The following is a 57,671-nucleotide window of genomic DNA, read 5'->3' as shown; positions in this document are numbered from 1 at the left end:
TGCTGGAACGGGCTCATGGTGCCTGGGTCCACGTTGATATAGGGATCCAGTTTGAGCATGGTGACCTTGAGTCCCCGCGCCTCCAGGATGGCCGCCAATGAAGCCGAGGCAATGCCTTTCCCCAATGAAGAAACAACACCGCCCGTGACGAAGATGTAGCGCGTCATGAAAAACCCTAGAAGTCTGCGTTAAAGCGGTCAGAGCCGCCGGGGATAGCGAAGGAAGGCCGAAGCCCCCGATTACCGACAAAATTCACGGTGCACTCCCGAAACTGCTGCGTTGAAACCGACCGGCCGAAGCCAGTGTGGTGTGCGCTACATTTTAAGAATTACCCAGCAAACACTGGTTGGTAACCGGCAACTTGCGTTGTTTCAAAAGAACCAACAGAAGTTGTATCAAGAAGGGAGCGTAGTCTACCTGAAAGGGCCTTTCAGCTCAAACTTTGGTCGCTGGTCGGTACAACCCAGTGCAAACGCCAGCTTTCATTGGGCGAACCGTCCAGTCCAGGCAGGTTGGCGACGGCCAGCAAGTCATTATCGCAGTAGAGCAGCGGCAATCTGCCGCGCAGAAAAACCGGTACAGCCTGTTCGTTGAGCAACCGTTTCAGATCACGACTGCCGCGTCCGCCGAGGTGCATCACCTCACCTCCCCGCCGGTAGCGGATTTGCAGAGCGCCACACGGCACATCACCTTCAAGGCTTACCCAGCCATTGCCCGGCAAGTGCAACGGTGTGCGGCAGTCGGGCCAGTCTGTTACCGGGTGACGGACATGCTCCCAGTCAGCGGGCACCCACCAGATGCAGCCCTGCGCCCTGTGCAGCTCGCCATCGGCAAGCCGCCACAGCGGACGGGCATCCTGCGCTGCGTCGCGCAATGCCTCCCAGCCAGCCCAGTGATCGGTATCCGGCAGACGCGTCAGCGGCGCAAGCCAGTGGCGCAGTGCATTGCGCTGCCTTGCTGCGGACAGCACGGCAAGCGGGCCAATGCTCAGCACCGGCAAACCAAGCCAGGCAAATGGTGTCGTGACCTGGGCACCGGCCAGATCCTGCACCGCAAGCTCGTCCAGCAATTGCTGTGCTTCGCCGAGGTGGCACGCCGTGCGCGCCAGACTGATCGATGCCTGAGGCCATCTTGAGGTCAGCAATGGCAGCACGTCACTGCGCAAGAAGTTGCGCGAGAACCGGGAGTCGTCGTTGCTCGGGTCTTCGACCCAATGCAGACCGTGCTGATGTGCGTAGCCTTCAAGTTCGACACGAGACACTGCCAACAGTGGTCGCACCAAATGCCCACGCCCCAGAATTCGCTGATCGGGCATGGCAGCCAGACCGCGTACACCAGCGCCGCGCAGCAGACGGAACAGCAGGGTCTCGGCCTGATCGTCACGGTGCTGGCCGGTGAGCAACACATCCCCCTCAGCCAGCCTGTCAGTGAACGCGGTGTAACGCGCCTGCCGGGCAGCCTGCTCGATGCTCGCACCAGGATCGACGTTTACCCGAACCAGCTCAAATGCCACACCCAGCGCCTGACAAACCCGCCGACAATGTTCAGGCCACGCATTGGCTGCGGCCTGCAGGCCGTGATGAACATGAATGGCGTGTAAGACAGGCAGGCTTTCGCACTTGGCGAGCTTAGCCAGAAGATGCAACAGCACCGTGGAATCGAGGCCACCGGAAAAGCCGATATGCCAGGTTGGCGCGTTGCGCCAGGGAGCCAAAGCCTGAAGGAGCCTGGCAGGAAGGTCATGACCGCTGTGTGTGAAGGTGGTCATTGGTGTTTCTCACCGAACTTCGCTTATTCACGCACTGAACGGTTCAATGCTCAAGCCAGCCCTTTCGCGAACAAACGAAGTGTCGCGCGGTTCGCTCCCACGCCTTTCGGGCAGAAGCCCGCAAGACGTGGGAACGATCGTGGCGACGCAGCTTACAGACCGTAGCTCATCAAGCGGTCATAACGGCGGGCCAGCAGCTCATCGTTATCGAACTCCTTGAGCATCGCCAGCTGACTGCTCAACTCTTCGCGAATCAAGGCGGCGGCGGCGACCGGATCACGATGCGCGCCACCCAGTGGTTCGGCGATGACCTTGTCGACGATACCCAAGCCTTTCAGGCGGTCAGCGGTGATACCCATGGCTTCGGCAGCATCCGGTGCCTTCTCGGCGGTTTTCCACAGAATCGACGCGCAGCCTTCCGGAGAGATTACCGCGTAGGTCGAATACTGCAGCATGTTCAACTGGTCGCATACGCCAATCGCCAGCGCACCACCGGAACCACCTTCACCGATAACAGTAGCGATGATCGGGGTCTTGAGACGGGCCATCACACGCAGGTTCCAGGCAATTGCCTCGCTCTGGTTGCGCTCTTCCGCATCGATACCAGGATAAGCGCCCGGCGTATCGATAAAGGTCAGGATCGGCATCTTGAAGCGTTCGGCCATCTCCATCAGACGGCAAGCCTTGCGATAGCCCTCGGGGCGCGGCATGCCGAAGTTGCGACGAACCTTCTCGCGCACCTCACGACCTTTCTGGTGACCGATAACCATGACCGGCTGGCCGTCGAGACGGGCAATACCGCCGACGATTGCTGCGTCATCGGAGAAATGACGATCACCGTGCAGCTCATCGAACTCGGTAAAGATATTTTCGATGTAGTCCAGCGTGTAGGGACGACGCGGATGGCGTGCCATGCGCGCGATCTGCCAGCTGGTCAGGTTGCCGAAGATGCTTTCGGTGAGCGTCTTGCTCTTGTCTTGCAGCCGGGAGATCTCGTCGCCGATGTTCAGCGAGTTGTCGTTACCCACCAAGCGCAGTTCTTCGATTTTGGCCTGCAAGTCAGCGATAGGCTGTTCGAAATCAAGAAAATTCGGGTTCATAGGCATCCGTCTTGGGTCGACGGCCAAGAGGCCGGCCGGTTGATCCGTCTGCGCCTTTCCTGTTCGGAACAGGCGCGGTCAGGTCGAAATTAAAATTCAGGGTTGAGCGCAAGTCGAGCCTGCGACGTTCAACGATACTGGAGAAAGACGTTCTCACGTCCGAACTGGTCACGCAGAGCTTGAATCAAGCTGTCAGCGGGATCAATGCGCCATGCTTCTCCCAATTGCAGCAATGCACGGGCGTCCTGCCCCGTGTAGTCCACCGTGATCGGGCAGGCACCGCGATGGCGCTTGCACAGATCACCCAGCCAGCGCAGCCGGTCGCCCTTGAGTGCTTCGGCGCGTACCGTCACTCGCAGGCTCTCGGCCAGATTGGTGCGCGCATCTTCGATACTCATGACCCGCTTGGCGCGCAACCGCAGCCCCCCGGAGAAGTCATCATTACTGACTTCGCCTTCGACCACCACCATAGCATCGGTCTGCAACAGTGATTGAGCCGAATGAAACGCTTCGGCAAACAGGGATGCTTCAATGCGTGCAGAGCGGTCGTCCAGGGTAATGAACCCCATCTTGTCGCCCTTCTTGTTCTTCATCACGCGCAAGGCAATGATCAGGCCGGCCACCGTCTGGGTGTCTCTGGCGGGCTTTAGATCGATGATCCGCTGACGAGCGAAGCGACGAATCTCGCCTTCATACTCATCGATCGGGTGCCCGGTCAGGTACAGCCCCAGGGTTTCCTTTTCACCGCGCAGACGGTCTTTGAGGCTCAGCTCGCGAGTCTTGCGATGATTGGCGTAAACATCGGCGTCCGCTTCAACGAACAGGCCGCCAAACAGGTCCGCGTGACCACTGTCGTGACTGCGCGCGGTCTGCTCTGCCGCCTGAATGGCTTCTTCCAGCGCGGCAAGCAGCACCGAGCGGTTACGGTCAATGTTGGCCTGATAGGCCTTGGGCTCCAGTTCGAAGTACGGCCCGAGACGATCCAGCGCACCGCTGCGAATCAGGCCATCAAGCGTTCGCTTGTTGACCCGCTTGAGGTCGACGCGGGCGCAGAAATCGAACAGATCCTTGAACGGCCCGTTCTGACGCGCATCGGTAATCGCCTCGACCGGGCCCTCGCCCACCCCCTTGATAGCGCCAAGCCCGTAAAGAATGCGGCCATCATCGCTTACCGTGAATTTGAACTCCGATGTGTTCACGTCCGGCGCGTCGAGGCGCAGCTTCATCGTGCGCACTTCTTCGATCAAGGTCACGACCTTGTCGGTGTTGTGCATATCCGCCGACAACACGGCAGCCATGAACGGTGCCGGGTAGTGAGTCTTCAGCCAGGCGGTCTGATATGACACAAGTCCGTAGGCAGCCGAGTGGGATTTGTTGAAGCCGTAACCGGCGAATTTTTCCACCAGGTCGAAGATGTTACCGGCCAGGTCCGGGTCGATGTTATTGGTCTTGCAACCCTCGATGAAACCACCGCGCTGCTTGGCCATTTCCTCGGGCTTTTTCTTGCCCATTGCGCGACGCAGCATGTCCGCACCGCCGAGGGTGTAACCGGCCATGACCTGGGCGATCTGCATCACCTGTTCCTGATACAGAATGATGCCGTAGGTCGGTGCCAGTACCGGCTTCAGTCCTTCGTACTGATAATCGACGTGCGGGTAGGACAGCTCGGCGCGACCGTGCTTACGGTTGATGAAGTCGTCAACCATGCCCGATTGCAGCGGGCCGGGGCGGAACAGCGCCACCAGTGCGATCAAGTCTTCCAGACAGTCGGGCTTGAGCTTTTTGATCAGCTCTTTCATGCCGCGCGACTCTAGCTGGAACACAGCCGTGGTTTCGGCGCGCTGCAGCAGCTGATAGGTCGGCATGTCATCGAGCGGGATGAACGCGATGTCCAGCGGCTCTTCGTTGACCTTGGCGCGGTCGCGGTTGATGGTCTTGAGCGCCCAGTCGATGATGGTCAGGGTGCGCAGACCGAGGAAGTCGAACTTCACCAGCCCCGCCGCCTCGACATCGTCCTTGTCGAACTGGGTTACCAGGCCGTCACCGGCCTCGTCGCAATAGATCGGCGAAAAGTCGGTCAGCTTGGTCGGGGCAATCACCACACCACCGGCGTGCTTACCGACGTTACGCACAATGCCTTCGAGCTTGAGCGCCATCTCCCAGATTTCCGCAGCTTCCTCATCCACCTTGAGGAAATCGCGAAGAATCTCTTCCTGCTCGTAGGCTTTTTCGAGGGTCATGCCGACTTCGAACGGGATCATCTTCGACAGACGATCCGCCAGCCCGTAAGACTTGCCCTGCACCCGCGCCACGTCACGCACCACCGCCTTGGCCGCCATGGAACCGAAGGTGATGATCTGGCTCACCGCGTTGCGACCGTACTTCTCGGCCACATATTCGATCACCCGATCACGGCCGTCCATGCAGAAGTCGACGTCGAAGTCGGGCATGGAAACCCGTTCCGGGTTCAAAAAGCGTTCGAACAGCAGGTCGTATTCCAGCGGGTCGAGGTCGGTGATCTTCTGTACGTAGGCGACCAGCGAACCGGCACCCGAACCACGACCCGGCCCCACCGGTACGCCATTGCTCTTGGCCCACTGGATGAAGTCCATAACGATCAGGAAGTAGCCAGGAAAGCCCATCTGGATGATGATATCCAGCTCGAAATTCAGCCGGTCGACATACACCTGACGCTTGGCTTCGTAATCTTCAGTGGTGTCCTTGGGCAACAGGACGGCAAGACGCTCTTCGAGACCATCGAACGAGACCTTGCGGAAATACTCATCGATGGTCATGCCATCAGGAATCGGGAAGTTGGGCAGGAAGTGCGTGCCCAGCTTGACGTCGATGTTGCAGCGCTTGGCGATCTCGACGGTGTTTTCCAGCGCCTCAGGCAAATCGCTGAACAGCTCGGCCATTTCTTCCGGGCTTTTCAGGTATTGCTGATCGCTGTAGTTGTGCGAGCGACGCGGGTCGTCCAGCGCACGGCCTTCACCGATGCATACGCGGGTTTCGTGGGCTTCGAAATCAGTCTGCTTGATGAAACGCACATCGTTGGTCGCAACCAGCGGCGCGCCATGGCGTTCGGCCAAGGCAACAGCGGCATGCAAATGCTCTTCGTCATTGTTGCGATTGGTGCGCTGTACTTCGATATAGAAACGCTCGGGAAATACCGCCATCCATTCGCGCAGCAGTTCGTCCGCCTCGCCGGGGTTGCCGCCGAGCAACGCCATGCCGATCTCGCCTTCCTTTGCAGCGGAAAGCGCAATTACGCCTTCACTGGCCTGCGCGACCCACTGGCGCTGGATGACGATCTGGCCGTTGCGCTGGCCTTCGATAAAACCACGGGAAATCAGTTCGGTCAGGTTGCGGTAGCCCTGGGCATTCATGGCCAACAGGCTGATGCGACTGAGCGCAGCGTCTTCATCCCTGCCCGCCAGCCACAAGTCGACGCCACAGATCGGCTTGATGCCCGAGCCTTGCGCGGCCTTGTAGAACTTGACCAGCGAACACATGTTGTTCTGGTCGGTCACCGCCACGGCAGGCATGTTCATGCCGGTCAGCGCCTTGATCAACGGTTTGACCCGGACCAGACCGTCAACCAGCGAGTATTCGGTGTGCAGGCGTAGATGAACGAAAGAAGCCGGCATGGTGATCCTATAAAACGCGAAAATACAAAAAACGAAGGGCAGGATTGTAACGGGCCCGGGATGAAACGTCAGTCCTGCAATAAACCGACTGGTAGCGGGATCGACCCGCCGATCATTATGGATGCTCGCGCCTCGTGGGCTGCACGCACAGGTGCAAAGGAGCGTCGGTGAATGGGCGTAGGTCCGAGCCGGGCCAATGCCTCCAGGTGCACCGGCGTAGGATAACCCTTGTGCCCACCGATGCCATAACCCGGATAGATGAGCTCGAACGCTGCCATTTCCCGATCCCGGCTGACCTTGGCGAGAATCGACGCGGCCGCGATGGCAGGCACCTTGGAGTCGCCCTTTACAACCGGCGCAGAAGGCACTGACAACTGCGGGCAACGGTTACCGTCGATGAGCGCCAGCTTCGGCGTGATACTCAGCCCCTCGACGGCACGTTTCATAGCCAGCATCGTGGCGTGCAAAATATTCAATTGGTCGATTTCTTCAACTTCAGCCCGGGCAATGAACCAGCACAGGGCCTTCTCCTGAATTTCGACGTAGAGTTTTTCGCGCCGGGCTTCAGTCAGCTTCTTTGAGTCGTTGAGCCCGAGAATAGGTCGGGCAGGGTCGAGAATGACTGCCGCCGTTACAACCGCGCCGCACAGCGGGCCACGGCCTACTTCATCAACACCTGCTACCAGATCCTCGACGAGTGTGAAATCCAGACCTGTTTGCATGATGGGCGACCTCACTGTGAAGACGACTGGCCGAGCAGGCTCAACACCGCGTCGGCGGCCTGATTGGACGCATCTCGGCGCAGAATACGGTGAATGGCATCAAAGCCTGCGGTTTGCGCCTGACCGTCGTCGATCAGCGGCAGCAGCGTCCGCGCCAACGCTTCGGGGGTGGCGTCATCCTGCAGCAGTTCTGGCACCAGCAGGCGCTGGGCAAGCAGGTTAGGCAGCGATACGTAAGGGCTTTTGACCATCCGCTTGAGTATCCAGAAGGTCAGCGGTGCCAGACGGTAGGTCACCACCATAGGTCGCTTGTAAAGCAGGGCTTCCAGAGTCGCGGTGCCGGAGGCGATCAGTACCGCATCGCATGCTGCCAGCGCCACATGCGACTGCCCGTCGAGCAGCGTGACTGGCAGATTGCGGCCTTGTAACAGCTGCTCTACCTGAGCCCGTCGTTGAGGACTGGCGCAGGGCAGTACGAAGCGCAAGCCAGGGCGCTGGGCGAGAAGAAGCTCGGCAGCATCGAAAAACAAACCGCCCAGACGCCCTACTTCGCCGCCCCGGCTGCCCGGCATCAACGCAACAACGGGCGCTTCCTGAGCAAGGCCAAGCCCTGCGCGGGCTGCGGCGCGATCTGACTCCAGAGGGATGGTGTCTGCCAGCGGGTGACCGACAAAGCGTACCGGTACGCCCTTCTCTTCATAGAAACGGGCTTCGAATGGCAACAATGTCAGCATCAGATCACAGCCTTCACGAATCTTCAGCACACGCTTCTGACGCCAGGCCCAGACTGACGGGCTGACATAGTGCACGGTTTTGATGCCCGCGCGGCGTAGCTGAAGTTCGATATTGAGTGTGAAGTCGGGGGCGTCAATGCCGATGAAGACGTCCGGCTTTTCATTGATGAGGGTCTGTACCAGCAGCTTGCGCCGGGCCAGCAGCTCACGCAGCCTGCCAAGCACCTCGACCAGCCCCATCACCGACAGGCGCTCCATCGGGAAGTAGGACTGCATGCCCTCAGCCTCCATCAGCGGGCCACCCACGCCAATGAAACGGATATCGGGATGGCGCACCTTGAGGGCACGCATCAGGCCGGACCCGAGGATATCGCCGGATGCTTCACCAGCGACCAGAGCGATACATAATGGCTTGGTCATGATTAGCGAATGATACCGCGGGTCGACGTCTGAATAGACTGAAGGAATACGGCCACTTCAGGGAACTGCGCCGCCGGCTCGGCAAGGTCGGCCGCCGCCTGAGCGATGGTCAGCCCCTGACGATAGACTGTCTTGTAGGCTCTGCGCAGCGCATGAATGGCTTCTTCGGAAAAACCGCGACGGCGCATGCCCTCGAAATTCATGCTGCGCGCTTCGGCCGGGTTGCCAAACACCGTCACGAACGCCGGAACGTCCTTGCCGATGGCCGTACCCATGCCGGAAAAGCTGTGAGCACCGATATGGCAGAACTGATGCACAAGAGTAAAACCGGACAGGATGGCCCAGTCATCGACATGAACGTGGCCTGCCAGCGCGGTGTTGTTGACCAGTATCACGTGGTTACCGATCACACTGTCATGGCCGATGTGTGCATAAGCCATGATCAGGTTGTGATCGCCCAGCGTGGTTTCGGCACGGTCCTGAACAGTCCCGCGGTGGATGGTCACACCTTCACGGATCACGTTGTGATCACCGATGACAAGACGGGTTTCCTCGCCCTTGTATTTCAGATCAGGCGTGTCTTCGCCCACCGATGAGAACTGGTAGATGCGATTGTGCTTGCCGATCCTGGTGGGTCCCTTAAGGACAACATGAGGACCGACGACTGTACCCTCGCCAATTTCCACACCGGCTCCGATGATCGACCAGGGGCCAACCTCAACGTTGTCGGCCAGAATGGCCGTCGGATCGATGATTGCGCGAGGGTCAATCAAACTCATAGCTTACGTTCCGCACAGATGATTTCGGCAGAGCATACCGCCTTGCCATCAACTGTAGCCTTGCATTCGAACTTCCAGATCTGACGCTTGCTGCTCAGGAACTTCGCTTCAAGAACCAGCTGGTCGCCCGGCAGAACCGGTTGACGGAAACGCAGTTTGTCCGAGCCCACGAAATAATAGAGCGTACCGTCTGACGGCTTGGAGTCGAGCATCTTGAACGCAAGAATACCGGCAGCCTGCGCCATAGCTTCGATGATCAGCACACCCGGCATGATGGGATGCTCAGGGAAGTGGCCGTTGAAAAAAGGCTCGTTGACGCTGACATTCTTGTAGGCGCGAATGTTCTTGTTCTCGATATCCAGCTCGGTCACGCGGTCCACCAGCAGGAACGGGTAACGATGAGGCAGGTATTCGCGAATTTCTTTGATGTCCATCATTTCGAGGGGAAGCCTGTAGTAAAGATTAGGGGTGCGTCGCGACTGCGCAGCACCCCTCTACATCAAGGAGGCAGTTTATCGACTGTGCACGCTTGATATTAAAAAGGTATCAGCCATCAGATGAGCGATTATCGGCGCAGGTCACCGTCTCTACAGCCTTTTCAAGCTTTTGCAGACGTCGCGCCATATCATCGATCTTGCGCAGACGAGCTGCACTCTTGCGCCACTCGGCGGCCGGCTGCATGGCAGTACCGGACGAGTACGAACCCGGCTCGGTAATGGAATGCGTCACCATCGTCATGCCGGTGATGAAAACACCATCACAGATTTCGATATGCCCTACCAGGCCGACACCGCCGGCCAGCATGCAGTGCTTGCCGATTATGGTGCTTCCGGAGATGCCAACACACGCAGCCATCGCTGTGTGATCGCCAACCTGTACGTTGTGGGCAATCTGAATCTGGTTGTCCAGCTTCACGCCGTTGCCAATTCGCGTATCGGCCAGAGCACCGCGATCGATCGCCGTGTTAACGCCGATCTCGACGTCATCACCCAAAGTGACGCCACCGATTTGTGCAATTTTCTGCCAGACACCCTTCTCATTGGCAAAGCCGAAACCTTCACCGCCCAGCACCGCGCCCGACTGAATGACCACACGTTTGCCGATGCGCACATCGTGATAAAGCGTTACCCGCGGAGCCAGCCAGCCACCTTCACCGATTTCGCAACGAGCACCGATGAAGCTGTGCGCACCAATGGTGACATCGGCTGCAATACGGGCACCGCTCTCGATAACGACGAAAGCGCCAATACTGGCGGCAGAATCAACCTGAGCATCGTCGGCAATCACTGCCGTCGGATGAACGCCCGCCACGCTTTTGGGCTTGGGGTCAAAAAAGTGCGAAATGCGCGCATAGGCCAGGTAAGGATCCGGGACCAATAGCGCATCTCCGGTGTAGCTGTCGGCATCTGCAGGCTTGAGCAGCACGGCAGCAGCCTGGGCATCGACCAGAAATTTACGGTATTGAGATTTTGCCAGGAAACTGATTTGACCAGGGCCGGCCTCTTGTAAAGCAGCCAGCCCGGTGATGTCCTTGTCCTTGTCGCCACGTAGCGTAGCGCCAAGGAACTCGGCCAATTGGCCGAGCTTGATGGTTATGCTCATGGTTACTTCAGCTGGTTCATGCGCTCGATGACCTGGCGAGTCACGTCATACTGTGGCTTGACGTCGATCACCGCACCGCGCTCGAAAACCAGGTCGAAACCACCTTTCTTGATGACTTCTTCAACAGCCTGATCCAGTTTTGGCTTCAACTGCTTGAGCATTTCACGGTCAGCAACGGCCTTGGCTTCGTTCAGTTCCTTGGACTGGAACTGGAAGTCACGAGCCTTTTGCTTGAATTCAAGCTCCAGACGCTCGCGCTCAGGCTGAGCCATCTTGTCGCCGCCGCTGACCAGACGGTCCTGAATACCCTTGGCGCTGCTTTCCAGGCTCTTCAGCTTGGTCAGTTGCGGACCGAATTTTTTCTCGGCATCAACAGCGTATTTCTTGGCAGCATCAGATTCCAGCAAGGCCATCTGATAGTTCAGTACGGCAATTTTCATGTCGGCAAATGCAGGGCTTGCGACCAGAACGGTTGCCAGCAGTACCAATTGAGTCAACTTACGCACAATACAACTCCTACAAAATTCGTTGCGTTATCAAAGATCAGACGCTTAGAAAGTCTGACCCAGGGAGAATTGGAAGACCTGAGTTTCTGCTTCGTCGTCCGGCTTCTTGATCGGCATCGCCAAGGCGAAGCTCAGAGGGCCGAGCGCAGTGATCCAGGTGACACCGATACCCACAGAGCTGGCCATGCCGGAAAGGTCGATGTTGTTGCATTCGACGTTTTTGCCACTGGCTGTCTTCCTGCTGGAATCGCAGTTTGTATCAAATACGTTGCCGACATCCCAGAACACGGAGGTGCGCAGGGAACGCTGGTCCTTGACGAATGGCAGCGGGAACATGACTTCTACGCCACCCTGCACCAGAGCATTACCACCGAACGGCAGTGGATCCTGGTCCGGATCGGCCAACGTACCGGGTTTGGAACCATTACTAGGCGTGCTGCGCGGACCGAGCGTGCTGTCCTTGAAGCCACGAACCGAGTTGAAACCACCGGCATAGTAGTTCTCGTAGAACGGCAGACCCGAGGTCGAACCGTAGCCGTCGCCATAACCCAGCTCTGTGTGCAGACGCAGAGTGTAGTTATCGGTGATCGGGTGGAAGTACTGCGCACGGTAATCCAGCTTGAAGAACGACAGGTCGCTGCCCGGTAAGGTAGATTCGAACACCAGGCTTTGCGAGTGACCACGGGTCGCCAGCACGCCTTTGTTTAGAGTCGATTCAGACCAGCCGACCGAGCCCTTGAAGTTCAGGTACTTGTCGCCTTCTTTTTCAACAAAGTCGAAGATCTCGTCAACGGTGTACTTGCCGGTCTTGATCTCATCCTGCTGCACGGTCAGGCCGTAGGTCAGGCGCGAGGTTTCGCTGATCGGGTAGCCAAGGTTGATACCGGCACCCAGGCTGTCTACCGCGTAGCTTGCAACATCAACGTCGAGGTCATCGTAGTTGGTGGTGCGGTAGAAGGCGCTGTAACCCAGGCTGACACCGTCCGGCGTATAGTACGGATCGACGTAGCTGAAGTTGTAACGGCTCTGATATTCGCTGCGGGTCAGGCCAATGCTGACCTTGTTACCGGTACCGAGGAAGTTGTTCTGGCTGATCGAACCACCGAGGATCAGACCGGCGCTTTGCGCGAAGCCGACGCTGGCGGTGATCGAGCCGGACGCCTGCTCTTCAACCGCGTAGTTCACGTCAACCTGATCGTCGGTGCCCGGAACAGGCGGCGTCTCGACGTTGACTTCCTTGAAGAAGCCCAGACGATCCAGACGTGTTTTCGACTGGTCGATCAGGTAGGTCGAAGCCCAGCCGCCTTCCATCTGACGCATTTCGCGACGCAGCACTTCATCTTCCGACTTGGTGTTACCGCGGTAGTTGATGCGGTTGACGTAGGCACGCTTGCCAGGATCGACCACGAAGGTGATGTCGACCGTGTGGTCTTCGTTGTTCGGGGTCGGCACGCCGTTGACGTTGGCGAAGGTGTAGCCTTCGTTACCCAGACGACGGGTGATCAGTTCGGACGTGGTAGTCATGACCTTACGCGAGAACACCTGACCCGGCTGTACCAGCAGCAGAGACTTGACCTGGTCTTCAGGAACCTTCAGATCACCGCTGAGCTTGACCGACTTGACGCTGTATTTCTCGCCTTCGTTGATATTGACCGTGATGTACACGTTCTTCTTGTCCGGCGTGATCGAGACCTGGGTCGAGGCGATATCCATGTTGATATAGCCGCGATCGAGGTAGTACGAACGCAGACGCTCAAGGTCACCCGACAGCTTTTCACGGGCGTACTTGTCATCATTCTTGAAGAACGACAGCCAGTTGCTGGTCTTGAGCTCGAACAGGTCGGTCAGGTCTTCGTCGGAGAAGACCGTGTTGCCCACCACGTTGATATGCTGAATGGAGGCAACGGTGCCTTCATTGATGTTGATTTTCAGGCCTACGCGGTTGCGCGGCTGTGGAACGACCTCGGCGTCAACCTCGGCAGAGTAACGGCCTTGGGCAACGTATTGGCGTTGCAGCTCGTTACGCACACCTTCAAGGGTTGCACGCTGGAAAATTTCACCCTCGGCCAGACCGGACTGTTTCAGCCCCTTCATCAGGTCTTCGGTGGAGATGGCCTTGTTGCCTTCGATTTCGATACTTGCAACCGAAGGACGCTCGACGACGTTGATGACGAGTACGTTGCCATCGCGACCCAGCTGGATATCTTGAAAGAAACCGGTTTTGAACAGCGAACGGGTAGCATCGACCAAACGACCATCGTCCGCCTGCTCGCCTACGTTCAGCGGCAACGCGCCAAAGACACTGCCGGCGGATACCCGCTGGAGGCCATTGACACGAATATCGGAGATGGTGAAGGACTCGGCGTGAACTTCAGCGATCATCAGTGCGGAAAGAACCGCAGTTAGCAGCAGACGTTTCATGAAGTCCTTTCTTATTCCAACTGGCAATAAACAAACTGCCGCAAAATGCGGCAGATTCGCAACTCGGCAAAGCGTTACAGTCGGCCCAGATCGTTGACCAGCGCGAGCAACATTACGCCCACTACCAGACTGATACCGATCTGCGCCCCCCAACCTTGAACCTTTTCCGAAAGGGGACGACCACGCGCCCACTCGATCAGATAAAACAGCAAATGCCCCCCGTCCAGGACGGGAATGGGCAGCAAATTCAGAACACCCAGGCTAATACTCAGATAAGCGAGGAAGTTCAGAAAATCTCCGATGCCCGACTGGGCCGAAGCGCCCGCCACTTTAGCAATGGTTATCGGTCCACTCAAGTTTTTTACCGAGAGCTCGCCGAACAACATTTTCTTCAGTGAGTCCAGGGTCAGCACGCTCATGTTCCACGTGCGCTTTATCCCCTCGCCCATCGCGGCGAAAGGACCGTAGCTGACCTCGCGCAGCATTTCCGGTGGCCAATCGACAGCTTTAACGCCAGCCCCCAGATAACCTGCGGCCGCCTTGCCTTCGCCTTTCGCGGCGAGGGTTACAGGGACGTCCATTTGTACACCGTCACGCTCGATGCGCAGCGATACTTTTGCTTCAGGGCGCTCGCGTACCCGGTCAACAACCTGCTGCCACTCATTGAGCGGCTGACCGTCCATCGAAATCAGGCGATCTCCGGTTTTAAGCCCGGCACTCTGCGCCGGACCTTTCGGGTCGATCTCTGCCAGCACCGGCAGCAAGGCCGGGCGCCACGGACGAATACCCAGCGACTTGATCGGATCAGGCTCTTCAGCCCCCCGGAGCCAGTCATTGAGCACCAGTTCACGAGACGTGTCGCCCGTCGAACCCTGATCCCTGAGCTTCAAAGCGATGGTGCCGCTCTCACCCAGACGGCGGACCAGTTGCAGATTGACCCCCGCCCAGCCCGACGTCGGCTCGCCATCGACTGCGACGATTTCCTGCCCGGCAGTCAGACCCGCCTGCTGAGCGATGCTTCCGGACTCCACGGCACCGATAACCGGACGAACCTGCTCGCTGCCCATCATCGCCAGCACCCAGAAAAACGCGATGGCCAACAGGAAATTGGCTGTCGGGCCTGCGATCACGATTGCGATACGCTGCCCGACGGTCTTGCGGTTGAACGACTGATCGGCAAGCTCGGGCGGGACATTGCCTTCGCGCTCGTCGAGCATTTTGACATAGCCACCCAGCGGAATTGCAGCGACCACGTACTCGGTACCCTGACGATCACTCCAACGCAGAAGAGGCGTGCCGAAGCCCACCGAAAAACGCAGCACCTTGACGCCGCAACGCCTGGCCACCCAGAAGTGGCCGAATTCGTGGAAGGTCACCAGCACGCCCAACGCAATCAGGGTGCCGAGAATCATGTATAAAGCGCTCATCAGCCTTCTCCGGGTACCGACTGGTCGGCCAGCGTGTTAATCATCGCAGACTTCAAAGCCTGCCGTTGACGCACCACATCGACCCTTTCATTCAAATCCTGACGGGTCATCAGATCGCTATCGCGCGTTTCTTTCAAGCCATTGGCCCGCGAGCAAACGCGCCTTTGCATCCGCGGCAAACACCGCGTCGAGCCCTTCGACCGCAGTCACAGGCTCATGATTCAGAACCTCCTCGATAATACCGGCGATTTCCAGGTAACGGATACGCCCATCGAGGAATGCAGCGACAGCCACTTCATTGGCTGCGTTAAGCATGGCAGGCGCACTGCCTCCAGCCTCTGCCGCATGACGCGCTAGCCGCAGGCAGGGGAAACGCTCCTCGTCCGGCTTTTGAAAATCAAGCTGGCCGATACGGAACAGATCCAGAGGCGCAACGCCAGAGTCTACACGTGCAGGCCAGGCCAATGCATTGGCGATGGGCGTGCGCATGTCGGGATTGCCCAATTGAGCCAGTACAGAGCCATCAACATAATCGACCAGCGAGTGGATCACGCTCTGTGGATGGATGACCACCTCGACCTGATCCGGACGTGCATCGAACAACCAGCAGGCTTCGATCAGCTCGAGCCCCTTGTTCATCATGGTCGCCGAATCAACGGAAATCTTGCGCCCCATCGACCAGACAGGATGCGCGCAGGCCTGTTCGGGCGTTACATTCTGCAACTGTTCGAGCGGGGTTTCGCGGAAAGGCCCGCCCGAGGCCGTCAACATGATCCGCCTGACACCCACAGCACCAAGCCCGCGAGCAAAATCGCCAGGCAGGCACTGGAAAATCGCATTGTGCTCACTGTCGATGGGCAGCAGCACTGCGCCGCTCTGCCGAACAGCCTGCATAAACAGGTCGCCGGACATGACCAGCGCTTCCTTGTTGGCCAGCAAGACCTTCTTGCCCGCCTCGACCGCAGCCAGTGTTGGGCGCAGACCGGCAGCGCCGACAATGGCGGCCATGACAGCGTCCACGCGCGGGTGCGCAGCCACTTCACACAGACCGCCCTCGCCCACCAGAACCCGGGTGTCGAGCCCGGCCGCAGCAAGGTCGTCCTGCAATTTACGGGCGACGACCTGATCGGGAACCACGGCGTATTGCGGGGTATGCCGGACGCACAGGGCCAGCAACTCATCGAGACGACTGAAGCCCGTAAGCGCGAACACCTGATAAAGCGAAGGATGACGTGCGACGACATCCAGAGTGCTCAGACCGATAGAGCCTGTTGCACCCAGAATGGTGATGTGTTGCGGCCCACTCACATGACACCCCAGTCGGCGGCCCAGAGCAGAACCGCAAATACCGGAATGGCCGCAGTAAGGCTGTCGATACGGTCCAGCACACCGCCGTGTCCAGGCAGCAGGTTGCTGCTGTCCTTGACCCCTGACTGGCGCTTGAACATGCTTTCAGTCAGGTCGCCAATTACGGAGATGAACACAATCACAGCAGCGCCAAGAAGCCCGGCGATGAACTGAGCAACCGTCCAGTCACGAGAAACGCCCACAGCGGCCGTGATGCCCAGACTGACCGCAAGACCGCCGTATACGCCTTCCCAGCTCTTGCCCGGACTTACCTTGGGGGCCAGTTTGCGCTTGCCGAACGCCTTGCCGGAGAAATAGGCGCCAATGTCGGCAGCCCAGACCAGCACCATCACTGACAGAATCAGCCAGTTACCCAGCGGCCACTGCTTGATCAGCACCAACCCCTGCCAGGCAGGCAGCAGAATCAAAAGACCGATCACCAGCTTGCAGGCCGCGCTTGCCCAGTGGCTACTGGAGTCCGGATAAGTAAGAACCAGAAAGGTCGCCACGCCCCACCAGATGACTGCAGCGACGAGCACCCAGGGCTCCAACCCTGGCAGCAGGTACATGAGAAATAGCAGAATTGCGACCACAGCCGCATAACCGATGCGCATCGACTGCGCAGCAAAACCTGCGAGCCGCGCCCATTCCCAGGCACCCAACACGACAACAACCCCGATGAACAGGGCGAAGTACATGCCGGTCAGCAGAAAAAAACCACACAAGGCGATCGGCAACAGAATGAGTGCCGTGATGATCCGTTGTTTCAGCATTAAGCCCGGGCTCCAGCTTCTACCTGTTCGCTGGTTTTACCGAAGCGACGTTGGCGAGAAGCGAAATCTGCCAGCGCGGCGCGCATGGCATCGTGTTTGAAGTCCGGCCAGAACAGGTCGGAGAAGTACAGCTCGGCATAGGCCAGCTGCCAAAGCAGGAAGTTACTGATACGGTGCTCGCCACCGGTGCGAATGCACAGGTCCGGCAACGGCAGATCGCCCGTTGCCAGACAGGTCTGCAGCAGCTCGGGGGTTATATCCTCCGGTTGCAGATGCCCGGCCTGAACCTCGCGCGCCAGCCGCTGGGCAGCCTGTGCGATGTCCCATTGCCCACCGTAGTTGGCAGCGATCTGCAGCACGAAACGGCTATTGCCGGACGTACGCACTTCCGCCTCGCGCATTGCAGCCTGCAGCTCGGGATGAAAGCGCGAGCGGTCGCCAATGATCCGCAGGCTGATGTCGTTCTCGTTCAGGCGCTTGGTTTCACGGCGTAGCGCCGTGAAGAAAAGCTCCATCAGCGCACCAACCTCTTCGGCCGGGCGCTGCCAGTTTTCACTGGAGAACGCGAACAGTGTCAGCACCTCGACCTTGGCTTCGGCACACACCTCGATAACGGCCCGCACAGCGTCGACGCCCGCCTTATGGCCAGCAACGCCTGGCAGCAGGCGCTTCTTGGCCCAGCGATTATTACCGTCCATGATAATCGCGACATGGCGCGGTACCGAAGACGGCACGGCCGGTTTTGTCTTTTCCATGAAAGCGTCCGAAACCTTAAACAGCCATCAGATCAGCTTCTTTCTGCTTGACCGCAACTTCGATTTCAGCAACGAATTTGTCAGTCAGCTTTTGCACGTCGTCCGCCGCGCGACGCTCTTCGTCTTCGCTGATTTCCTTCTCCTTGACCAGATCTTTCAACTGGCTCAGAGCGTCACGACGAATGTTGCGTACAGCAACACGAGCGTCTTCAGCGGCGTCGCGTGCCTGCTTGGTGAAGCCCTTGCGGGTTTCCTCGGTCAGAGCAGGCATGGAGATCAGCAGCAGCTCACCCAGGTTGGTCGGGTTAAAGCCCAGACCGGAGCTCTGGATAGCCTTGTCGACAGCAGCAAGCATATTACGCTCGAACGCCACGACCTGAAGAGTGCGCGAGTCCTTGACGGTCACGTTGGCAACCTGACTCAGCGGCGTATCGGCACCATAATAAGGGACCATGACACCACCCAGAATGCTCGGGTGCGCCTTGCCGGTGCGGATTCGGGTGAACGCGTGGGTCAGCGACTCCAGACTCTTCTGCATGCGGGTCTGAGCGTCTTTCTTGATTTCGTTGATCATTGTTGGGCTTCCTCGATCAGGGTCCCTTCAGCGCCACCATGGACGATATTCAGAAGGGCACCCGGCTTGTTCATGTTGAAGACGCGCAATGGCATCTTGTGATCGCGACACAGGCAGATTGCGGTCAGATCCATCACGCCCAACTTGCGATCCAGCACTTCATCGTAAGTCAGATGATCGAACTTCTCGGCATTCGGGTCCTTGAACGGATCTGCGGTATACACGCCATCCACCTTGGTGGCCTTGAGCACTACATCGGCGTCGATCTCGATCGCGCGCAGGCAGGCAGCCGAATCGGTCGTAAAGAACGGATTACCCGTACCCGCAGCAAAAATCACCACTTCCTTGGCGCTGAGATGGCGCATGGCCTTGCGGCGATCATAATGATCGGTCACACCCAGCATGGAAATGGCCGACATCACGATGGCCGTGATATTAGCGCGCTCCAGTGCATCGCGCATTGCCAGGGCGTTCATCACAGTGGCCAGCATGCCCATGTGGTCGCCTGTTACCCGATCCATACCCGCAGCACTCAAGGCTGCGCCACGGAAAAGGTTACCGCCGCCGATCACCAGACCGACCTGAACACCGATACCGACCAGCTGGCCGACTTCCAGCGCCATACGGTCCAGCACCTTGGGGTCAATGCCGAACTCTTCCGAGCCCATGAGGGCCTCACCGCTGAGCTTGAGTAGAATGCGTTTATAGCGAGCCTGATAACCACTGCCCTGCTGAGCCATTGCGAATCTCTCCTGCGGCGTTTTCTGAAAAAAATCTGTGCTGGCTATTTCAAGCCTGCGCTTACTTTAGCTTGACGCTCTGCGAGCGTCGGGAGAATGCAGCCTTGTGAGCACAATCTCCAAGGAAAATTTCCTTTTCTCTTTCGACAAAGAGGCCGCACGCGTGAGCGGGCAGCCTCTTTGGGGCGACAGTTGAAAAACCGTCTTACTGCTTGGCAGCAGCCAGCTGTGCAGCCACTTCGTCAGCGAAGTTATCAACTGGCTTCTCGATGCCGTCGCCTACTTTGAAGTAGGTGAAGGAAACGATTTCAGCGCCGGCTTTCTTGGCCAGATCACCGACCTTGACTTCCGGGTTCTTGACGAAGGCTTGCTCGACCAGGCTGGCTTCTGCCAGGAACTTGGTGATACGACCGCCAACCATTTTCTCAACGATGTCAGCCGGCTTGCCTTTGATCTTGTCTTCGTTCAGTTGCAGGAAGACGTTTTTCTCGCGCTCGATCGCTTCAGCAGACACTTCCGAAGGGAACAGGAACTCGGGGTTGCTTGCGGCTACGTGCATGGCGATATCTTTGGCCAGCTCGACGTCGCCACCCTTGAGGGTAACAACTACGCCGATCTTGTTGCCGTGCAGGTAAGTACCTACAACATCACCTTCGATACGCTTCAGGCGACGGATGTTGACGTTTTCGCCAACCTTGCCGACCAGTACCAGACGTGCAGCTTCCTGAGCTTCGATCAACGGAGCGGCATCAGTCATCTTCTCAGCGAAGGCTTTTTCGACGCTTGCAGCAACGAAAGCCTTGAAGTCGTCTTGCAGGGCCAGGAAGTCGGTCTGCGAGTTGACTTCGATGATGACAGCGGCTTTACCGTCGTCCTTGATGGCGATAGCGCCTTCAGCAGCAACGTTGCCTGCTTTCTTGGCGGCCTTGATCGCGCCGGAAGCACGCATATCGTCGATTGCTTTTTCGATGTCGCCGCCAGCCTTGGTCAAGGCCTTTTTGCAGTCCATCATGCCTTCGCCGGTACGCTCGCGCAGTTCTTTGACCAACGCTGCAGTAATCTCTGCCATTTCAAAATCCTCTTGGATAGGTCTTCAACCATTCCACCCGGCTCGCCGGGCGTGCAATTCTTGAAAAATCAGGGTGGCAGCAACACATGACAGCAAGGTCATGGCTACAGACCGACAAATCATTTCCTAGGTGGCAAAAAGGGGGCTAAGCCCCCTTTTCGCGTACTGAGTAAACGCCAGGCGTTTGTACTCAGCCTTCTACAGCAGCTGCAGCTGGAGCTTCTTCGACGAATACGTCGGTGCCGCCAGCAACATTGTTACGACCACGGATAACAGCGTCAGCCATCGAACCCATGTACAGCTGGATGGCGCGAATGGCGTCATCGTTGCCCGGGATGATGTAGTCAACGCCTTCCGGGCTGCTGTTGGTATCGACAACGCCGATAACCGGGATGCCCAGCTTGTTGGCTTCGGTGATCGCGATGCGCTCGTGATCAACGTCGATAACGAACAGTGCGTCTGGCAGACCGCCCATGTCCTTGATACCACCCAGGCTGCGATCCAGTTTTTCCAGATCACGGGTGCGCATCAGGGCTTCTTTCTTGGTCAGCTTGGCGAAAGTACCGTCTTCGGACTGTACTTCCAGCTCGCGCAGACGTTTGATCGACTGACGGATGGTCTTGAAGTTGGTCAGCATGCCACCCAACCAGCGATGGTCGACGTACGGCGAACCGCAACGTGCTGCTTCTTCAGCAACGATTTTGCCAGCGGAACGCTTGGTGCCGACGAACAGAATCTTGTTTTTGCCCGAAGCCAGGCGCTCAACGAAAGTCAGAGCTTCGTTGAACATAGGCAGGGTTTTTTCAAGGTTGATGATGTGAATCTTGTTACGCGCGCCGAAAATGTACTTACCCATTTTCGGGTTCCAGTAACGGGTTTGGTGACCGAAGTGCACACCGGCCTTCAGCATATCGCGCATATTGACTTGGGACATGATAGTTCCTTGATAAGTCGGGTTAGGCCTCCACGTATCCCAATGACCAACCAATGGCATCTGCCAAGGGCACCCAGGTCATCGTGTCGACACGTGTGTGGGTTTGTGCTTCAAGGACGGACCTTGGAAAGCGGCGCATTTTATATCACAAAAGGGAAGAGAACGGAACTCCCATCAAGTTCTTGTTTTGCGGTGCTTTTAAAGCCGCATCCGCTGCCTATAGAAGGAAGCGATGATTACCCGGCACCGGCGGTCTGATAGAATTGCGCCTTTGCGCACCAACCGCGTGCCAGCCACGCCGAGAGATTCTGTATGACCATCACCCTCAAAACCCCGGAAGACATCGAAAAGATGCGCATCGCCGGTCGCCTGGCCGCCGATGTTCTGGAAATGATAGCGCCTCACGTAAAGCCCGGTGTAACCACGGAAGAGCTGGACCGCCTCTGCCACGATTACATCGTCAACGAGCAACAGGCGATCCCTGCCCCGCTGAACTACAAAGGCTTCCCCAAGTCGATCTGCACCTCGATCAATCAGGTAGTCTGCCACGGCATCCCGAGCGACAAGAAGCTGAAGAACGGCGACTCGCTCAACATTGACGTTACCGTCATAAAGGACGGGTACCACGGGGACACCAGCAGGATGTTCCATGTCGGCACCGTTCCGGTATGGGCCGAGCGTCTGTCGAAAGTAACTCAAGAGTGTCTGTATAAGGCTATCGAAATCGTCAAACCCGGCACTCGCCTGGGCGACATCGGCGCCGTTATTCAGAAACACGCTGAAAAGAATGGTTTCTCTGTGGTTCGGGAGTTCTGTGGTCACGGCATCGGCAAGGTGTTTCATGAAGAGCCGCAGGTCATGCACTTCGGCGAGGCTGGAACCGGTATCGAACTGCAGGAAGGCATGACCTTCACCATTGAGCCGATGATCAACCAGGGACGCCCTGAAACCAAGATCCTTGGCGATGGCTGGACGGCGATCACCAAGGACCGCAAGCTCTCGGCGCAATGGGAGCACACGCTGCTGGTAACCGCTGACGGTTACGAAATCTTCACTTTACGCAGCGACGACACTATTGCACAAAAAGCCCCCTGACCGGAGGCTGCACGACTGAACACCCGACCCGACATGAGGAATACTGCTCCATGCCGCAAGTAGATCCAGACTTGTTCGATCGTGGCCAGTTCCAGGCCGAACTGGCCTTGAAAGCCAGCCCCATCGCTGCGTTCAAGAAGGCTATCCGCAGGGCGAAAGACGTCCTTGATGATCGCTTCAGGTCAGGGCGCGACATTCGGCGACTGATAGAAGACCGGGCATGGTTTGTAGATAACATCCTGCAGAAGGCCTGGGATCAGTTCGAATGGAGCGAAGATGCCGATATCGCCCTGCTTGCAGTGGGCGGCTACGGGCGCGGCGAGCTGCATCCGTACTCGGACATTGACCTGCTGATCCTGCTGGACAGTGATGACCACGAAATTTTTCGCGAACCTATCGAGCGGTTTCTGACGCTGCTCTGGGACATCGGTCTGGAGGTCGGGCAAAGCGTGCGCTCTGTCAATGAATGTGCACAGGAAGGCCTGGCCGACCTGACTGTCATCACCAACCTGATGGAAAGCCGCACCATCGCAGGTCCCGAGCATCTGCGCCAACGCATGCTGGAAGTCACCAGTACGCAGCATATGTGGCCGAGCAAGGAGTTCTTTCTTGCCAAGCACGCCGAACAGAAAAAGCGTCATCACAAGTACAACGATACCGAATACAACCTGGAACCCAACGTCAAGGGCTCGCCCGGCGGCCTGCGCGACATTCAGACCATTCTGTGGGTTGCGCGACGCCAGTACGGCACGTTGAATCTGCATGCACTGGCAGGCGAAGGCTTCCTGCTGGGCAGTGAAAACGCCCTGCTGGCCTCCTCCCAGGAGTTTCTCTGGAAAGTGCGCTATGCGCTGCACATGCTGGCCGGACGATCAGAAGATCGGCTTCTGTTCGATTATCAGGTCCGCATCGCAGGCTTGCTGGGCTATGAAGACAGTGACGCCAAGCTCGCCATCGAGCGCTTCATGCAGAAGTATTACCGCGTGGTCATGAGCATCGCCGAACTCAGCGATCTGATCATCCAGCATTTCGAAGAAGTGATTCTTTCCGACGACAGCGGCACAGCGCAGCCGATCAATTCGCGCTTCCAGCTGCACGACGGCTATATAGAAGCCACCAACCCGAACGTTTTCAAGCGCACCCCGTTTGCCATGATCGAGATTTTCGTGCTCATGGCCCAACATCCCGAGATAAAGGGCGTGCGCGCCGACACCATTCGTTTGCTGCGTGAACACCGGCACCTGATCAACGATGATTTCCGTAACGATATCCGTAACACCAGCCTGTTCATAGAGCTGTTCAAGTGCGAGACAGGCATTCATCGCAACCTGCGCCGGATGAACCGCTATGGCATTCTCGGGCTGTATCTGCCGGAATTCGGCCACATCGTCGGGCAGATGCAGCATGACCTGTTCCACATCTATACCGTCGATGCGCACACGCTGAATCTGATCAAGCACCTGCGCAAGCTGCAATACACAGAAGTGTCCGAAAAATTTCCGCTGGCAAGCAAAATAATGGCTCGACTGCCAAAGCCGGAGCTGATCTACCTGGCCGGGCTGTACCACGACATTGGCAAGGGCCGTGGCGGCGATCACTCGGAGCTGGGCGCAATAGATGCACAGGCGTTCGGTACGCGCCATCATCTGCCTGACTGGGACACCCGTCTTATTGTCTGGCTGGTGAGCAACCATCTGGTCATGTCGACCACCGCACAGCGCAAGGACCTTTCAGATCCCCAGGTCATCCACGATTTCGCCCAGTTCGTCGGCGACGAAGTGCACCTGGACTATCTGTATGTGCTGACCGTTGCCGACATCAACGCAACCAACCCGACCCTCTGGAATTCGTGGCGCGCCAGCCTGCTGCGCCAGTTGTACACCGAAACCAAACGCGCCTTGCGCCGCGGCCTGGAAAACCCGGTTGATCGCGAGGAGCAGATTCGTCGCACCCAGACTGCAGCGCTGGACATCCTGGTACGCAACGGCACCGACCCTGACGATGTCGAGCAACTCTGGTCAGCGCTGGGAGACGATTATTTCCTGCGTCACACCGCTGGCGATGTTGCCTGGCACAGCGATGCCATCCTGCAGCAGCCAGCCGACGGCGGCCCGCTGGTGCTGATCAAGGAAACCACTCAGCGGGAATTTGAGGGCGGGACGCAAATATTCATTTACGCCCCTGACCAGCATGATTTCTTCGCTGTGACCGTGGCGGCGATGGACCAGTTGAACCTGAACATTCATGACGCGCGCATTATCACGTCCAGCAGCAAATTCACACTCGACACCTATATCGTCCTCGATAACGAAGGCGGTTCGATCGGCGACAACCCGGAACGCGTTCAGGAAATCCGCAACGGCCTGACCGAAGCGCTGCGCAACCCGGATGATTACCCGACGATCATCAAGCGCCGCGTGCCTCGTCAGCTCAAGCACTTTGCGTTCGCACCGCAAGTCACCATTCACAACGACGCCCAGCGCCCTGTGACGGTACTTGAACTGCTGGCACCTGACCGCCCCGGCCTGCTGGCGCGCATTGGCAAGATATTCCTGGAGTTCGATCTGTCGTTGCAGAATGCCAAGATTGCGACCCTGGGCGAACGCGTGGAAGACGTGTTCTTCATCACCGACGCGAATAATCATCCGCTGTCCGACCCACAGCTGTGCAGCCAGCTGCAGGACGCAATCGTCAAGCAACTGAGCGTCAACTCAGAGCCCGGCCATGATTTGCGAATCAGCATATGAGCACTCGGCCAAACGAATCGACTCAACGCAGTCCATTGAGGAACACTCCCCATGAATAACGCCATGCAACTGCTTCAGCCTTACCCTTTTGAGAAGCTGCGCGCCTTGCTGGCCGGCGTAACGCCCAACCCGGAAAAGCGCCCTGTTGCATTGTCGATTGGTGAGCCGAAACACCGCTCACCCGATTTCGTCGCCAAGACACTCGCAGACAACCTCGATCAGATGGCGGTTTACCCGACCACGCTGGGTATCCCGGCGCTGCGCGAAGCCATTGCCGGCTGGTGCAACCGTCGATTCGGCGTACCACAGGGCTGGATTGATCCGGCGCGCAATGTATTGCCGGTCAATGGCACACGCGAAGCGCTGTTCGCCTTCACCCAGACAGTAGTCAATCGTAGCGATGACGGCCTGGTGATCAGCCCGAACCCGTTTTATCAGATCTATGAAGGTGCCGCCTTTCTGGCCGGAGCCCAGCCTCACTATCTGCCATGCCTGAGCGACAACGGTTTCAATCCCGATTTCAACGCAGTCAGCGCGGACACCTGGAAGCGCTGCCAGATCCTGTTCTTGTGCTCGCCGGGTAACCCGACCGGAGCACTGATTCCTGTTGAAACCCTGAAAAAACTCATCGCCCTGGCCGACGAACATGACTTTGTCATTGCTGCGGACGAATGCTACAGCGAGCTGTACTTCGATGAGCAGGCTCCACCACCTGGCTTGCTCAGCGCCTGTGTCGAGCTGGGTCGCCAGGATTTCAAGCGTTGCGTGGTGTTCCACAGCCTGTCAAAGCGCTCCAACCTGCCGGGCCTGCGTTCAGGTTTTGTGGCAGGTGATGCCGACATTCTCAAGGCCTTCCTGCTGTATCGCACGTATCACGGCTGCGCCATGCCGGTACAGACTCAGCTGGCGAGCATTGCTGCCTGGAATGACGAGGAGCACGTACGCGCGAACCGTGACTTGTACCGTGAAAAATTCGATGCTGTGCTCGACATCCTCGCGCCAGTGCTCGACGTCCAGCGCCCGGACGGGGGGTTTTACCTGTGGCCGAATGTAGGCACCGATGATGCTGCATTTTGCCGAGACCTGTTCATCGATCAGCATGTGACTGCAGTACCGGGTTCGTACCTTTCCCGCGAGGTGGATGGCGTCAACCCGGGTGCCGGCCGGGTTCGCCTGGCGCTCGTTGCACCTCTGGCCGAGTGCGTCGAAGCCGCCGAACGTATCCGCGCATTCCTGAGCAAATAAACAGCGAAACTTCAGGAAGACAGCCCCGCCGCCTTTGATGTGTGGCGGGGGTAATTAGTTACCACCTGCTACACCTTGCACAAACGTACCTTCAACCTTCATTTTCCAGCCTTCCTGAAAGGAAGCGAACTACGATGAAGGTCGATCACATGTCCGCCCCCACCACAAAGAGCCTGAAGCTGCCTGCATCCTGCGCCATGCGCAGCGCAACGAATCATCAGGCCTCGTACGAAACCGCCATTCGCGAAAACCCCGCCAACGCAGCAATCACTCCTGCCTACGAATCAGGAGCACGCCATGGCTGCGAAGAATCAACGCACATGGCGCGTCTTCTGGTTTCGTTCAGCAAATACTGGGCACGTGGGCGGACCCTGAAAATGCTTTTTCAGAAAGACCCTCCTGCCATTCTGACAACCCCCGTTGTCGAAGCTGCAAAGAAATGGCTGCCTCACATAAATCTGAAATTCGAGTTTGTGACAGGCGGGGCCAGCGATATCCGAATCGGTTTCAACGAGCATCTGAACTGGAGCGCCATAGGGACTGATGCCCTGTTGGCCGAGCAGAATGAAGCCACCATGGAATTCAACGTCAAGGAGCTGTTCACGGCAGACCTGAAACCCATGCCGGACTTGACGCGCATCGTGCTCCATGAATTCGGGCACGCCTTGGGAGCAGTTCACGAGCACCAGCATCCTCAGGCAAACATCCCCTGGAACGAACCGCTTCTACGCCCCCTGCTTTTACAATCCGGATTGACTGACGAAGAAATCAATACCAATTTTTTCGACAAGTACGAAGCTGCTGATTTCTACCATTCGGCTTACGACCGTGATTCCGTCATGCATTACGACATTCCCAACGGCCTGACCCTTGGCGACTTCGAAATCATCAACACTGGTAAAACGCTCAGCCCTAACGACATCAAAGTGATGGGTTCCATATACGGGGACCGGAAAAACTCAAAGTTCGAGGCGAACTGACAAGGCATCGTAAAGAAAATACTGATCGTCAGGCAGTAATGCGCAAGCAGTGCCTGCAATGCGCTGGCCGCTACCCTGCCGAATTAGCCAGCAACCGCATTTGAGAGATCGCGCCACGTACTTCACCCGTGTGGCGCGAGGGCTTTAGAGCGCTACCGGTCACTGTCGTGTTCGCAGTTTTTCCGCAACCCACCCGACCGCCCAGCTTACCGGGTCATGGGACTGCATGGGCAGCAACGGTTTTCCTTCACGTGCGGCCAGCCTGCCTTGCGTCTCAGCCTCACCATGAATCCAGATCGTACTTTGCTTGAATCCCTCGGCACGTTGACGTTCCCTGTAATAACGTTGCCGGACAAGCGCTTCTTGACGCTTCTTCTCTTGTTCAGACATAACGCACCCAGCCTTTAAATGGAAAGCAATAATTGCCCGCCCGGGCTTGCCACTCAAGCGTGGAAGGGTGAAGTTTTCTTAATGACAGTTAGGGTTATTATCTAGTTTTTGTTCAGTCTTTGTACCAGCGCTGTCACAACACGATGCGGTCTGACGTGGCATAATACCCGGCTAAATTGCGAGGAGAGAAAGTGGGGAGTATCGAGCAAGATCAGCCACCCCACCCCAAAACGATGACTTACACTCTATTTGGCATCAAAGCCTGCGACACCATGAAGAAGGCCCGCACCTGGCTCGACGATAATTCCGTGAGCTACGATTTTCATGACTACAAGACACAGGGCATCGACCGGGGACACCTCGCGCAGTGGTGCAATGAACACGGCTGGCAGGTCGTGCTGAACCGCGCAGGCACCACCTTTCGCAAGCTCGATGACGGACAAAAGGCCGATCTCGATCAGGCGAAAGCCATAGAACTGATGCTCGCGCAGCCGTCCATGATCAAGCGTCCGGTGCTTGATCTGGGCAATAAAACCCTGATCGGCTTCAAGCCCGACCTGTATGCAGCGGCTTTACAGTAAGCCAGAGCGCTACTGAAAGCCCCTTGATAAAGCCAAGAGGTATTTACATGTCCACTACCCTGTTCAGCCTGGCCTTCGGCGTCGGCACTCAAAATCGTCAAGGCTCATGGCTCGAAGTATTTTACGCTCAGCCGCTGATCAATCCTTCCGTAGAACTGGTCGCGGCCATCGCGCCTGTTCTGGGTTACACCAACGGCAATCAGGCAATCACCTTCAATGTAGACCTGGCATACAAGCTGGCCGAGGCGGTCAAATCCGTGGACGCGACCCAGGCCGCGCTGCTGACTCGTCTGGCGGAAAGCCAGAAGCCGCTGGTTGCCACCCTGCTGGCTGAAGACGCAACCCTGACGTCGACTCCAGAGGCTTACCTCAAGCTGCACCTGCTGTCGCATCGCCTGGTCAAGCCACACGGCCTGAACCTGGCAGGTATCTTCCCGTTGCTGCCAAACGTAGCCTGGACCAGCCAGGGCGCGGTCGATCTCGCCGAACTGGCCGAACGTCAGCTTGAAGCGCGCCTTAAAGGCGAACTGCTGGAAGTGTTCTCGGTCGACAAATTCCCGAAAATGACTGACTACGTCGTCCCGAGTGGCGTTCGTATCGCTGACAGTGCTCGCGTACGTCTGGGCGCTTACATCGGCGAAGGCACCACCGTCATGCACGAAGGCTTCGTCAACTTCAATGGCGGCACCGAAGGCCCAGGCATGATCGAAGGCCGCGTTTCTGCAGGCGTATTCGTCGGCAAGGGCTCGGATCTGGGTGGAGGCTGCTCGACCATGGGTACGCTGTCGGGTGGCGGCAACATCATCATCAAGGTTGGCGAAGGCTGCCTGATCGGTGCCAACGCCGGCATCGGTATTCCGCTGGGCGATCGCAATACCGTGGAATCGGGTCTGTATGTGACCGCCGGCACCAAGGTCGCGCTGCTCGATGAGAACAACGAACTGGTCAAGATCGTCAAGGCACGCGAGCTGGCAGGCCAGAACGACCTGTTGTTCCGTCGCAACTCGCAGACCGGCGCAGTGGAATGCAAAACCCACAAGTCGGCCATCGAGCTGAACGAAGCACTGCACGCTCATAACTGATGCTGTGTGCGGGTTCAAGGCTGCGGCCTTGAACCCGCCTCCACATGCTGGACGAACAATGCCCCTCATTTCTCCTTGGCGTGGCGACTTCCCCGCTATCGCCGCCCTGCAACGGCAAGGCCAGACCTATCTGGACAACGCCGCCACCACGCAAAAACCCCAGGCGCTGATCGATGCCCTGACTCATTACTACGTCAACGGTGCGGCCAACGTGCATCGTGCCCAGCATCTGCCGGGCGCACACGCCACCCAGGCGTTTGAAGCCAGCCGTGGCAAGGCCGCGCACTGGCTGAATGCCGGCGAGAGCGGACAAATCATCTTTACCCACGGGGCCACTTCTGCGCTCAACCTGCTGGCCTATGGGTTGGAGCATAGTTTCACTGCGGGCGACGAGATCGCCATTAGCGCACTGGAACATCACGCCAACCTGCTGCCGTGGCAGCAACTGGCTCAGCGCCGCGGCCTGAAACTGGTGATACTGCCGCTCGATCCCGATGGTGTAATCGACTGCCATGCTGCGGCCAGTCTGATCGGCCCTCGCACGCGTCTGCTCGCAGTCAGTCAGTTGTCCAACGTGCTCGGCACCTGGCAGCCGCTCGCCCGCCTTATCGCACTGGCGAAAGCGCAAGGTGCGCTCACGGTCGTGGACGGATCACAAGGTGTGGTGCATGGACGCCACGATGTACAGGCACTGGGCTGCGACTTTTATGTGTTTTCCAGCCACAAGCTTTATGGTCCGGAAGGGCTAGGTGTGCTGTACGGACGCAACGACGCGCTACCGAACCTGACGCACTGGCAGTTCGGCGGCGAGATGGTGCTGACCGCCGATTATCAACACGCGAAATTTCGCCCGGCACCGCTGGGCTTTGAAGCGGGCACCCCGCCCATCGCCAGCGTGATCGGTCTGGGCGCTACGCTGGCTTACCTGGAAAGCCTTGATCATCAGGCGGTCGCGGAACACGAAGCAAATCTGCACCGTCGCCTGCTTGAAGGCCTGCAAAGGCGTGAAGGTATTCAGGTATTGGGCTCACCGGACCTGGCACTGGCCAGTTTCGTCGTGGACGGCATACACAACGCCGATCTGGCTCATTTGCTGACCGAACAGGGTATTGCCGTGCGCGCTGGTCGTCACTGCGCGATGCCACTGTTCGATACACTCGGTCTGCCCAGCTCAATTCGTGTTTCACTTGCGCTCTACAATGATTCAGATGACTTGCTGCGGTTTTTCAGCGCACTGGATCAGGCACTGGAGCTGCTTCGATGACCCTCCCCGCATTGGCGCAGACCGCGCTCGACAGCTTTTCCCAGCCACAGAGCTGGGAACAGCGCGCACGCCTGCTCATGCAATGGGGGGATCGCCTCCCCTCGTTGCGCGACGAAGAAAAGACGGACGACAATCTGGTACACGGCTGTGAAAGCAAGGTCTGGCTGACGGGCGAAGTCAGCGCAGGAGCCTGGCTGTTCAGAGCCAGCAGCGACGCCCGGCTGATTCGAGGTCTGGTGGCGCTACTGCTGGCCCGCGTTAACGGTCTGTCGGCGCCGGAGCTGGAAGCCGTGGACTTGTCTGACTGGTTCGGTCAGTTGGGCCTTGGTCGCCAGCTCTCACCGTCACGCAGCAACGGCCTGAATGCCGTGCTACAGAAGATGCGCCAGCTGACTCAAGCCTGATCGGGCGTTGCAACCGCTGGCTTGACCCGCTCCGAAGGCCGTCGCGCACCTGCAACCAGCTTGTCCACTGCACGCGTGGCGGCGACCATGCCGAACGTGGCAGTGACCATCATCACCGCGCCGAAGCCGCCTGCACAGTCGAGCTTTACACCCTCACCGACGAACTTCTTTTCCAGGCAAATACTGCCATCAGGCTTGGGATAGCGCAGCTGTTCGCTGGAGAACACGCAAGGCACGCTGTAGTGGCGGTTAGGCGTGCGTGAAAAGCCATAGTCGCGACGCAGGGTGGAACGTACCTTGGAGGCCAGCGGGTCGTTGAACGTGCGGTTCAAGTCGGCGATCTGAATCAGGGTCGGATCAATCTGCCCACCGGCACCACCGGTGGTGACCATCTGGATCTTGCGCCGCTTACACCACGAAATCAGTGCTGCCTTGGCGTTGACGCTGTCGATACAGTCGATCACGAAATCCATGTCCGGGGTGATGCACTCAGCCATCGTGTCGCGGGTCACGAAATCAGAAACCGCATGCACGATGCAATCAGGATTGATCGCGCGAATCCGCTCGGCCATCACTTCGACCTTCGGCCGACCGACTGTGCTGTCCAGTGCATGCAATTGGCGGTTGCTGTTGCTGACACAGACGTCGTCCATGTCAAACAGCGAAATCTCGCCCACGCCACTGCGTGCCATGGCTTCCGCCGCCCACGAGCCCACGCCGCCGATACCGACCACTGCCACATGAGCCGCGCGCAGGCGCGCCAGGCCTTCAATGCCGTACAAACGGGCGATGCCAGCGAAACGTGGATCTTCTGCGCTCATGATCAATACCTCAAAAACCGGCGCGCATTATAGGGGTTTGTGGGAGGTTAAGGCACCCGGCTTGTCGCCCCGTCGAAATCAGGGCTGAAGGGGCAAAAGCTATCTCGGACCTCTCATATAACCCCTTTCGCTCCGCACAAAGCCTCTACAAACATATTTGTCCGACCCGCGAGCAAATAAGAGACGAGACTTCCGGTCCGGGCCCGAGATTCTGGATAGCCATACTGTTCGCACAATCCCTCCCTTATCTGGCAGCCATCATTATGGCCGTCCTGTCTGCTCACGCGACCCGCCCTGCGCTGTCGACTGCTTGACATATCCACAGCACACAATAAACGACGGCCCCAGGTCGTCGTTTTGCTTTAAGATATCCGCCTTTTCGCGCCCAAAGTCTTGCTACCGGAGTTCTGTACATGACTGCCCCTACCGACCTGTCGCCCACCCTTCAACTTGCCTGCGATCTGATCCGCCGCCCGTCAGTGACGCCGGTCGATGCCGACTGTCAGGCAGTGATGATGCAACGCCTGGGCAATGCCGGCTTCAAGCTGGAGCCCATGCGTATCGAAGACGTCGATAACTTCTGGGCCACACACGGCACTACCGACGGCCCGGTACTGTGCTTCGCAGGTCATACGGACGTGGTCCCTACCGGCCCGGTGGAGAACTGGCAGAACGACCCGTTCGATGCGTTGATCGACGAGCACGGCATGCTCTGCGGACGCGGTGCAGCGGACATGAAAGGCAGCCTGGCAGCCATGCTCGTGGCCGCCGAGCGCTTTGTAGCCGATCACCCGAATCACAAGGGTTCGGTGGCATTCCTGATCACCAGTGACGAAGAAGGCCCGGCGCACCACGGCACCAAGGCTGTCGTCGAACGTCTGGCAGCGCGCAAGGAGCGTCTGGACTGGTGCATCGTCGGCGAGCCTTCGAGCACCACGCTGGTGGGCGATGTGGTCAAGAACGGGCGTCGTGGCTCGCTGGGCGCCACCCTCACCGTGCGCGGCAAACAGGGCCATGTGGCTTACCCGCATCTGGCGAAGAACCCTATTCACCTTGCAGTTCCGGCACTTGCCGAACTGGCTGCAGAGCACTGGGACCATGGCAACGATTTCTTCCCGCCAACCAGCTTCCAGATCTCCAACCTGAACGCCGGCACGGGTGCAACCAATGTCATCCCGGGTGATCTGGTAGCAGTGTTCAACTTCCGTTTTTCGACCGAGTCGACCGTCGAAGGCTTGCAGCAGCGTGTCGCCGCCATCCTCGACAAGCATGAGCTGGACTGGCATGTGAACTGGGCGTTGTCCGGCCTGCCGTTCCTGACCGAGCCGGGCGCATTGCTGGACGCCGTGTCGTCCAGCATCAAAAGCGTCACGGGCCGTGACACCAAAGCCTCGACCAGCGGCGGAACCTCCGACGGCCGTTTCATAGCGACCCTGGGTACGCAAGTGGTTGAACTGGGGCCGGTCAACGCGACGATTCACCAGGTCAACGAGCGGATTCTGGCCAGCGATCTCGACGTGCTGACCGAGATCTACTACCAGACCCTGGTCAAGTTGCTCGCCTGATGCTGACCTGCCCGATCTGCTCTGCGCCGCTCAGTACCGCCGACAACGGCGTGGTATGCCCGGCCAACCACCGCTTCGACCGTGCACGTCAGGGGTATCTGAACCTGTTGCCGGTGCAGCACAAGAACAGCCGCGACCCCGGCGACAATCAGGCCATGGTTGAAGCACGGCGGGACTTCCTCAACGCCGGGCATTACGCCCCGGTAGCCCGGCGGCTGGCTGAACTGGCCGTCGAGCGCTCCCCCGCGCACTGGCTGGACATCGGCTGCGGCGAAGGTTATTACACCGCGCAAATAGCCGAGGCCCTGCCCCATGCCGACGGCTATGCGCTGGACATCTCCCGCGAAGCCGTGAAACGCGCCTGCCGTCGTGACCCCGGGCTGACCTGGATGGTTGCCAGCATGGCCCGTGTTCCCTTGCCGGATGCCAGCTGTCAGTTTCTGGCCAGTGTGTTCAGCCCGCTGGACTGGCTTGAAGCCAAGCGCTTGCTGACGCCTGGCGGCGGACTAATGCGGGTCGGCCCGACCAGCGAACATCTCATGGAACTGCGTCAGCAGCTTTATGATGAGGTCCGCGATTATGCCGACGACAAGCACCTGTCTCTGGTGCCACCCGGCATGCAGTTGCAACACAGCGAGACCCTGCGCTATACGCTGAAGCTGATCGACGGCCAGTCCCGTGCCGATCTGCTGGCCATGACGCCTCACGGGTGGCGCGCCAGCGCCGAGCGCCGGACTGCCGTCATTGAGCAATCAGGACCTTTCAAGGTCACCGTTTCCATGCGCTACGATTATTTCGTGCTGCAATAAGCATTCAACAGAGGCACCCATGCGCCAACCCGATATCGAGATTTACCTGAAAGACGAAGACGTCGACCACAAGGCCATCGCTCAATGGTTGAGCGTCGCCCTGGGCCCGTGCAGTGACTGGAACCAGAAAGGCCAGACCTGGAAGTGCAAGGCCGGCAATGTGACCGTAACCTGGCTGCCCAAAGCAGTCGGTAAATGGAACAGTCTGCATCTGGACAGCGATCAGACCCCGTGGGAAGACGACATCGCCTGCGCCCGTGCGGCATTCAAAGCCTTGAACGTCGAAGTGCGCTGCGCACCCGGCACCTGGGTTGAAGAAGAAAGCGATGAAACCGCCGACCGCTGGATACGCGTCAGCGCCGATGGCGAGGAAGAAATCACCTGGCGCACCTCGTAAGCCTTTTGCAGCGACGGCATCAGGATGTGCCGTCGTGGCTCTCGAAGGTGGCCGCTCAGTATTTACTCTTCTACAAACACCAGGCTTTTTGCCGATCGCTTCGGGATACGTCACACTGACGCCCATCTCGGGCAGTCGCCCGTCCCTGACTCAGCAGAAGCCGTATGACCCGTTCTCCGTTCCGTCGTCTTGTGTTCGGCACCCTGCGCCGATTGTTGTATCTCTGGGTGCGCTCGGAAACCATCAATCAGTCGTCTTTTACGCTCAACCTGGACCGTAGCCGTCCGGTGTTCTATGCCCTGCAGTCGCCGTCGATCAGCGATCTGGCGGTGATCGACACAGAATGTCGCAAGGCTGGCCTGCCTCGCCCCGTATTGTCGGTAGCGGTCGGCAACCTGATAGAGCCAGCTGCATTCTTTTACCTGACTCCGGCACCTGACTGGCTTGGCCGCCAGGACAAGCGCGGCGCACCGCCGACACTGGAGCGTCTGGTCGCAGCCGTGAGCCAGAACCCCGGCGAAGATGCGCAGATCATCCCGGTCAGCGTGTTCTGGGGCCAGTCACCTGACCGCGAGTCCAGCGCCTGGAAACTGCTGTTCGCCGACAGCTGGGCAGTGACCGGTCGCTTGCGTCGTCTGGTCAGCATTCTGATTCTGGGTCGCAAGACCCGTGTACAGTTTTCCGCGCCCATTCACATGCGCGAGCTGGTGGGTGAAAACAAAGGTTACGAACTGACCCTGCGCATGACCCAGCGTCTGCTGCGCGTGCACTTTCGCAACCTGAAAAGCGCGGTCATCGGCCCGGACGTTTCGCACCGGCGCACCGTGGTCAAAGGGCTGCTGGACGAGCCGCTGGTCAAGCAGGCGATCATCGAAGAAGCCGAACGGGAGAACATCACCCAGGACAAGGCACGGGACCGGGCGCTGAGCTACGGCAACGAGATCGCCTCGGACTACACCTATTCCGTCATCCGCTTCATGGAAGTCGTCCTCAGCTGGTTCTGGAACAAGATTTACGACGGCATCAAAGTCAGCCACATCGAAGGCGTGCAGGAAGTGGCGCCAGGGCATGAAGTCATTTACGTCCCTTGCCACCGCAGCCATATCGATTACCTGCTGCTGTCCTATCTGTTGTTTCGCAACGGGCTCACGCCGCCGCACATCGCTGCCGGCATCAACCTGAACATGCCGGTCGTCGGCAGCCTGCTGCGCCGTGGCGGGGCGTTTTTCATGCGCCGCACATTCAAGGGCAACCCGCTGTATACAGCGGTTTTCACTGAGTACCTGCACACGCTGTTCATCAAAGGATTCCCGGTCGAATACTTTGTCGAAGGCGGTCGCTCGCGGACCGGGCGCATGTTGCAACCGAAAACCGGCATGCTTGCCATCACCCTGCGCAGCTTCCTGCGCAACTCGCGGATGCCGATTGTGTTCGTCCCGGTGTACATCGGCTATGAGCGCGTGCTGGAAGGCCGTACCTATCTGGGCGAATTGCGCGGAGCGACCAAGAAGAAAGAGTCGATCTTCGACATCTTCAAAGTCATCGGTGCGCTGAAGCAGCGTTTCGGCCAGGTATCGGTGAACTTCGGTGCCCCCATCAAGCTGGCCGAATTCCTTGACGGCGAACAACCGGACTGGCGCGAGCAGGCGCTGGCACCGCAATTTCGCCCGGAATGGCTGAGCGAAACCACTCATCGGCTGGGTGAACGTGTGGCCCAGCACCTGAATGAAGCCGCCGCCGTCAACCCGATGAACCTGGTTGCTGTGGCCTTGCTGTCAACGCAAAGGCTGGCGCTGGACGATCAGGCCATGGAGCGTGTTCTCGACCTTTACCTGACGCTGCTGCGCGCCGTACCTTACTCGCCGCACACCACGTTGCCGGAAGGCGACGGGCGCTCGCTGATCGAGCACGTCAAAGGCATGGACCTGCTCGCCGAACAAAAAGATGCATTGGGCAAAATTCTGTACCTCAACGAACAGAATGCAGTCCTGATGACGTACTACCGCAACAACGTCTTGCACATCTTTGCCCTGCCCGCATTGCTGGCCAGCTTTTTCCAGAGCTCGTCGCGCATGAGCCGCGAACAGATCCTGCGCTACACGCGTGCGCTGTACCCGTTCCTGCAATCTGAATTGTTCATTCGCTGGCCGCTGAGCGAGCTGGATGAGGTGGTCGATCAATGGCTGGCTGCGTTCGTCGAGCAAGGCTTGCTGCGCTTTAAAAAGGACGTCTATGTGCGTCCGGAGCCCAGCTCCCGCGAGTTCGTGCTGCTGACCCTGTTGTCACGGGCCATCGCGCAGACCCTGCAGCGCTTCTACATGGCAATCGCCTTGTTACTCAACAGTGGACAGAACACGTTGAGCGCCGAGCAGCTGGAAGACCTGTGTACGGTCATGGCCCAGCGCCTGTCTATTCTGCATGGCCTTAATGCACCAGAGTTCTTCGACAAGAGTCTATTCAGGCACTTCATCCAGACCTTGCTGGACCTGGGCGTGCTGCGCAAGGACAGCGCCGGCAAGCTGAGCTATCACCCGATGCTGGGCGAACTGGCAGAAGGTGCGGCCAAGCGGGTGTTGCCGGCCGAAATCCGTCTGTCGATACGGCAAGTGGCGTTACACAGCAATGAAGAAGAGCAGGATGCGGGAAATGGTGAAGGGGTAGCGTAGGGCTTTTCCGCAATTAGCCGGGGATATTTAGGCACGTGTTTTATGCTCCCCGGCCGCTGCCAAGGTGTGGTTTGTACCCATGACTGGTACTCATCACACTCAATAAGGAAATTGAAATGTCCAGCGAACCCCTGGTACGTCTTCAGGGTGAAGTTTATTACCTGCCACGCCTCTCTCTGCCAACTGGCTGCAAGTTGATTGTCACCCTGAGTGACAGCAGCCTGGCTGATGTGCCAGCCACTGTCATTGACGCCCGCGAAACACAGATTACCCAGCAAGTGCCATTGCCGTTTGAACTGGGCTATGCCGCAGGATCAGAGCGGTCTGAAGATCAAGGTCATTCAAGTGAACGGTTGATTGTTCTTCGCTGCAAAGGCTTTCATCAACGGCGCGTTTTCAACGCGCCGTTGTTGTTTTTGTTGTTGCACGCCGCATCATTTCCATCGGCACTAAACAGCACTGTTTCTTTCCGGCTTCGGGTGGATACCGCAAGTTCCTGATACGCTTGATCCCGTACCCACTTCTCACAAGGACGCTCTCATGCCTCGCTTTTCGTTCACCTTCGCTGGTCTATGCGCCGGGCTGCTGCTGTCGGCCAACGTCTTCGCCCTGTCGCTGAACGACCTCTCGCAATCGGATGCGACCGGTGGTCTCAAAGACGCGCTGACCCAAGGCGCACAGGTCGCGGTCAAACAGCTCGGTGTTCCCGGCGGTTTCAGCAAGAATGAAGCGGTGCGTATCGAGCTGCCAGGCAAACTCGGTCAGGTCGCGAAAAAAATGAAAATGCTTGGCATGGGTGCTCAGGTCGATCAGCTGGAAACCAGCATGAACCAGGCCGCCGAAGCTGCAGTGCCTCAGGCTCAGGCGTTGTTGGTAGACGCCGTGAAAAAGATGAGCGTGACCGACGCCAAGGCCATTTTAAGCGGCGGGAAGGACTCGGCCACCCAGTACCTCAACAGCACCAGCCGCGAACAGATCCGCGCCAAATTCCTGCCTATCGTCAAGAAATCTACCGATCAAGTCGGTCTGGCACAGAAATACAACGCATTCGCCGGCAAGGCGGCGGCATTTGGCGCGCTGGACAGCAAAAATGCCAACCTTGAAAGCTACGTGACCGAACAAGCGCTGAACGGGCTGTTCGAGATGATTGCAAAACAGGAAGAAAGTATTCGCGCCAACCCGGCGGCGGCCGCTACAGGCCTGGCGAAGAAGGTATTTGGCGCGCTTTGAGTGCAGGGTTAGCGCCTGTATTCACGGGCGCATCTGCGTTTGATTCGGGCTCAGGCCGTCGACGCTACAGGCGCTATGCACCGCTATCGTCTGTGACTGCCTTAGGCTTCAAGGCCTTCTTCGGGTAGATGTCGTAGCGGCTGGATTTTCCATCCAGCGCATAACCTGGCGTTGGCCCGTCAATGCAGGGGGCCTTGCGCGGGCGTTTGACCACAACACGGTGGGTGGCAAGCGCAAGAGCCGCTTCCAGCAATGCAGGCGCATCCATGTCATCGCCGACCAGAGGCCGGAACAGGCGCATTTCCTTTTTGACCAGAGCGGTTTTTTCCCGATGCGGGAACATCGGGTCGAGGTAAATGACCTGCGGCGGCTCCGCTGTCCAGCCACGAATGATTTCAATGGAGTTGCCGGTCAACAAATGCATCCGGGCAACGATCGAACCCACATCACGATCATCGCGTCCGCGCGCCAGACCGTCTTCCAGCAGTGCAGCAATAATCGGCTGACGCTCGATCAGGCTCAGCTCGCAACCAAGACTTGCCAGCACGAACGCATCCTTGCCCAAACCTGCCGTGGCATCCAGCACGCTGGGACGAACGCCTGGCTGAATACCGACGGCCTTGGCAATCATTTGCCCGGTGCCACCGCCAAACAGACGACGATGTGCCACTGCACCCTCGACAAAATCAACTCGCACAGCGCCAGGCGCATCGTCGCCCAACTGCTGCAATTGCAGGCCATCGTCGGTCGATTGCAACGCAAAATCAGCTTCCGCGTCGTGCAACGGCAAGCCTAGACGCTGCGCCCAATGCTCCGCCTGCTCCTGCCCTGCGACCGCGAGCGCTTCGACCCGGATACGACTGCCTGTTTGCTGCTCAATCATTACGCCCACACACTCAAAAATTGTTAATGATCGGCAAAGTCTGCCGATAACCAAGTATCCGGCATTTTGCCAGACCCAAGGCCAGTACTGATCGCTATGTCAGAGATTGTTCAATCATCCATCGGCTATTTGTCGCACTCAGGCGACTTTAGCGTTCGCAACAGCCGCACACTGGGTGGTGTGACGCAGCTGTGGTCGGATGCATTTGCCCGAGCGATGGCGGATCAGGTCAGTGAAAGCACTCCCGTGCCGGTGCACCCGACGGCCGTTGAAGTGGATGTTGAAACAGGCGAACCGGTCGCTGGCGCAAAAACCCTGAGCAAGATTGTCGAGCAACGTGCCTGCCCGGTCACCGACACCGAGGTCAAACCACCTGAGCCGCTGTTCCTGCCGATTGCCGAGTTCGACCTTGACTTGCTGCCGCCGCCTGCCGAGCCCTTCAGCATGGCTGAGCTGATCGAACAACAACGCCATCTGGAATTCGAGAGCCACTGGGTACGCCCTACCGTTCTGAACCCGTACAGCGACAGCGTCAACCCGGGCCCCGGCCCTCAACCGCGCCCATTGCACCTGCCAATCGCCGAATTCGAATGGGAACTGGCCGACAAGCCTGCCCTGCCCCTGGATGAGCAGACCATTGCTGCCCAACAACGCCAGTTCGACTACGAGAACGGCTGGGCTCGCCCGCTGATCCTGCAGAATCTGCGGATGGCGGCATAAGCCCCAACGCTCTTGCCGGCAGCTTACAGGCTCGCTACCTACACACCGACCAGCGCCCCATATCAACGTGAAAATGATCGCGATGCGCCGCGTTGTACTCAGGCCCGAGCACCGTACTGAAGTTTTTGCAGGCGCCGTCACGTAACAGCCTCAGAAAACGCCCCTTGTCCCCTTCGTCGTCCCAATCCTTGAGAACCCCGATGCGCTGACCGTCTGCGAGGCGAAAACCTGCCATATCCAGTGCATTGGCGGTCGCGTGCTGACTCAGGCGGCCGTTGGCCCGGTTGTAGATGTTGCGGCAGGCAAAGCTGCCCAAGTGATCTACTCGCGCTACCCGCTGGCCGAAAACCGCTTGGGCAGCGGGCTGCAAGGTGTGGACATCGAACAGCGCATAGGCCACCGCCAATGGGCAACTGGCCAGGAAACTGCTGCTCAGCGCCACGTCGCCGCCCTGAATGCGCAGGGTATTTTCCAGAGGGCAGCGAGCAGAAGGTTCACTGTCGGCCTGACGACTGAAACGCAGCCCGGACGTACTCAGCACCTGGTCGCACAGCGCAGGGTCGTTCTGCAGTCGTGACAGCTTGTAAGACGTCAGAAAATTGGGCTCGGCCCGCACATCCAAAGGCGCCCAGGGGTTCCAGCGCGCAGGCACATCGACCCAGCCTCGCCAGACTGCAAACGCCCCTATTGCACAGAGCAGCAGGAATACCAGCATCACGCGCATGCTAAGCCCATGCTCCATACAACAGGGGTGGATTTGACGAAAGGTTTGTAAGTGGGTGGCAAATAGCGCAGTTGCGAATCCATAAGCGGGCTCTCCACAAGGTCGGGCTCTGTCAGCCCCCTCTGGAAGACCTCAGAGCAAGCCCAACTGTTCCACTTGAGGCCCACGATCCAGCTCAAACAATGCCGGCAAGCCAGGCAATCGCGCCATCAGTTGCTGGTGAAAGCGCATGGCCTGCTCGGCAGCCCTGACGTTGTCCGGGGTGTGCAGGAAGACATAAGGCGTGCGCCCCTCTTCGATCCACACGGCGACCTTTTCCACCCACTGCACCAAAAACTGATCATTGGCCTCCAGGTCAGGACCGCCGATGAAACGGACCTGGGGAAACAGCGTCAGCGCAGCCGGACGCGGTGGCACCTTGGGCTTTTTCGATTGCGCGTGCAGGACGGCAGGATCAGTCGATACACAGCTGAACAATGCCCGGGAGTCGAGACAGATGCGCTCAATGCCTCGATCCAACAGCAGGCGATTGAGCATGCGTTCTTCGTCACCTTTCATGAAAAAGGCCATGTTGCGCACTTCCACAGCCAAAGGCACATTGAGTTCATCGAGGAACCCGACCAACTCGGCAAGGCGCTGCGGTGTGAAGCTGGCGGGCAACTGAAGCCAGAATGGCGCAATCCGCTCACCCAACGGCGCGAGCAGACGGATGAATTCCTCGGCGGCGCCCACCTGATCACGCAGGTCGCCGTTGTGGCTGATGTCTTTGTGAAATTTCGCAGTGAAACGAAAATCGGCAGGCATTATTTCCGCCCAGCGTTGCACCGTTGTGGCAGCTGGACGGGCATAGAATGTGGTGTTGCCTTCGACAGCGTTGAATACCTGAGTGTAGAGATTCAGGAAATCATTGGGGCGGGCGTCTTCCGGGTACAACGAGTCTCGCCAGGCGTTTTCACTCCATGACGGACAACCGAGGTAGTAAGGCAGGCGAGACACAGTCAAACGTGAAGATCGAGCCCCGATACTTCAAGGTCCCAATCGACAAAGCTGGCGGTGGTCAGGTAGCTGGCCAGTGCGTGAGCGACACGAGAGCTCATGGAGCGCGGGAAAATGATGTCTTGCGGACGCGCAGGCACATTGGCAGTGCTGCCAATCGGTGAATCACCCGCATCGCGACGAGCCTGCGCCGGAGGCGGCGGCAACTCGGCATCAACTACGACTTCCTCGAAAGAGCCTTCAACGGTCGAAGGCGTTTTCTGCGGCTTGCGCTTGATGGGGTAAGAGCGTGATGAGGTTCCGTCTATGCGCATCGATTATATACTCGGCGTCGATAGTGGCAATTTAGCGTTACTGCCTTGTAGTTCGCAAATTGCTTAACGATAACTAGACCACACATATTGCAAATTGTTTTCGCCAAATGAGATTAAAGACCATTCAGACGATAAACGGTAGCTGGCGAATTGATATTTTTCCAGCTATAGACGGAATAGCATGACTTGGACAGGCACGACAGCAGAACACTGTGGCGTGCCTTGAAGCCAATCACATCAACGCGCTTTGGGTGTTGCAACCTTGTCGCGCAGGTAGACCGGCTGGGCGTCGTCTGCCGGCAGGGCTTCGCCACGCGCCCAGGCGAAGGACGCCAGCGTCAGCAAGTCCTGCGCATGGGGCAGCATGCCTGCGTCATGCCCGGCAAGACTCACCGGAATGCGCTCGGCATAGCCCCAGCCGGTACCGGCACCAAACCATTGTCCACTGGCGTGCGCAGGTAGCGTTGCCAATTCGGGTGCCATGACCGCCTCGTTGCCGAGCAGACGCATCTCCCCGGCTGTCTCGTGATAGCAACCCCAGTACACCTCATCCATGCGCGCATCAATGGCCGATGCCACCTGAGACACGCCATGCTCACGAAAGGCACGCTGGGCAAGCACGGCAAGATTGGAAACAGGCAATACCGGGCGCTCCAGCGCAAATGCCAGACCTTGCACGACGCCAATGGCAATGCGCACGCCGGTGAAAGCGCCAGGGCCGCGCCCGAACGCGATGGCATCGAGCGCCGACATCGCGATACCCGCCTCGGCCAGCAGGTCCTTGATCATCGGCAGCAGCCGCTGGGCATGCAGGCGCGGGATCACCTCGTAGTGGCTCAGCACTTTGCCGTCGTGCAGCAAAGCGACCGAGCAGGCTTCAGTGGCGGTATCCAGGGCCAGCAAGGTGGTCATCGGTGTTTCCATCATGGTCAAGGTGAAAAAGTGCAGCAGTATAAATGACAAATGGCCCGCAAGCGGGCCATATATTGTTCAGACTGAGAGTCTTACTTCTGTGCTTCAGGCTCCAGTGCTTTCAGTACTTTTGCAGTGATTTCTTCAACCGAGCCAACACCTGGAATATGGCTGCACTTGGGCTTGCCGTTCTTTGCTTCCAGCTTGCTGTAGAACTCGACCAGCGGCTTGGTCTGGGCATGGTAGACCGACAGGCGATGACGCACGGTTTCTTCGACGTCGTCCTTGCGCTGCAACAGCGGTTCACCAGTCACATCATCGATACCCTCGACTTTCGGCGGGTTGAAAATGGTGTGATAGATGCGACCAGAGCCTTCGTGAACCCGGCGGCCCGACATGCGCTTGACGATTTCTTCGTCATCAACGGCGATTTCCAGCACGTGGTCGATTTCCAGACCTGCTTTCAACAGGGCTTCGGCCTGAGGAATGGTGCGCGGGAAGCCGTCGAACAGAACGCCGTTCGCACAATCCGGCTGGGCCAGACGATCCTTGATCAGACCAATGATCAGGTCATCGGAAACCAGACCACCCGAGTCCATGACGCTCTTGGCCTTCAGGCCAAGCTCGGTTTCAGCCTTGACTGCAGCGCGCAGCATGTCGCCTGTCGAAACCTGCGGGATGCCGAAATTTTCAGTGATGAATTTTGCCTGAGTACCTTTACCGGCCCCGGGAGCTCCTAGCAGAATCACGCGCATCGTCATGCTCCTCAAAATTTTTATAGTGAAATCAACGGATTCGCCTCGGGGGCCAATCTAAAAATAATCAGGCCAACAGGCCGAAAGGCTGATCAAGATACACAGCCGACCGAGGCCGCACAAGCCGCCAAAAGTCGCATTAACCGCGTGCGCACCGGCTTGCGCGCCCCGATTGTCGAGCGGCGTGACCTGTATCAACGTTTCCGGCAGGCCAACCTGCAAACCCGGTCTTGCCAATGCCGGGCCAAAACGGCCCGGCAATTAAAGTAACGCGCGTGCTCAACCAGTGTTACGCAGACCAGCAGCGATCCCGGCTACAGACACCAGCAGCGCCAGTTCCAGAGGGCTGTCCAGACTGGCTTCGCGACTGCGGGAGCGGGACAGCAGCTCGGCCTGGAGCAAATGCAACGGGTCGAGATAGGTGTTGCGCAGACTGATGAATTCCAGCGTTTCAGGGCTGTGTGCCAGGAGTTGCTTCTGCCCGGTCAGCCCCAGAACCACCTTGCACGCCTGCGACAATAGGTCGCGTAAATGTGCGCCCAAATGTTGCAGCTCAGCACTGACCAGACGTTCGTCATAGAGTCGGGCAATGTCCGAATCAGCTTTGGCGAGGACCATTTCCAGCATGTCGATGCGGGTTCTGAAAAACGGCCACTGTTCGCGCATTTGCGCCAGCACCGCACCCTCGCCGCGCTCCAGAGCCTTGCTCAGTGCGGCTTCCCAACCCAACCAGGCGGGCAGCATCAAACGCGTCTGCGTCCAAGCGAAGATCCACGGAATGGCGCGCAGGCTTTCCACGCCACCTTCGCGGCGCTTGGCCGGGCGACTGCCGAGTGGCAGGCGCCCCAGTTCCTGCTCGGGCGTTGCCTGACGGAAATACTCGACGAACTCAGGGTTCTCGCGCACTACCGCGCGATAGGCGCTGACCCCGTCAGCGGCCATCTGGTCCATCATCGTCCGCCAAGACGGTTGCGGAGGTGGTGGCGGCAGCAGGGTCGCTTCCAGCACCGCTGCCAGATAGAGATTGAGGTTCTGTTCGGCGATGTCCGGCAGGCCGAATTTGAAACGAATCATTTCCCCTTGCTCGGTGGTCCGGAAGCGTCCGGCTACCGAACCTGGCGGCTGCGACAGAATCGCCGCATGCGCGGGGCCGCCACCACGACCAACCGTACCGCCGCGACCATGAAACAGCAGCAGTTCGACCTGCTGTTCGCGACAGATCTCCACCAGCTTTTCCTGCGCGCGGTACTGAGCCCAGGCCGCCGCCGTAGTGCCCGCGTCCTTGGCCGAGTCGGAATAACCGATCATGACTTCCTGCGGGCCGTGCAGACGCGAACGATAGCCAGGCAAGCCGAGCAGCGTCTCGATCACCGGCCCGGCGTTGTCGAGGTCAGCCAGGGTCTCGAACAACGGCACCACACGCATCGGCCGTTGCAGCCCGGATTCCTTGAGCAGCAACTGCACGGCCAGCACGTCGGATGCCGAACCTGCCATCGAAATGACGTAAGAGCCCAGCGACGCTGCCGGAGCTGCTGCCACTACCCTGCAGGTTGCCAGCACTTCTGCGGTTTCGGCTGCCGGTTTGAAGTAGCTTGGCAGCAACGGCCTGCGGTTGTTCAGTTCGCGCAACAGAAAGTCGATGCGGGTCTGCTCGTCCCACTCTTCGTAGCGACCCAACCCCAGATAATCGGTAATTTCAGTCATCGCCGCACAGTGGCGACTGGAGTCCTGGCGGACATCCAGACGCACCAGAAACAGGCCGAACGTGACGGCACGGCGCAGGCAATCCAGAAGCGGCCCGTCGGCAATCACGCCCATGCCGCACTCATGCAGCGACTGGAAGCACAGCAGCAGCGGGTCCAGCAGCTCGCGGTTGTCTCGCAGCACCGCTTCAGGCGCAGGCAAGGTCTCGCTCAATGAGGCATTGGCCCAATTGCGCGTCGCGCGCAAGCGCTCACGCAGACGCTTGAGTTCTGCCCGATAAGGCTCGGCACTGTCACCGACGCTGGCCCGCAAGGCGTCGCTGGCCTGTTGCATCGACAGCTCTGCGGCCAGGTTGTCCACATCACGCAGATACAGGTCAGCCGCCATCCAGCGCGCCAGCAACAACACTTCACGGGTAACTTTGGCCGTGACGTTCGGGTTGCCGTCACGGTCTCCGCCCATCCAGGAGGCAAAGCGGATCGGCGCGGCTTCCAGCGGCAAATGCAAGCCGGTCGCTGCGTGCAGTGCATGGTCAGCCTTGCGCAGGTAGTTCGGAATGGCGTGCCAGAGGGAGTGCTCGATAACCGCAAAACCCCATTTGGCCTCATCAACCGGCGTGGGACGGATACGCCGTATCTCTTCGGTATGCCAGGCCTCGGCGATCAGACGCTGCAAGCGCGAGGTAATCTGTGCGCGCTCGGTGCTGTTGAGGTCGCGATGATCGAGCGCGGCCAACTGCGCAGCGATGGCGTCGTATTTCTGAATGAGCGTACGGCGTGCAACTTCGGTGGGGTGAGCCGTCAACACCAGCTCGATTTCCAGCTTGCTCAGTTGGCGCGCCAAGGCATCAGGCGTGTGACCTTCCGTTTTCAGGCGGTCAAGCAGCTCGGGCAACACCCGCGACTCAAAGGGCAGAGGCTGGGTATCGTCACGGCGATGCATGAGCTGATACTGCTCGGCAATATTGGCCAGGTTGAGAAACTGGTTGAACGCACGGGCCACAGGCAGGAGTTCGTCATCACCCAACCCGTCGACACTGGCGCTGAGTTGCTCGGCACCTTCTGCAGAACCGCGCCTGCCCGCCTTGGCGCCTTTGCGAATACGTTCGATCTTGTCGAGGAATTCAGCGCCTCGCTGCTCACGAATCGTGTTACCCAACAGCTCACCCAGCAGGTGAACGTCTTCGCGCAGACGCGCATCGATATCGGCCATCGTTCCTCTCCCGTTTTTTGTCTGGGCTCAGTTGCGTACCCGCAAAACAGCGCGGGCGTACGTGAATTCGAATCCGCATTGCCAACAGTGCACCAAAAGCCTGCAATTGGACAAATGGTTCCACAAAAAGCCGCGCCTCAACGCCTGATTAATCCTGCAGCGACGTCCGCTCACATGCCGATCAACATGCTGACCGCTTCCTGAAGCCCCCTGAAAATTCCTGACCACACAGTAGATATTTATCTGAACTATTCAAAAACAGCGCAGGTCGGAGCCTTTAACCATTACAGGAAAGCCCGAAAGGCAGCAGGCGGTTGTACGACCTCATGCCCGGACTTGATGCAACAACTGTCATGGATAACCACGTTCGGAGTCAGACAATGGAGTTGATCACCATGAACACCTTAACTGCCAAAACCAAGTTCAAAGGCCTGCGCGGTCTCAAGCTGGCTGCGCTGGCGCTCGGTAGCACCTTTATTCTCGCCGGTTGCGCAGGTAACCCGCCATCCGAGCAATATGCAGTCTCGCAATCGGCCGTCAACAGCGCCGTCAGCGCTGGCGGTACCGAATTCGCAGCGGTGGAAATGAAGTCGGCTCAGGACAAGCTCAAAGAAGCTGATCTGGCCATGCAGGATCACAAGTACGACGAAGCTCGCCGCCTGGCTGAACAAGCCGAGTGGGACGCTCGTGTAGCAGAGCGCAAATCTCAGGCCGCCAAAGCTGCCAAGGCTGTGCAGGATGCTCGTCAGGGCGTCAACGAACTCCGTGAAGAAGGCCTGCGTCAGGTGCAGTGATTGCCCTGAACCCTTTCTGTTTTCATGAATTCGTAACTGATTAAAGGACGACCATATTATGCGTAAACAATTGATGATCCCTGCTCTGCTGGCCATGAGTGTTGCCCTGGCAGCCTGTGCAACCAAGCCTAACCCTAATCTGGAACAGGCCCGCAGCAACTTCACCGCGCTGCAGACCAACCCGGAAGCTACCAAAGTCGCGGCGCTTGAAACCAAAGACGCCAGCGAATGGCTGGCCAAGGCAGAACAGGCTTTCCGTAACGATGATGACGTCAAGAAAGTTGACCAACTGTCTTATCTGACCAACCAGCGCGTAGAGCTGGCCAAGCAGACCATCGCCCTGCGCACCTCCGAAGCTGCTCTGCAGAATGCTTCTGCCGACCGCGCCAAGGCACGTCTGGAAGCTCGTGATGCTCAGATCGCTGCGCTGAAGAACAGCCTGAACGCCAAGCAGACCGAACGCGGTACGCTGGTGACTTTCGGTGACGTGCTGTTCGACTACAACAAGGCCGATCTGAAGCCGACCGCTCAAGGCGACATCGGCAAGCTGGCTGCTTTCCTTCAGGAAAACCCTGATCGCAAAGTGATCGTTGAAGGCTACACCGACAGCACAGGTTCTGCTTCCTACAACCAGTCGCTGTCCGAGCGCCGCGCCAATTCGGTTCGCATGGCACTGGTACGTATGGGTGTAGATCCAGCACGCGTTGTGACCATGGGTTACGGCAAGGAATATCCGGTTGCTGACAACACCAGCAACTCGGGCCGTGCCATGAACCGTCGTGTGGAAGTCACCATCTCCAACGACAACCAGCCTGTTGCACCGCGCTCGTCGATGAAATAAGCGACTGAGCGGCTGCACTGAAGCCCCGCCTGCGCATACAGGCGGGGCTTTTTAATGCCGAAAATTTATCGCCGTGTTTATTGCTGTGGCGTCTGCTGGCCGATGCACCGCACCGCTTGCCTGTGGTCATCGATCAACACACCTGACAAGCCCTTTCGCGATGTGTCGAACAGCACCAGCACGCCATCAACGCATTGCGCCACCTCGACAGCTGGCGTCGCGGCGATCTTGTAGTCCTCGCCTGGCACGGTCTTGAGCAGAGTGAATTCGCCGAGCAGCAATGCATCCTCAGGCTTTGCGAAGTGCAGGTAGCCGTAAAACCACAGACAGCCGACGGTGCCGATGACTGCACCGACGGCGCTGAGAATCATGCCGTTGACGTTACGGTCGCGGCTCATGGCGCTGGCGGTGTATCGGGGATCGGGTAGTTGGGCACTTGCGCAAGACGACGCAGGCCATTGAAATGCGTCGGGTCGTCCAGATAGCGCAGCATCACCTGACGCCAGAGAGGGTCTGCGAACGTCTGTACATGCTCGCCACGGGTCAGTTGCAATACGCGCGGTGGAGGCGCGGCCTTGTACAGCTCGATACCGTTGGCGAGCGGCACCAGTGTGTCGTCCATGCTGTGAAAGATCAGCATCGGTGTGCCGGCCAATCGTGGCAGGCCGTTGACGGCACTGTCGGCCTCCGGGATCAGCCAGGACAAGGGCGTCTTCAATGGCCAGGTCAGCCACGACTTGCTCAGCGAGTTTCGCGCGACGCTGCGATAGCTGGCCGGCACGCTGTCCAGCACCAACGCCTTGAGCCGCGAGCGCTCCTGCGGGTGTTCTGACAAGTAATGCACCGCCAGCGCTCCACCAATGCTTTGCCCCAGAACCACAAGGGGTTTGCCTTGCACTTGCGGTGCAGTGTTCAACCAGTCGAAAGCGGCCTGAACATCCTGATAGACCGCCGGCAGGCTCGGTTCGCCCTGCGACTCGCCATAGCCACGGTAATCCAGCATCAGCACCTGATAACCCTGCTCGGGCAACCACCAGACGCCACCAAGGTGCCAGGACAGATTGCCGCCGTTGCCATGCAGATGCAGCACCGTACCCTTGACCGGCACACCCTCTTTCGCGGGCAGCCACCAGCCATGCAGGCGTGTACCGTCGGCGGCGGTGAGGTTCACGTCCTGATACTGTAAACGAGCCTTGTCTGGTGTGAACGGAACACCTTGCTCGGGATAGAACAACATCGAACTGCAGCCTGTGAGCGCGAGGACCAGGGTGAAGATGCCGAGCAGTTTCAAATGAGGTTTCCTTGTTGTTTTCATCGCCACATCACTGCCGTGCTGGCGCAGAGCAATGGCACGATAGTTACAAGATTATCGTTCCTCACGCTCCAGCGTGGGAATGCCGTTCTGGACGCTCTGCGTCCGATCCTGACTGTGCAGCGCGGCGCAGATTTGTGACGCCGAGCGTCACCCACTGCGTGCCAACGCGGAGCATTGGCACGATAGTCAGTTCGGCCTACAAAATATTCGAGTAGTCCGCTTCGATACGGTCCAGGCTCAGGTGGTTGAGGAAGTTGGAGAAGCACATCCAGGCCGACAGCGCGTTCATGTCACGGAACTGCTCAGGCAGGTATTTGGGTGCCACTACCAGTCCTTCATCTACCAGTTGGCGCAAGGTACGCATGTCTTCCAGCGTGGTCTTGCCGCAGAACAGCAGCGGCACCTGTTCAAGCTTGCCCTTGCGCACGGCCAGCTGAATGTAGTTGTAGACCATGATGAAACCCTTCAGATAGGACAGGTCTTTAGTGAACGGCAAGCCGTTGGGCACCGAGCCGCGGAATACGCGACTGGCATTACCATAGCTCTCCGACATGCCGAAGCCCTGCTCGCGGTAGAACTCGAATACCTGCAGAAAATCAGCGCCCTGCTCGGCCATGTGAATGGCACGGGTGCGATTGGTCAGTTTGCGCAAACGGCTGGGGTAGGAGGCAAAGGCGATGACTTCCATGAGAATCGCCAGGCCTTCCTGAGTCACCGTCGATGAAGGCGGACCTTTGGAAAGGAACGTACAGATAGGCTGGTTTTGCCCGTTCAACGTGGTGCCGACATGCACCAGCCCTTCGTGAACCTCCAGTGCCCGTACATCCCGCTCGTTGAACATCGCATCGGTGCGAATCTTGATGTAGTCGGCACCGGCAGCCGCGTCGGCGACGATACCGTCAGATTCGAAAACCCGAATGGTCTCCTCGGCTTCACCGAACACACGGTTCAAACGCGATTGCAGCAACGAAACAGCGTCCTTGGCCGTGAGGGTTTTCGGCTCGTCCTTGAGGTCACCACGCCCGGCGATGTTGTTCAGGTAATCCGAGAGCATCAGGCCCAGATCGGCCAGCGTCGGGTCACCGGCGTGAAAGGCATCGGACGCAGCGCCATACAGCTCCTGCGAGATCAGCCCGAAGTCAGGCGTGCCACGCGCTTCAAGCATACGCACCACCATGCGGTACTCACGGCACATGCGGCGCATGATCTGCCCGACCGGGTTGAACTGCCCGAGTTGACGCGTGACATCCCGCTCGATGTTCTGAAACTCTTGTTTCAAGGCGACCGAATCAAAGCCCAGCGGGCGGTTTTCGTAATAGGCACGGTCCACGGCAGGAAGCGCCTTGCCCTTGGCGGCCAGAAACTCCTTGCGAACTGTCTCATCCCATTTAACTGCATCCAGAATGCGAATCGGCGTCTGTGCAACGACGATCCGATCCGATAACGCACGAATAGTCTGTTGATACTCGTCCACCGGTACTCCTTGGCTGGCTGTTTCGCTACTGCTCGGCGGCATGAGAACACGCCACCGCTGGAAAATATCGAAATTGGCAGGGTCGTCAAGCCGTCTGAACCGCCGACCCAGAGCACGTCGAACGAAGTATAGTCACCCTCGAACCGGCTGCGGCGTCCCCAAAACCAGACGCATCTGCCGGGTCAGAATACAGAGCATTTCTTCGTCCGCCTGACGCTGTGGGCCATGCAGCAGGCCTTGATACTCAATGCGCCGGATGAGCCCCGTCAACACCTGAGCATCCTGATAGGGCTGCAACGAGCCAATCACCTGAAAGAACTGACAACTGCCTTGCAGCAGAATTTCCTGATGGGCCATCACCAGCGGGGTCAGACGCGGGTTGATCAGCGCTTCGTGGTAGAACGCCTGCTCGGCGATCAGGTAGTCGCGTCGGGTCAGCAATTGATGCCGGATATGCTCCATCACCATACGCGCAATATCGTCAGCCAGACGAAACCGGTCAGTCGGGCTCCCGGAACTGCGGCTCATCATCTCGCGCAGAATGCCTTCAGTGTTTTGCCACAGCCGCGCCAGATAGTCGGCACTGCGCTGTACATACTGGGCGAAGGCATCGGTCAGCAGATCATCGATGTCCTTGAAGTAATAGGTGGTTGCCGACAGCGGTACGCTGGCTTCGGCGGCCACTGCACGATGGCGCACGGCGCGTACGCCGTCACGCACCACGATACGCATGGCGGCATCGAGAATGACCTGCCTGCGTTGCTCACTGCCTTCGCGGGCCGCCTTGCGGCCTTGATACTTGACACTTTTGGCCACCGCGCTCGCTACTCCGGCGGCCCCTTCTCTGGCAATCGTCACGACAGCTTCCTTTTTGAATCGTCCTGAAAAACACCTAAAAAAAAGCCGCTCATTGAAGGCGGCTATTTTTTCATTGATTACGCTTGCGGGCGCATGTGCGGGAACAGAATGACATCGCGGATCGAAGGCGAGTCGGTGAGCAGCATCACCAACCGATCGATGCCGATCCCTTCACCCGCAGTGGGCGGCATGCCGTATTCCAGCGCACGCACAAAGTCGGCGTCGTAGTGCATGGCTTCGTCGTCACCGGCATCCTTGTCGGCTACCTGAGCCTGGAAGCGTTCGGCCTGATCTTCGGCGTCGTTGAGCTCGGAATAGGCGTTGGCGATTTCACGGCCGCCGATGAACAACTCGAAACGGTCGGTTACGCTCGGGTTTTCGTCATTGCGACGAGCCAGCGGAGACACTTCGAACGGGTACTGAGTAATGAAGTGCGGCTGTTCCAGCTTGTGCTCGACTAGCTCTTCGAAAATCATCACCTGCAATTTGCCCAGGCCTTCGAAGCCGAGCACCTTGGCACCGGCCTTTTTGGCAATGGCACGAGCCTTGTCGACGTCCTGCAGATCGGCAGCGGTCAGATCCGGGTTGTACTTGAGGATCGAGTCGAACACCGAAAGGCGCACAAACGGTTCACCGAAGTGGAACACCTTGTCGCCGTAAGGCACGTCGGTGGTGCCCAGAACCAGTTGAGCCAGTTCGCGGAACAGCTCCTCGGTCAGGTCCATGTTGTCTTCGTAATCGGCGTAGGCCTGGTAGAACTCGAGCATGGTGAACTCGGGGTTGTGCCGGGTCGAAACGCCCTCGTTACGGAAGTTGCGGTTGATCTCGAAAACTTTCTCGAAACCACCGACCACCAGACGCTTGAGGTACAGCTCCGGCGCAATGCGCAGGAACATTTCCATGTCCAGCGCGTTGTGGTGGGTTTCGAACGGCTTGGCTGCCGCACCGCCGGGAATGGTCTGCAGCATCGGCGTTTCGACTTCAAGGAAGTCACGCTTCATCAGGAAGCTGCGGATGTGAGCGATAACCTGCGAGCGCACGCGGAAGGTCTCACGCACGTCTTCGTTAACGATCAGGTCGACGTAACGCTGGCGATAGCGCTGCTCGGTGTCGGTCAGGCCATGGTGCTTGTCGGGCAGCGGACGCAGCGACTTGGTCAGCAGGCGAACGGTGGTCATCTCGACGTACAGGTCGCCCTTGCCGGAGCGTGCCAGGGTGCCTTCGGCAGCAATGATGTCGCCCAGGTCCCAGGTTTTCACCTCGGCCAGGGTTTCTTCAGGCAGGGTCTTGCGGTTGACATAGACCTGAATACGCCCGGTCATGTCCTGGATCACCATGAAAGAGCCACGGTTGAGCATGATGCGACCGGCGACCTTGACCGGAATCGCTGCCTCTGCCAGTTCTTCCTTGGTCTTGTCGACGTACTGTTTCTGCAAGTCGTTGCAGTAGCTGTCGCGGCGGAAGTCGTTGGGGAAGGCCTGACCCTTGGCACGGCCTGCAGCAAGCTTTTCCTTGCGCAGAGCGATCAGGGTGTTTTCTTCCTGTTGCAGGGCTTGCGGGTCGAGTTGTTGGTCGCTCATGTCTTTAAATATTCCATCACAGGTTCGCCCTCGTCTTGCGACGAGGGACTTGAGGTGTCGGCTGACGGTTTACAGCCCTTGCTTGAGGCTCGCGATCAGGTATTCGTCGATATCGCCATCAAGCACCTTGTCGCAGTCGCTGCGTTCGATGTTGGTCCGCAGGTCCTTGATACGCGAGGCGTCCAGTACATAGGAACGAATCTGATGACCCCAACCGATATCGGACTTGGTGTCTTCGAGCGCCTGGGACGCTGCATTGCGCTTCTGCACTTCCTGCTCATACAAACGGGCCCGCAGCATTTTCATGGCGGTGTCCTTGTTCGCATGCTGGGAACGTTCGTTCTGGCAACTGACCACGGTGTTGGTCGGAACGTGGGTGATACGAACCGCCGAGTCTGTGGTGTTTACGTGCTGACCACCGGCCCCGGAGGAGCGGTAGGTATCGATGCGCAGGTCCGACGGGTTGATGTCGATTTCGATGTTGTCATCGATTTCTGGCGAAACGAACACGGCCGAGAACGAGGTGTGGCGACGGTTGCCGGAGTCGAACGGGCTCTTGCGCACCAGACGGTGAACGCCGATCTCGGTACGCAGCCAGCCAAAGGCGTATTCACCCTTGATGTGCACGGTAGCGCCCTTGATACCAGCGACTTCACCGGCAGACAGCTCCATGATGGTGGCGTCGAAACCGCGCTTGTCAGCCCAACGCAGGTACATGCGCAGCAGAATGTTGGCCCAGTCCTGCGCTTCGGTGCCGCCGGAACCGGCCTGGATATCCAGGTAGGCGTTGTTGGGGTCCATCTCGCCACTGAACATGCGACGGAATTCGAGCTTTTCCAGCGATTCGCGCAGGCGCTCGACTTCGGCAGCGACGTCATCAACGGCGGCCTGGTCTTCTTCTTCGGCAGACATCAGCAACAGGTCTTTGGCATCGGCCAGACCCGAGGACATTTCGTCCAGGGTTTCTACGATCTGCGCCAGCAGGGAGCGCTCACGCCCCAGTTCCTGGGCGTAGGTCGGGTTGTTCCAGACGTTTGGATCTTCGAGCTCGCGGTTGACTTCGGTCAGACGATCATGTTTGTGATCGTAGTCAAAGATACCCCCGAATGGTTTCGGAGCGCTCGGACAAATCCTTGATGCTGTTTAGGATCGGGTTGATTTCCATGGTAGGCAGCACTCGCAGGCGAAATTTTCAAAGCCGACGAGTATACCCCAGGCAAGACCACGAAAGCAGCCCGTCGAGCAGGCGTTGTGAGGCCTATTTTACCGGTCACTGGCGGCGTCAGCCTGCCGCAACCTGATTGCGTCCATTGTTCTTGGCCAGATAAAGCCCCTTGTCGGCATCCAGAATCAGCTGACGGCTGTGCATCCCGACCTGCGGCGTCACGGTAGCGACGCCAATACTTACGGTAAGGCTGGAACCCGGCGTTGGAGCGATATGCGGGATGTTCATGCCTGACACGCTCTGGCGCAGTTTTTCAGCCAGCAGACGCGCCCCGCCCGGAGAGGTATTGGGCAGGACCATGGCAAACTCCTCGCCGCCGTAGCGCGCGGGCAAGTCGGACGGGCGACTGCAACTGTTGCGGATGGCTTTCGCCACTTGACGCAGGGCCTCGTCGCCCTCCAGGTGCCCGAAGTTGTCGTTGTAAGCCTTGAAGTAGTCGACATCGATCATCAGCAGCGACAACTGCGCCTGATCGCGAATGGCACGTCGCCACTCCAGCTCGAGGTACTCATCGAAATGGCGGCGATTGGACAGCCCCGTCAGGCCATCGGAGTTCATAAGGCGTTGCAGCACCAGGTTGGTGTCAAGCAACTGTTGCTGGCTGACCCGCAGGGCACGATAGGCCTCGTCACGCTGCAACAGTGTCATATAGGAGCGCGAGTGGTAGCGAATGCGCGCCACCAGTTCGATGTTGTCCGGCAGTTTGACCAGATAATCGTTGGCCCCGGCCGAGAACGCGGCGCTCTTGATCAGCGGGTCTTCCTTGGTGGACAACACGATGATCGGGATATCGCGGGTCAACGGGTTGCTGCGGTACTCGCGAACCAGCGTCAGACCGTCCAGGCCCGGCATGACCAGATCCTGAAGAATCACGGTCGGTTTGATCTGCACGGCCTGGGCAATTGCCTGATGCGGGTCGGCGCAAAAGTGGAAGTCGATCGATTCGTGGCCAGCCAGCCCACGCCGGACAGCCTCGCCAATCATGGCCTGATCATCAACCAGAAGCACCATGGCGGTGTTCTCATCCGGGGTCTTGATCTCATCCGTCTGCAGGTCATGCATAGTGTTTCTCCTGATCGCCGACCACAGGTGAATGCACCTGAGCAGTCATTGAGTAAATACCTCGACCAAGCGAGGGGCAATGGCGGGCAGCGGACGTATCTCAACAGCAGCATCAATGGCTGCAGCCGCTTTGGGCATGCCATACACAGCAGAACTGGCCTGATCCTGGGCGATGGTCAGAAAACCTCGCTCCCGCATTGCCTTGAGTCCCTGCGCACCATCGCGCCCCATGCCGGTCAGTAGAACGCCGACTGCCTCACCACTCCAATAACGGGTTACGCTCTCGAAAAACACATCGATCGAGGGCCTGTAGACTTCATTCACTGGCTCTGCGGTATACGCCAGCGTACCGTCCTTGAGCAAACGAATATGATGATTGGTTCCGGCCAGCAGCACCACCCCTGGCTGCGGCGTTTCGCCTTCCTTTGCCAACCGCACGGGCAGGCCGGAAGCGGAACTCAACCACTCCGCCATACCGGCCGCGAACACCTGATCAACATGCTGCACAAGGACGATCGCTGCCGGAAAGCTCACCGGAAGCCCCTTCAGGAGGATCTCCAGCGCCGCGGGGCCGCCCGCCGAGGAGCCGATGGCAACGAGCCTGTCGCGCCTAGCCGGCTCCGATCTCGGCGCAGCCACCACATGCTCGCGGCCGACACGCTGACCGATCAGCCAGTCGATATTGAGTATCTTGCGCAGCAGGGGTGCTGCCGCCTCTTTGGGGTTAGGACCGCCGATGGCAGGCGTATCCACCACATCCAGCGCACCATGCCCCATCGCTTCGAATACGCGACGCATGTTCTGCTCGCGGTCGACGGTCACGATGACAATAGCGCAGGGTGTTTCGGCCATGATCCGACGGGTGGCCTCTACGCCATCCATCACCGGCATGATCAGGTCCATCAGGATCAGGTCCGGGGTCTGCTCGACGCAGCGCTGCACGGCATCGGCACCATTGGACGCCACCCATATGATCTGGTGCGCGGGCTCGAAGGCCAGCGCGCGACGCAGGGCTTCGATGGCCATGGGCATGTCGTTGACGATGGCAATCTTCATCCTTGCGCGTCTCCTATCAATTCGACAACAGCGTCGAGCAAGGCATCATCGTGGAAACTGGCTTTGGCCAGGTAGTAATCCGCTCCGGCGTCCAGGCCGCGGCGTCGGTCTTCTTCACGATCCTTGTAGGAAACAACCATGACCGGCAATGACTGCAAACGGGTATCACGGCGCAGCAACGTCACCAGTTCTATACCGTCCATGCGCGGCATGTCGATGTCGGTGATGAGCAGATCGAAGTCCCCGGCACGCAGGGCATTCCAGCCGTCCATCCCGTCCACGGCAACCGATACTTCGTAACCGCGACCGACCAGCAGCTTGCGTTCCAGCTCGCGAACAGTCAAAGAGTCATCGACCACGAGAACCCGTTTACGCGATACAGGGTCGACCTGACGGTTGCGCCGGTCAATACGCTCCAGGCGTCCGGTATTCAGGAGTTTTTCCACCGAGCGCAGCATGTCTTCTACATCAACGATCAACACCACCGAACCGTCATCGAGCAAGGCCCCCGCCGAAACGTCCTGAACCTTGCCCAGCCGCGCATCGAGCGGCATCACCACCAGCGTACGCTCACCGATGAAGCGTTCGACGGCTACGCCATAAACTGCATCACGCTCGCGAATAACCACAACCTTGAGCGCTTCGCCGG

The 57,671-nt window shown here is 58.5% G+C and carries 54 protein-coding genes (2 of these 54 only partly in view); 17 read left to right on the top strand and 37 right to left on the bottom strand.

All coding sequences use genetic code 11. The annotated features are described in order from the left end of the window. From RYA97_RS21725 to rpsB, 19 genes are all read right to left on the bottom strand, one after another. Window positions 1-167: the 5' portion of a CTP synthase gene (locus RYA97_RS21725; protein ID WP_002554712.1), read on the bottom strand. It extends 1,465 nt beyond the left edge of the window; 167 of the gene's 1,632 nt are visible here — the first part of the coding sequence; the start codon lies at window positions 165-167; its stop codon lies off the left edge, out of view. 263 nt (window positions 168-430) lie between these two features. Further along, a complete protein-coding gene (gene tilS / locus RYA97_RS21720; protein WP_316893060.1) occupies window positions 431-1,768 on the bottom strand; it encodes a tRNA lysidine(34) synthetase TilS in 1,338 nt (445 codons plus the stop codon). A gap of 152 nt (window positions 1,769-1,920) precedes the next feature. Continuing rightward, window positions 1,921-2,868 (bottom strand): acetyl-CoA carboxylase carboxyl transferase subunit alpha, encoded by a 948-nt coding sequence (gene accA, locus RYA97_RS21715; protein ID WP_002554714.1) that lies wholly within the window; start codon window positions 2,866-2,868, stop codon window positions 1,921-1,923. Window positions 2,869-2,996: 128 nt separating this feature from the next. Then, a complete protein-coding gene (gene dnaE, locus RYA97_RS21710; protein WP_004666023.1) occupies window positions 2,997-6,518 on the bottom strand; it encodes a DNA polymerase III subunit alpha in 3,522 nt (1,173 codons plus the stop codon). Window positions 6,519-6,586: 68 nt separating this feature from the next. Further along, window positions 6,587-7,240, bottom strand: a complete 654-nt coding sequence (rnhB, locus tag RYA97_RS21705; RefSeq protein ID WP_044344074.1) for a ribonuclease HII — start codon at window positions 7,238-7,240, stop codon at window positions 6,587-6,589. An 11-nt stretch (window positions 7,241-7,251) separates the two neighbouring features. After that, on the bottom strand, window positions 7,252-8,394 hold the full coding sequence (gene lpxB, locus RYA97_RS21700) for a lipid-A-disaccharide synthase (RefSeq protein ID WP_316893058.1): 1,143 nt from the start codon (window positions 8,392-8,394) through the stop codon (window positions 7,252-7,254). 2 nt (window positions 8,395-8,396) lie between these two features. Next, window positions 8,397-9,173 carry an acyl-ACP--UDP-N-acetylglucosamine O-acyltransferase gene (gene lpxA / locus RYA97_RS21695; protein WP_002554718.1) on the bottom strand — a complete coding sequence of 259 codons (777 nt, stop codon included), beginning with the start codon at window positions 9,171-9,173 and terminating at the stop codon, window positions 8,397-8,399. Next, window positions 9,170-9,610 carry a 3-hydroxyacyl-ACP dehydratase FabZ gene (gene fabZ / locus RYA97_RS21690; RefSeq protein ID WP_002554719.1) on the bottom strand — a complete coding sequence of 147 codons (441 nt, stop codon included), beginning with the start codon at window positions 9,608-9,610 and terminating at the stop codon, window positions 9,170-9,172. The genes lpxA and fabZ overlap by 4 nt, the downstream gene beginning before the upstream one ends. 109 nt (window positions 9,611-9,719) lie before the next feature. Continuing rightward, window positions 9,720-10,775 carry a UDP-3-O-(3-hydroxymyristoyl)glucosamine N-acyltransferase gene (lpxD, locus tag RYA97_RS21685; protein WP_316893057.1) on the bottom strand — a complete coding sequence of 352 codons (1,056 nt, stop codon included), beginning with the start codon at window positions 10,773-10,775 and terminating at the stop codon, window positions 9,720-9,722. Between the two features lie 2 nt (window positions 10,776-10,777). Beyond that, window positions 10,778-11,281 carry an OmpH family outer membrane protein gene (locus RYA97_RS21680; protein WP_002554721.1) on the bottom strand — a complete coding sequence of 168 codons (504 nt, stop codon included), beginning with the start codon at window positions 11,279-11,281 and terminating at the stop codon, window positions 10,778-10,780. A 45-nt stretch (window positions 11,282-11,326) separates the two neighbouring features. Next, entirely contained in the window at window positions 11,327-13,702 is a 2,376-nt protein-coding gene (bamA, locus tag RYA97_RS21675) for an outer membrane protein assembly factor BamA (RefSeq protein WP_002554722.1), read from the bottom strand. Between the two features lie 74 nt (window positions 13,703-13,776). Beyond that, window positions 13,777-15,129, bottom strand: coding sequence for a sigma E protease regulator RseP (gene rseP / locus RYA97_RS21670; RefSeq protein ID WP_005743435.1), 1,353 nt, complete (start codon window positions 15,127-15,129; stop codon window positions 13,777-13,779). Window positions 15,130-15,246: 117 nt separating this feature from the next. Beyond that, window positions 15,247-16,437, bottom strand: coding sequence for a 1-deoxy-D-xylulose-5-phosphate reductoisomerase (gene ispC, locus RYA97_RS21665; protein WP_005743433.1), 1,191 nt, complete (start codon window positions 16,435-16,437; stop codon window positions 15,247-15,249). Further along, entirely contained in the window at window positions 16,434-17,249 is an 816-nt protein-coding gene (locus RYA97_RS21660; RefSeq protein WP_004657951.1) for a phosphatidate cytidylyltransferase, read from the bottom strand. Before RYA97_RS21660 ends, ispC begins: the two co-directional genes overlap by 4 nt. Continuing rightward, on the bottom strand, window positions 17,249-18,004 hold the full coding sequence (uppS, locus tag RYA97_RS21655; RefSeq protein WP_057405442.1) for a polyprenyl diphosphate synthase: 756 nt from the start codon (window positions 18,002-18,004) through the stop codon (window positions 17,249-17,251). The genes RYA97_RS21660 and uppS overlap by 1 nt, the downstream gene beginning before the upstream one ends. Before the next feature lie 16 nt (window positions 18,005-18,020). Then, window positions 18,021-18,578, bottom strand: coding sequence for a ribosome recycling factor (frr, locus tag RYA97_RS21650; protein WP_004657953.1), 558 nt, complete (start codon window positions 18,576-18,578; stop codon window positions 18,021-18,023). Continuing rightward, window positions 18,575-19,318: a UMP kinase gene (gene pyrH / locus RYA97_RS21645; protein WP_002554728.1), complete on the bottom strand. Its 744-nt coding sequence runs from the start codon at window positions 19,316-19,318 to the stop codon at window positions 18,575-18,577. Before pyrH ends, frr begins: the two co-directional genes overlap by 4 nt. A 205-nt stretch (window positions 19,319-19,523) precedes the next feature. Next, window positions 19,524-20,387 (bottom strand): translation elongation factor Ts, encoded by an 864-nt coding sequence (tsf, locus tag RYA97_RS21640; protein WP_005743432.1) that lies wholly within the window; start codon window positions 20,385-20,387, stop codon window positions 19,524-19,526. Window positions 20,388-20,577: 190 nt separating this feature from the next. Beyond that, window positions 20,578-21,321, bottom strand: coding sequence for a 30S ribosomal protein S2 (rpsB, locus tag RYA97_RS21635; protein ID WP_002554730.1), 744 nt, complete (start codon window positions 21,319-21,321; stop codon window positions 20,578-20,580). 312 nt (window positions 21,322-21,633) lie between these two features. Here rpsB and map point away from each other — a divergent pair, with 312 nt between their 5' ends. From map to RYA97_RS21615, 4 genes are all read left to right on the top strand, one after another. Then, complete coding sequence (gene map / locus RYA97_RS21630) at window positions 21,634-22,416, top strand: type I methionyl aminopeptidase (RefSeq protein WP_002554731.1); 783 nt, start codon at window positions 21,634-21,636, stop codon at window positions 22,414-22,416. A 50-nt stretch (window positions 22,417-22,466) separates the two neighbouring features. Next, on the top strand, window positions 22,467-25,163 hold the full coding sequence (locus tag RYA97_RS21625) for a [protein-PII] uridylyltransferase (protein ID WP_002554732.1): 2,697 nt from the start codon (window positions 22,467-22,469) through the stop codon (window positions 25,161-25,163). Window positions 25,164-25,214: 51 nt separating this feature from the next. Further along, window positions 25,215-26,408 carry a succinyldiaminopimelate transaminase gene (dapC, locus tag RYA97_RS21620; protein ID WP_057405441.1) on the top strand — a complete coding sequence of 398 codons (1,194 nt, stop codon included), beginning with the start codon at window positions 25,215-25,217 and terminating at the stop codon, window positions 26,406-26,408. A gap of 134 nt (window positions 26,409-26,542) precedes the next feature. Beyond that, a complete protein-coding gene (locus tag RYA97_RS21615; RefSeq protein WP_057405440.1) occupies window positions 26,543-27,388 on the top strand; it encodes a matrixin family metalloprotease in 846 nt (281 codons plus the stop codon). A gap of 159 nt (window positions 27,389-27,547) precedes the next feature. On the opposite strand, the gene RYA97_RS21610 is transcribed toward RYA97_RS21615, so the two are convergent. Next, entirely contained in the window at window positions 27,548-27,778 is a 231-nt protein-coding gene (locus RYA97_RS21610; RefSeq protein WP_004657963.1) for a hypothetical protein, read from the bottom strand. A 233-nt stretch (window positions 27,779-28,011) separates the two neighbouring features. On the opposite strand from RYA97_RS21610, the gene RYA97_RS21605 reads away from it, so the two are divergent. From RYA97_RS21605 to RYA97_RS21590, 4 genes are read left to right on the top strand one after another with little or no spacing between them, the layout of a single operon-like run. Then, a complete protein-coding gene (locus RYA97_RS21605) occupies window positions 28,012-28,359 on the top strand; it encodes an ArsC family reductase (RefSeq protein WP_005743427.1) in 348 nt (115 codons plus the stop codon). Window positions 28,360-28,406: 47 nt separating this feature from the next. Next, complete coding sequence (gene dapD, locus RYA97_RS21600; RefSeq protein ID WP_002554736.1) at window positions 28,407-29,441, top strand: 2,3,4,5-tetrahydropyridine-2,6-dicarboxylate N-succinyltransferase; 1,035 nt, start codon at window positions 28,407-28,409, stop codon at window positions 29,439-29,441. Window positions 29,442-29,499: 58 nt separating this feature from the next. Continuing rightward, window positions 29,500-30,705, top strand: coding sequence for an aminotransferase class V-fold PLP-dependent enzyme (locus tag RYA97_RS21595; RefSeq protein WP_005743426.1), 1,206 nt, complete (start codon window positions 29,500-29,502; stop codon window positions 30,703-30,705). Beyond that, on the top strand, window positions 30,702-31,109 hold the full coding sequence (locus RYA97_RS21590) for a SufE family protein (RefSeq protein ID WP_005743425.1): 408 nt from the start codon (window positions 30,702-30,704) through the stop codon (window positions 31,107-31,109). The genes RYA97_RS21595 and RYA97_RS21590 overlap by 4 nt, the downstream gene beginning before the upstream one ends. On the opposite strand, the gene tcdA is transcribed toward RYA97_RS21590, so the two are convergent. Next, window positions 31,100-31,930 (bottom strand): tRNA cyclic N6-threonylcarbamoyladenosine(37) synthase TcdA, encoded by an 831-nt coding sequence (gene tcdA, locus RYA97_RS21585; protein ID WP_005743424.1) that lies wholly within the window; start codon window positions 31,928-31,930, stop codon window positions 31,100-31,102. The two genes, RYA97_RS21590 and tcdA, sit on opposite strands and share 10 nt — an antisense overlap. Window positions 31,931-32,343: 413 nt before the next feature. Here tcdA and dapE point away from each other — a divergent pair, with 413 nt between their 5' ends. The 6 genes from dapE to RYA97_RS21555 all read left to right on the top strand — a co-directional run bounded on the left by dapE (window position 32,344) and on the right by RYA97_RS21555 (window position 38,597). Continuing rightward, window positions 32,344-33,495 (top strand): succinyl-diaminopimelate desuccinylase, encoded by a 1,152-nt coding sequence (gene dapE / locus RYA97_RS21580; RefSeq protein WP_002554740.1) that lies wholly within the window; start codon window positions 32,344-32,346, stop codon window positions 33,493-33,495. Then, on the top strand, window positions 33,495-34,304 hold the full coding sequence (locus RYA97_RS21575) for a putative RNA methyltransferase (RefSeq protein ID WP_005743423.1): 810 nt from the start codon (window positions 33,495-33,497) through the stop codon (window positions 34,302-34,304). The genes dapE and RYA97_RS21575 overlap by 1 nt, the downstream gene beginning before the upstream one ends. 19 nt (window positions 34,305-34,323) lie before the next feature. After that, window positions 34,324-34,701, top strand: coding sequence for a hypothetical protein (locus RYA97_RS21570; protein ID WP_005743422.1), 378 nt, complete (start codon window positions 34,324-34,326; stop codon window positions 34,699-34,701). Window positions 34,702-34,865: 164 nt separating this feature from the next. Then, window positions 34,866-37,367 (top strand): glycerol-3-phosphate 1-O-acyltransferase PlsB, encoded by a 2,502-nt coding sequence (gene plsB, locus RYA97_RS21565; protein ID WP_057405438.1) that lies wholly within the window; start codon window positions 34,866-34,868, stop codon window positions 37,365-37,367. A gap of 116 nt (window positions 37,368-37,483) precedes the next feature. After that, window positions 37,484-37,867 carry a YbaY family lipoprotein gene (locus RYA97_RS21560; protein WP_057405437.1) on the top strand — a complete coding sequence of 128 codons (384 nt, stop codon included), beginning with the start codon at window positions 37,484-37,486 and terminating at the stop codon, window positions 37,865-37,867. Between the two features lie 40 nt (window positions 37,868-37,907). After that, window positions 37,908-38,597: a DUF4197 domain-containing protein gene (locus RYA97_RS21555; protein WP_002554745.1), complete on the top strand. Its 690-nt coding sequence runs from the start codon at window positions 37,908-37,910 to the stop codon at window positions 38,595-38,597. A gap of 73 nt (window positions 38,598-38,670) precedes the next feature. On the opposite strand, the gene RYA97_RS21550 is transcribed toward RYA97_RS21555, so the two are convergent. Then, the gene (locus RYA97_RS21550; protein WP_057405436.1) at window positions 38,671-39,480 is read right to left on the bottom strand and encodes a class I SAM-dependent methyltransferase; all 810 of its coding nucleotides are present in this window, start codon (window positions 39,478-39,480) and stop codon (window positions 38,671-38,673) included. 96 nt (window positions 39,481-39,576) lie between these two features. On the opposite strand from RYA97_RS21550, the gene RYA97_RS21545 reads away from it, so the two are divergent. Continuing rightward, window positions 39,577-40,200, top strand: coding sequence for a hypothetical protein (locus tag RYA97_RS21545; protein WP_002554747.1), 624 nt, complete (start codon window positions 39,577-39,579; stop codon window positions 40,198-40,200). 34 nt (window positions 40,201-40,234) lie between these two features. Here the strand turns inward: RYA97_RS21545 and RYA97_RS21540 are convergent, their stop codons facing one another. The 6 genes from RYA97_RS21540 to ppc form a co-directional block, all read right to left on the bottom strand. Next, window positions 40,235-40,924: an extensin family protein gene (locus RYA97_RS21540; RefSeq protein ID WP_057405435.1), complete on the bottom strand. Its 690-nt coding sequence runs from the start codon at window positions 40,922-40,924 to the stop codon at window positions 40,235-40,237. A 132-nt stretch (window positions 40,925-41,056) separates the two neighbouring features. Further along, complete coding sequence (locus RYA97_RS21535; RefSeq protein ID WP_010201500.1) at window positions 41,057-41,920, bottom strand: DUF72 domain-containing protein; 864 nt, start codon at window positions 41,918-41,920, stop codon at window positions 41,057-41,059. Window positions 41,921-41,922: 2 nt separating this feature from the next. Continuing rightward, window positions 41,923-42,234, bottom strand: a complete 312-nt coding sequence (locus tag RYA97_RS21530; protein ID WP_002554750.1) for a hypothetical protein — start codon at window positions 42,232-42,234, stop codon at window positions 41,923-41,925. 237 nt (window positions 42,235-42,471) lie between these two features. Continuing rightward, a complete protein-coding gene (tsaB, locus tag RYA97_RS21525) occupies window positions 42,472-43,146 on the bottom strand; it encodes a tRNA (adenosine(37)-N6)-threonylcarbamoyltransferase complex dimerization subunit type 1 TsaB (RefSeq protein ID WP_005743411.1) in 675 nt (224 codons plus the stop codon). Window positions 43,147-43,238: 92 nt separating this feature from the next. Then, on the bottom strand, window positions 43,239-43,901 hold the full coding sequence (gene adk, locus RYA97_RS21520; protein WP_005778401.1) for an adenylate kinase: 663 nt from the start codon (window positions 43,899-43,901) through the stop codon (window positions 43,239-43,241). Window positions 43,902-44,180: 279 nt separating this feature from the next. Continuing rightward, the gene (ppc, locus tag RYA97_RS21515; protein WP_057405434.1) at window positions 44,181-46,817 is read right to left on the bottom strand and encodes a phosphoenolpyruvate carboxylase; all 2,637 of its coding nucleotides are present in this window, start codon (window positions 46,815-46,817) and stop codon (window positions 44,181-44,183) included. Window positions 46,818-47,197: 380 nt separating this feature from the next. Between ppc and RYA97_RS21510 the strand changes: the two genes are divergently transcribed. Beyond that, window positions 47,198-47,611, top strand: coding sequence for a DUF4398 domain-containing protein (locus RYA97_RS21510; protein ID WP_004657980.1), 414 nt, complete (start codon window positions 47,198-47,200; stop codon window positions 47,609-47,611). 58 nt (window positions 47,612-47,669) lie between these two features. After that, window positions 47,670-48,452, top strand: coding sequence for an OmpA family protein (locus tag RYA97_RS21505; RefSeq protein WP_002554755.1), 783 nt, complete (start codon window positions 47,670-47,672; stop codon window positions 48,450-48,452). A 77-nt stretch (window positions 48,453-48,529) separates the two neighbouring features. Here RYA97_RS21505 and RYA97_RS21500 read toward each other — a convergent pair whose 3' ends face one another. The 9 genes from RYA97_RS21500 to RYA97_RS21460 form a co-directional block, all read right to left on the bottom strand. Next, window positions 48,530-48,850 (bottom strand): hypothetical protein, encoded by a 321-nt coding sequence (locus RYA97_RS21500; RefSeq protein WP_002554756.1) that lies wholly within the window; start codon window positions 48,848-48,850, stop codon window positions 48,530-48,532. Next, window positions 48,847-49,743 (bottom strand): alpha/beta hydrolase, encoded by an 897-nt coding sequence (locus RYA97_RS21495; protein WP_005778394.1) that lies wholly within the window; start codon window positions 49,741-49,743, stop codon window positions 48,847-48,849. Before RYA97_RS21495 ends, RYA97_RS21500 begins: the two co-directional genes overlap by 4 nt. Before the next feature lie 220 nt (window positions 49,744-49,963). Beyond that, window positions 49,964-51,283 carry a flavohemoglobin expression-modulating QEGLA motif protein gene (locus RYA97_RS21490; protein WP_011169315.1) on the bottom strand — a complete coding sequence of 440 codons (1,320 nt, stop codon included), beginning with the start codon at window positions 51,281-51,283 and terminating at the stop codon, window positions 49,964-49,966. A 90-nt stretch (window positions 51,284-51,373) separates the two neighbouring features. Further along, window positions 51,374-52,099: a TetR/AcrR family transcriptional regulator gene (locus RYA97_RS21485; RefSeq protein WP_005778392.1), complete on the bottom strand. Its 726-nt coding sequence runs from the start codon at window positions 52,097-52,099 to the stop codon at window positions 51,374-51,376. Between the two features lie 77 nt (window positions 52,100-52,176). Next, window positions 52,177-53,679 carry a lysine--tRNA ligase gene (gene lysS, locus RYA97_RS21480; RefSeq protein WP_005732488.1) on the bottom strand — a complete coding sequence of 501 codons (1,503 nt, stop codon included), beginning with the start codon at window positions 53,677-53,679 and terminating at the stop codon, window positions 52,177-52,179. A gap of 69 nt (window positions 53,680-53,748) precedes the next feature. After that, window positions 53,749-54,844, bottom strand: a protein-coding gene (prfB, locus tag RYA97_RS21475; protein ID WP_099259081.1) for a peptide chain release factor 2 whose coding sequence is annotated in 2 segments (ribosomal slippage) — window positions 53,749-54,771 and window positions 54,773-54,844 — 1,095 coding nt in all. Because the reading frame shifts where the segments join, the coding sequence is not laid out codon by codon here. Window positions 54,845-54,961: 117 nt separating this feature from the next. After that, a complete protein-coding gene (locus RYA97_RS21470; protein ID WP_002554762.1) occupies window positions 54,962-55,966 on the bottom strand; it encodes a PleD family two-component system response regulator in 1,005 nt (334 codons plus the stop codon). A gap of 45 nt (window positions 55,967-56,011) precedes the next feature. After that, entirely contained in the window at window positions 56,012-57,022 is a 1,011-nt protein-coding gene (locus RYA97_RS21465; RefSeq protein WP_004666042.1) for a chemotaxis response regulator protein-glutamate methylesterase, read from the bottom strand. After that, window positions 57,019-57,671: the 3' end of a hybrid sensor histidine kinase/response regulator gene (locus RYA97_RS21460; protein WP_005778386.1), read on the bottom strand. It continues 1,729 nt past the right edge of the window; only the last 653 of its 2,382 coding nucleotides appear in the window; the start codon falls outside the window, past its right edge; the stop codon is at window positions 57,019-57,021. Before RYA97_RS21460 ends, RYA97_RS21465 begins: the two co-directional genes overlap by 4 nt.

Origin of the sequence: Pseudomonas syringae group sp. 26L6 (genome assembly GCF_032587815.1) — a bacterium.
In the GTDB taxonomy this organism is placed as follows: domain Bacteria; phylum Pseudomonadota; class Gammaproteobacteria; order Pseudomonadales; family Pseudomonadaceae; genus Aquipseudomonas; species Aquipseudomonas amygdali.
This window is presented reverse-complemented; position numbering and strand designations above follow the sequence as displayed.

Coding starts and splice junctions, on each gene's coding strand:
- tilS (WP_316893060.1), bottom strand. CDS start 1,768: ATGACCACCTTCACACACAGCGGTCATGACCTTCCTGCCAGGCTCCTT.
- accA (WP_002554714.1), bottom strand. CDS start 2,868: ATGAACCCGAATTTTCTTGATTTCGAACAGCCTATCGCTGACTTGCAG.
- dnaE (WP_004666023.1), bottom strand. CDS start 6,518: ATGCCGGCTTCTTTCGTTCATCTACGCCTGCACACCGAATACTCGCTG.
- rnhB (WP_044344074.1), bottom strand. CDS start 7,240: ATGCAAACAGGTCTGGATTTCACACTCGTCGAGGATCTGGTAGCAGGT.
- lpxB (WP_316893058.1), bottom strand. CDS start 8,394: ATGACCAAGCCATTATGTATCGCTCTGGTCGCTGGTGAAGCATCCGGC.
- lpxA (WP_002554718.1), bottom strand. CDS start 9,173: ATGAGTTTGATTGACCCTCGCGCAATCATCGATCCGACGGCCATTCTG.
- fabZ (WP_002554719.1), bottom strand. CDS start 9,610: ATGATGGACATCAAAGAAATTCGCGAATACCTGCCTCATCGTTACCCG.
- lpxD (WP_316893057.1), bottom strand. CDS start 10,775: ATGAGCATAACCATCAAGCTCGGCCAATTGGCCGAGTTCCTTGGCGCT.
- bamA (WP_002554722.1), bottom strand. CDS start 13,702: ATGAAACGTCTGCTGCTAACTGCGGTTCTTTCCGCACTGATGATCGCT.
- rseP (WP_005743435.1), bottom strand. CDS start 15,129: ATGAGCGCTTTATACATGATTCTCGGCACCCTGATTGCGTTGGGCGTG.
- RYA97_RS21660 (WP_004657951.1), bottom strand. CDS start 17,249: ATGCTGAAACAACGGATCATCACGGCACTCATTCTGTTGCCGATCGCC.
- uppS (WP_057405442.1), bottom strand. CDS start 18,004: ATGGAAAAGACAAAACCGGCCGTGCCGTCTTCGGTACCGCGCCATGTC.
- frr (WP_004657953.1), bottom strand. CDS start 18,578: ATGATCAACGAAATCAAGAAAGACGCTCAGACCCGCATGCAGAAGAGT.
- pyrH (WP_002554728.1), bottom strand. CDS start 19,318: ATGGCTCAGCAGGGCAGTGGTTATCAGGCTCGCTATAAACGCATTCTA.
- tsf (WP_005743432.1), bottom strand. CDS start 20,387: ATGGCAGAGATTACTGCAGCGTTGGTCAAAGAACTGCGCGAGCGTACC.
- rpsB (WP_002554730.1), bottom strand. CDS start 21,321: ATGTCCCAAGTCAATATGCGCGATATGCTGAAGGCCGGTGTGCACTTC.
- map (WP_002554731.1), top strand. CDS start 21,634: ATGACCATCACCCTCAAAACCCCGGAAGACATCGAAAAGATGCGCATC.
- RYA97_RS21625 (WP_002554732.1), top strand. CDS start 22,467: ATGCCGCAAGTAGATCCAGACTTGTTCGATCGTGGCCAGTTCCAGGCC.
- dapC (WP_057405441.1), top strand. CDS start 25,215: ATGAATAACGCCATGCAACTGCTTCAGCCTTACCCTTTTGAGAAGCTG.
- RYA97_RS21615 (WP_057405440.1), top strand. CDS start 26,543: ATGAAGGTCGATCACATGTCCGCCCCCACCACAAAGAGCCTGAAGCTG.
- RYA97_RS21610 (WP_004657963.1), bottom strand. CDS start 27,778: ATGTCTGAACAAGAGAAGAAGCGTCAAGAAGCGCTTGTCCGGCAACGT.
- RYA97_RS21605 (WP_005743427.1), top strand. CDS start 28,012: ATGACTTACACTCTATTTGGCATCAAAGCCTGCGACACCATGAAGAAG.
- dapD (WP_002554736.1), top strand. CDS start 28,407: ATGTCCACTACCCTGTTCAGCCTGGCCTTCGGCGTCGGCACTCAAAAT.
- RYA97_RS21595 (WP_005743426.1), top strand. CDS start 29,500: ATGCCCCTCATTTCTCCTTGGCGTGGCGACTTCCCCGCTATCGCCGCC.
- RYA97_RS21590 (WP_005743425.1), top strand. CDS start 30,702: ATGACCCTCCCCGCATTGGCGCAGACCGCGCTCGACAGCTTTTCCCAG.
- tcdA (WP_005743424.1), bottom strand. CDS start 31,930: ATGAGCGCAGAAGATCCACGTTTCGCTGGCATCGCCCGTTTGTACGGC.
- dapE (WP_002554740.1), top strand. CDS start 32,344: ATGACTGCCCCTACCGACCTGTCGCCCACCCTTCAACTTGCCTGCGAT.
- RYA97_RS21575 (WP_005743423.1), top strand. CDS start 33,495: ATGCTGACCTGCCCGATCTGCTCTGCGCCGCTCAGTACCGCCGACAAC.
- RYA97_RS21570 (WP_005743422.1), top strand. CDS start 34,324: ATGCGCCAACCCGATATCGAGATTTACCTGAAAGACGAAGACGTCGAC.
- plsB (WP_057405438.1), top strand. CDS start 34,866: ATGACCCGTTCTCCGTTCCGTCGTCTTGTGTTCGGCACCCTGCGCCGA.
- RYA97_RS21560 (WP_057405437.1), top strand. CDS start 37,484: ATGTCCAGCGAACCCCTGGTACGTCTTCAGGGTGAAGTTTATTACCTG.
- RYA97_RS21555 (WP_002554745.1), top strand. CDS start 37,908: ATGCCTCGCTTTTCGTTCACCTTCGCTGGTCTATGCGCCGGGCTGCTG.
- RYA97_RS21550 (WP_057405436.1), bottom strand. CDS start 39,480: ATGATTGAGCAGCAAACAGGCAGTCGTATCCGGGTCGAAGCGCTCGCG.
- RYA97_RS21545 (WP_002554747.1), top strand. CDS start 39,577: ATGTCAGAGATTGTTCAATCATCCATCGGCTATTTGTCGCACTCAGGC.
- RYA97_RS21540 (WP_057405435.1), bottom strand. CDS start 40,924: ATGCGCGTGATGCTGGTATTCCTGCTGCTCTGTGCAATAGGGGCGTTT.
- RYA97_RS21530 (WP_002554750.1), bottom strand. CDS start 42,234: ATGCGCATAGACGGAACCTCATCACGCTCTTACCCCATCAAGCGCAAG.
- tsaB (WP_005743411.1), bottom strand. CDS start 43,146: ATGACCACCTTGCTGGCCCTGGATACCGCCACTGAAGCCTGCTCGGTC.
- adk (WP_005778401.1), bottom strand. CDS start 43,901: ATGCGCGTGATTCTGCTAGGAGCTCCCGGGGCCGGTAAAGGTACTCAG.
- ppc (WP_057405434.1), bottom strand. CDS start 46,817: ATGGCCGATATCGATGCGCGTCTGCGCGAAGACGTTCACCTGCTGGGT.
- RYA97_RS21510 (WP_004657980.1), top strand. CDS start 47,198: ATGGAGTTGATCACCATGAACACCTTAACTGCCAAAACCAAGTTCAAA.
- RYA97_RS21505 (WP_002554755.1), top strand. CDS start 47,670: ATGCGTAAACAATTGATGATCCCTGCTCTGCTGGCCATGAGTGTTGCC.
- RYA97_RS21500 (WP_002554756.1), bottom strand. CDS start 48,850: ATGAGCCGCGACCGTAACGTCAACGGCATGATTCTCAGCGCCGTCGGT.
- RYA97_RS21490 (WP_011169315.1), bottom strand. CDS start 51,283: ATGCCGCCGAGCAGTAGCGAAACAGCCAGCCAAGGAGTACCGGTGGAC.
- lysS (WP_005732488.1), bottom strand. CDS start 53,679: ATGAGCGACCAACAACTCGACCCGCAAGCCCTGCAACAGGAAGAAAAC.
- RYA97_RS21470 (WP_002554762.1), bottom strand. CDS start 55,966: ATGCATGACCTGCAGACGGATGAGATCAAGACCCCGGATGAGAACACC.
- RYA97_RS21465 (WP_004666042.1), bottom strand. CDS start 57,022: ATGAAGATTGCCATCGTCAACGACATGCCCATGGCCATCGAAGCCCTG.